Source organism: Marinovum algicola, assembly GCF_900109145.1.
In the GTDB taxonomy this organism is placed as follows: domain Bacteria; phylum Pseudomonadota; class Alphaproteobacteria; order Rhodobacterales; family Rhodobacteraceae; genus Marinovum; species Marinovum algicola.
Genome location: NZ_FNYY01000028.1, coordinates 1 through 51,540, shown reverse-complemented (window position 1 = coordinate 51,540; position 51,540 = coordinate 1). Strand labels below are relative to the sequence as shown.

Genomic DNA, 51,540 nt, shown 5'->3' with positions numbered 1-51,540 from the left:
GACAGCCTCGCAGGTGCCGACACTGCTACCGTGGAACTGGAAGCCCTCGAAAGTCCGCCAAGCCGCCTGACCGCGGCCTACGCCGGATGCTTACGTTCGGATCGACGATCGAGGTCACGATCCCACCTCCCAGAAACGCAATACCGAGCCGCAATGCGGCCAAAGATCCGACGGCACGTGACTGCCATATCGCCGTGATCGCAGCCCGCGGGCGAATGGCCTGGCAGAAGGCCACTGGCTACAATCAACGCAGCCGAGGTGAAACTCTCATGGGTCGCTGGAAGGCTGTCATTGGGCCTAAGCTAAAGGCGCGTAACTGCGAAAATCAGAAAACAGAAGCCAAGATTGGCGTCCGGGTTCTCAACCGGATGACCGGACTTGGCCGCCCAAGTTTTGAACGCACCGCCTGAAATCCGTTTCGGGTTGGGCGCGTTCTGAGTTGCAGTTGATCTGTGCAACACAGCCCCGTTTTGCAGTCAACCGAGCTTTTCGGTCAATTCCGGCACCGCCGCGAACAGATCTGCAACCAGCCCGTAATCGGCTACCTGGAAAATCGGCGCGTCTTCGTCCTTGTTGATCGCAACGATGATTTTGCTGTCCTTCATCCCGGCAAGATGTTGAATAGCCCCCGAAATCCCTACAGCGATGTAAAGATCGGGCGCAACAACCTTACCGGTTTGACCAACCTGCCAATCGTTCGGCGCAAAGCCCGAATCCACCGCCGCGCGCGATGCGCCGACCGCCGCGCCGAGCTTGTCCGCAAGTGCCTCGATCAACGCAAAGTCGTCTTCCGATCCGACGCCACGACCACCCGACACAACCACACCGGCCGAGGTCAGCTCGGGACGGTCGCTCGCCGCGACCTTGTCTTCGACCCATTCCGACAAGCCGGGGTTTTCCGCCGCGCCGATGTTTTCCACCGGTGCCGCCGCCTGTTCGCCCGCCGCGTCAAATGTTGACGTCCGGAACGAGACAACCTTGGTCGCGTCGCTGGATTTCACGGTCTGAACCGCGTTGCCCGCATAGATCGGGCGTTCAAACGTGTCACTGTCGACAACGCCGGACGCATCCGAAATGACCATCACATCCAACAATGCCGCCACGCGGGGCAACACGTTTTTCGCATCCGTCGTCGCCGGTGCAACGATGTGGATGTAATCGTCCGCGAGCGACACAATCAGCGCCGCTGTGGATTCAGCCAACCGATGGCCAAGCGTGGCATCTTCGGCGCACAGAACCTTGGACACACCTGCGATCTTGGCCGCTTCTGCCGCCGCATCCGCCGCCGATCCGCCGGCACACAGCACCGTCACATCGCCCAGCTTGGCCGCCGCCGACACCGCTTTCGCGGTCGCGTCAAGCGAGAGAACACCGTCATTTACTTCCGCTAGAAGAAGAACAGCCATTATATCGCCCCCGCTTCCTTGAGTTTCGTCACCAGCTCGTCAACCGATCCGACAATCTCGCCTGCCGCACGTGCCGCCGGCTCAACAGTCGAAACCACTTCAAGACGCGGCGTGACATCAACGCCGTAATCCGCGGCGGTCTTTTCATCCAGCGGCTTTTTCTTGGCCTTCATGATGTTGGGCAACGACGCATAGCGCGGCTCGTTCAACCGCAAGTCCACCGTCACAACCGTTGGCATCTTGACCGAAATCGTCTGCAACCCACCGTCAACTTCGCGCGTCACCTTGGCAGTATCGCCCTCGATATCCACTTCGGACGCAAACGTGCCCTGCGACCAGCCCAGCAACGCCGCAAGCATCTGACCGGTGGCGTTCATGTCGTTGTCAATCGCCTGTTTGCCACAAAGCACCAGCCCCGGCTGTTCCTCGTCAACAATCCCTTTAATGATCTTGGCAACCGCCAGCGGCTCGACATCTGTGTGCACATCCTCGGCCGCAATCACCAGAATCGCGCGATCCGCGCCCATCGCAAGCGCCGTGCGCAAGGTTTCCTGCGCCTGTTTCACGCCAATCGAAACCGCCACAACCTCGTCAGCCTTACCCGCCTCTTTAAGCCGGATCGCCTCTTCAACAGCAATCTCGTCGAACGGGTTCATCGACATTTTCACATTGGCAAGATCAACCCCGCTGCCATCCGCTTTCACACGGACTTTCACGTTATAGTCGATCACGCGTTTGACCGGTACTAGGACCTTCATCTGCGCTATACTCCTGTTTTGAACAATTCGGGCCGCATTAAAACGCCGTGCGCGACACGGCGCGGACCGCCTAGGTTTCGGTTGTGCGTGCCAGCAGGGCCTCGGCTCGGGCACGAACGGGCGCGTCGACCATTTCGCCGTCAATCCGCACTGCTCCGTCCGATGCGGTCAGCACCTGCCGCGCCCAAGCGAGCTCTTCCGGGGAGGGCGCGAAAGCGGCGAGCACCTCGGGAACCTGCGAGGGGTGAATACAAAGCTTTCCAGTCATGCCCAAGTCCCGCGCGTGTTGGGCATCGTCGCGCAGTATGCCCGGTCGGTCGAGCGCCGTAGTCACCCCGTCCAGCGGTGCCACCTTACCGGCTAGCCGCGCCGCCAACACTAGCTCGGTGCGAGCCGATAGCAAACTGTCGCGCTGGTGCCGGCAGCCAAGATCGACGCAGTAGTCCACTGAGCCGAAGGCCAGCCTGACCACCCCCTCGAGCGACGCGATCTCGCGCGCGTGGGCCATGCCGACAGCAGTCTCGATGAGGGCGATCAGGGGCAGGCCGGGAAGATCGCGCGCCACCGTGTTGATTGCGGCTGGGTTCTCGGCTTTGGGCAGCATGACCGCTGCCGGATGCAGCGCCTTGGCCGCCTGAAGATCCTCGGAAAACCACGGCGTCCCGGGCGCATTAATCCGCAAGATCACCGGGAGCGTGTTGAACTCAGTGTCCAGGGATTGGCGGGCGCTTTGCTTTTGGGCGGGGGCAACCGCGTCCTCAAGATCGATAATGATGGCATCGGCGCCGGCGGGCGCGGCCTTGGCAAACCGCTCGGGGCGCGTGGCCGGCACGAAGAGCGGGGCACGAACATCGGTTACCATTGAGCGCCGGCCTCCATCGCCACGGGGTGCCCAACCGCCGCTGTCCAGAGCCGCAACCCGTCGCCCTCCTCCGTGGCATTCAGGGTGAAGTCCGTGTCGTCGCAGATCGCAGATACGCTGCGGAACCAGAAGGTTTTTGGAGCCGCACCCCAAAGCTTTGCCGCGAAGTGACACAGCAGGGTGGCCTGCAACGGCCCGTGCACGACGAGCCCAGCATATCCTTCGACATCGGTGCAGAAACGTCGGTCGTAATGAATGCGATGACCGTTGAAGGTGAGCGCGGAAAAACGGAAAAGCAGAGTCGGATGCGGGCTGATCGTCTGGCTTTTGTCCCCCGGCGGCGCGGCGACGGGCGCAGGGCTGGCAACCGTCGGCCCGGAGGCCGCAGCCCGGTAGACAAGGTCCTGGCGCTCGGTGCAAATCGCGCGGCCGGCGGTCGAAATATCGTGGGTCACGGTGACGAAACAGAGATCGCCGCTGCGGCCTTGCTTCAGAGTGACATCGGTGATCTTCGAGCAGCGGTCGACGGTGTTACCGACGCGCAGATTGTCGTGGAAGGTGATTTCGCCGCCTGCCCACATGCGTCGGGGCAGGGGAACCGGAGGCAGGAAGGACCCCAGCGCGGGATGGCCGTCCCGGCCAAGCTCAGACATCGGCACCACGGGTTGGGCGAGGCACCAGTGGATCAGCGGCGGCGCGGTCCCTGCCGGGCATTGCGGGGGGCTGTCTTCGAGGGTCGCCTCGTACTGTTGTAGGCGGGTGGCGCTGAGAGCTTCGCTTGCGTGCTCCTCGCGGCCAATCCAGCGCCGCAAGTCGTCTATGTCGATTTGCATGTTCATCCTTTAGCCGGAGCCAGCGCCGGCACGGCGCCATAGCTGAGGTCTTCGCCCAAAAAACGCGCGCCCGGGGCGGGCATCACCACTGGCCCGTTCGGGCTGTCGACCCGGATGCGCCGCAGGTGCGGGTGCGTGGCCAGCCCGGCCATGTCGTTCACCGTGGCGACGGCGATCCGCGCCGAGAGCAGGCGCGCCATTGCAGTGTCGGAGCTCTGGCGGGCAAAGGCGGCCGCCACATGAGCATCGGTTTCGTCTCGATGTGCCACCCGGGCGACATTGGTGGCATAGTGGACATCTGTGCCAAGCTCAGGGTCGCCGATGAAATCACTGCACAGATCACGCCATTCGCGGTCTGATTGAATCGCGATCAGCAGCGGTGCGCCGGATGCCGGCTGAAACACGCCGTAAGGCGCGATCGAGGGATGCGCGAGACCGATGCGCTGCGGGCTTTTGCCGCCCTCGTGGTTGAGAAGCGGTACGGTGAGCCATTCGGCCATGACGTCGAACATAGAGACCGAGATCTCGGCGCCTTCGCCGGTCACCCCGCGCCGGATCAGCGCTTCGAGGATGGCCGCATGGACGCTGGCGCCGGTGGCAATATCGACCACGGAAATTCCCACCCGCGCCGGTTCCGACGGGCCGCCGGTGATCGAGCATAGCCCGCTTTCGGCCTGTATCAGCAGGTCGTAGGCCTTACGCTCGGCCATCGGGCCGGTCTCTCCGAACCCAGAGATCGAGCAGGTGATGAGCCGCGGGTCGGCGGCGCGCAGGTCGGCAGGCGCAAAGCCGAGCTTTTTCAGGGCACCGGGTTTAAGGTTCTGGAGCAACACGTCGGCCTCGGCCAACAAAAGCCGCAATTGCGTCTTGCCCGCGTCCGAGGCGAGATCGAGAGTCACGCTTTCCTTACCCCGATTGAGCCATACAAAATAGCTCGACTGGCCATTAGCAACATCGTCGTAGCCACGGGCGAAATCGCCCTCGGGCCGTTCGATCTTGATGACCCTCGCGCCGGCATCGGCGAGACGGGCAGAGGCAAAAGGTGCGGCGACCGCCTGTTCGATGGCTACGACCGTGAGACCTTTCAACGGCCGCATCAGAACGACCTCGGCAGGCCGAGGATGTGTTCGGCCACGTAGGACAGAATGAGATTGGTCGAGATCGGTGCGACCTGGTACAGTCGGGTCTCGCGGAACTTACGCTCGACATCATACTCGTTGGCAAAACCGAAGCCGCCGTGGAATTGCAGGCAGGCGTTGGCCGCCTCCCAGCTGGCCTTGGCGGCAAGGTATTTCGCCATGTTCGCCTCGGCGCCGCAGGGCTGTCCCGCGTCGTACAGGCCACAGGCCTTCCAGCGCATCAGGTTCGCCGCCTCAACCTCTATGAACGCCTCTGCGATCGGGAATTGCACGCCTTGGTTCTGGCCGATGGGCCGGCCGAAAACCTGGCGATCCGAGACATAAGCCGTGACCTTGTCGGTGAACCAGTAGCCGTCGCCGATGCACTCGGCGGCAATCAGGGTGCGCTCGGCGTTCAACCCGGTGAGGATGTATTTGAAGCCTTTGCCCTCTTCGCCGATCAGGTTGTCCTCAGGGATCTCAAGGTTATCGAAAAACAGCTCGTTGGTCTCGTGGTTGACCATGTTGTCGATGGGCTTGACTGCCATGCCATCTTTCATCGCCTCCTTGATGTCGACGAGGAAAATCGAAAGCCCTTCGGATTTCTTTGACACCTCGGCCAAAGGCGTGGTGCGGGCCAGCAGGATCATGAAATCGGAGTGTTGCACGCGGCTGATCCAGACCTTTTGGCCATTGATCACGTAGCGGTCGCCCTGCTTCACCGCGGTGGTCTTGATCTTTGTTGTGTCGGTGCCGGTGGTCGGCTCGGTCACGCCCATAGATTGTAATCGCAGCTCGCCGGCGGCAATCTTCGGCAAGTAGGCCTCCCGTTGCGCCTCCGATCCATGGCGGACCAGAGTGGTCATGTTGTACATCTGACCGTGACAGGCGCCAGAGTTCCCGCCCGCGCGATTGATTTCCTCCATGATGACAGACGCTTCGGCGAGGCCCAGCCCCGAACCGCCGTAATCCTGCGGGATCAGCGCCGCCATCCAGCCTTCGCGGGTCAGCGCATCTACGAAATCCTCGGGATAGGCTTTTTCCTCATCGACGTTACGGTGATATTCAGCGGGGAACTGCGCGCAAAGCGCCCGCACACCGTCGCGAATGTCTTGATAATTATCGGAAAGATGCTTCATGCCCGGCTCCCGAATGCGTTTTCCTTTCCAGAACTAAACCAGTTGCCGGACCATTTTAAAAATATATAATTGTGATGTAACTCATATAAAAAAAATAGGGGTTGGGACACGCAAATGGACGTTCGGCAACTCCGGTACTTCCTTGAAATTGTAGATCAAGGCTCTCTCAGCGCGGCGTCGCGCAGCCTGAACGTGGCGCAACCGGCGCTTTCGCTGCACATGCGCAACATGGAAGAGCGGCTACAGACCGACTTGCTGCTGCGTAGCGCCCGTGGCAGTGCGCCAACCGAGGCCGGCGCATTGCTCGCATCGCGGGCGCGTGCCATTCTCGCAGACCTTGCGCGCACGGAAGACGAGATACGAAACCTCGACAAGTCGCCAGGCGGGGCGGTCCGGCTGGGGCTTTCGGTGACGATCAGCGAGATTCTGACGCTTCCGCTGATCGAAGCGCTGCAGGAAAAATATCCGCGTATCACGCTCAACATTGCCGACGCGATGAGCGGTTTTGTGAGTGGCTGGTTGGAGGAGGGGCGGATTGATCTTGCGCTGCTCTACGCATCGGCCAGCGGCCATGACATCGAGCAGGAGGCGCTAGTCGAGGAAGAGCTGGTTCTAGTCCAGGGGGCGGAGAATTCTGGGCAGGGCTTCGAAAGCCTCCGCGATCTGCAGAACCTGCCAATGATCCTGCCCTCGAAGGGGCATGGCTTGCGCGACCTGCTCGACAGCCTTGCAACACATGCGGAAACCCCGTTGCGTGTGACGATGGAGATCGATTCTTACCGCAATATCAAGTTACTGGTCGCGGCGGGGCACGGTGCTTCGATTTTGCCACTGCATGCGGTCAGAGAAGAGATCGCGGAGGGCCGGCTGTTGTTTCAGAGAATGCAAACGCCGGTGTTGCGGCGCAAGGCAGTTATCCGGCGCACGGGAACGATAACGCGCGCGCAGCAGGCGGTGGAAGAGACGATCCACGACGTAGTGGCGGAGTTGGTGCAAGAAGGGCATTGGGTCGGCGCGACGCTCGTGTGAGCTTGCACCGGGATGGTTCCGGACGCGAGAAGGGGTGAGCACGGTCCGGAGAAGGTCTTCCGATCTCAGCCCTTGATGTTGGGCAAGATAATTGAGATGAACGGAAAGGCACCGATTATGCCAAGCACGACGAGATCGAGCCCCAACGGCGGCGAGAAAATGGCAATATCAGCAGCATTGTGCGCTAGCGCAGGCTTTCGACCAAGTGGCGTAAGCGCAGCCGCCCCGAGACAAGGTCGACAGCGTCGACTAAGAAAAGGCTGACTGCGGCGGATGCTGTAGTCATGAAGACCTCGCCGTAGATGCCGTCGGAGCCCATGATCGAGGCCATGGCCAGGCTGAGAAGACGAAATGATGAGCGCAGCGCCGTTCGACCGGCTCACTCGCCATTGTAGCGGCCAATCGACCGCGGTTAAGTTGGCCTGATCGCAATTCAATTCATTGCAAACACACATATTGGGCTTCGACCGCCCAACGGTTGTCATCGGGCGGTGTTGTTGGCTTACCGCACCCCTTTAGCGCCCACACAAACAAGAAAGGGCGCTTCATGACAAGGTCATTGTACCCTTCGCTAAGCCTCTCAAACACGCCGCGTAGTGGAAAAGAACTCTCGTGGCTTGGTGATTTCGTTTCGTGACCTGTGAACGCACTATTCATTGAGTTGTTTCCCGTTGATTGTCGCGAATATGTCGCGTTTCCAGATGGAGCCACGCTTGGCCTAAAACGCTGGGTTTGACTTCACCAGCCGTAGCCGTTGACGTTGCATTAGCAATACCGCGCCAACCGCGAGCGCGCCGACCGCCGCGAGCCAGATCCCGAACAGCACGGTCGAAAAGAGCAAAACCGCCGCGATGCACATCACAATGCGTTCCACCGGACGGCATCGGGTGAAGCTGAAGTTCTGCATGGCCACCGTGAAGGCATAGACACCGCCAAGCACTGCCGTCACCTTCCAGATAATGGTGGTGATATCGCCGAAGCCCAACAGCGCCGGTTCATAGGCGTAAAGAAATGGGATGACGAAACCCGGTGTGGCGATGGTGATGCAGGCCACGGCGGATTTCCAGTAACCGGCCCCCGCGATCTGGGAGGTGACGAGCACCGTTGCGCCCACCGGGGGTGTCAGGCCGGACAGCATGGTGAAGTACAAGATGAACATGTGCGCGGCCAGCAGCTCCACTCCCAGTTCCGTGAGCAGAGGCGCGCCAAGCACCGCCACGATCACGTATGAGCCGACGGTGGGAACGCCGAGGCCGAAGAGCAGCGATACGCCCGCCACGATCACCAGGGTCAGTAGAAGGTTTCCGCCAGCCACGTCCGACATGTTGTGCACCAACCGTCCGGCCATGCCGGTCATGGTGAAGGCATGTACGACGATACCCAGGGTGCCGCAGACGACGGCGATCCTCGCGGCATTGTGTGCGCCCTCGATGCAGCCGTTGAGGAGTTGGCGGCCCAAGCCGTCGCGCAGCGGCAGGTCGGCGCCCTCGGCTTGGGCGGTTTCCAGCGCACCGGGGATCAACTCCAGCGGCGGTCGGAAGGACAGGAAGCGGTAGACGCCTTCGCGCAGCACCACCAGGGCTATCAGCATTACTGTCCCCAGCAGTGCGGCACTGGTGATCGGATAGCGAGAGATCATCAGTGTGATGATGAGTGCGAAGGGCACGAAGAAGGTCACGCCCTCGATCCACATGGTTGAGCGCGGGTCGGCGGCGATCCTGGTCTTCATCGGCATCAGGTCGTGCTTGCGGCTGTAGACGAAGATTGCGATGGCGACCGCGCCAAAGAAGACGATCGACGGAACCATGGCATGCGCAGCGATCTGGATATAGGGGATGCCCGTGATTGAAGCCATCAGGAAGGCCGCTACCCCCATGATCGGCGGCATCAGCGTGCCCCCGGTCGAGGCCACCGCCTCGGTCGCTGCCGCGAATGGGCCGCTGAATCCGTGCCGCTTCATCAGCGGAATGGTGAAGATTCCGGTGGTGGTGGCATTGGCCACCGGCGAGCCGTTGATCGACCCAAACAGGGCACTTGCGCCGACCGAGGCAAAGGCCGATCCGGCCCGTGTATTGCGCGTCAGTCTCAGGGCGAGCTTGACGAAAAAGTTGCTGGCATACGAGGCGTTGAGGAAGCCACCGAAGATCATGAAGATGGCGACAATGGTGGCCGACATACCCAGGATGCTTGAATAGACGCCGGTGAGGTATGTCGTCATGCTGGCGACGAGCCGGGTGAGGGAAAATCCGCCGTGGTGCAGCAGCCCGGGCATGTAAGGGCCGAAGTAGGCATAGAGCAGCATGAGGATGGCAAAGCCCGGGATGGCCCAGCCAAAGGCGCGCCGGGTCGCCTCCAGGACCACCACGATGGTCAGGGCCCCCACGGCTAGGTCGAGGTCGGACGCGATGCCGATCCGATCGAGCAAGGTGTAGTAGTTCACCGCCATGTAACCGGTGACGAACAGGCTGACGACCAGGCAGACCGTCAGAAACGCGAGATCGTACCAGCGCCCGGCCCGGCGCAGCGCGTACCAGAACACCAGGAAGAGGCCGAAGGCCAAGTGGATGTTGGCACCCTCGTCCGGCGAGATCGACGGACGGTAGATGTACCAGACCTGGAACATCACCATGGCCACGGAAACGACCGTGCCAACGAGGTCCAGAATTTTCTTGCTAAGTGTCGGCATGGTGACGGTCTCGCGTGAAGGGGGGAGGGAGCCCCGCAAGCCCGGCGATTGGCCGTGCTCACGGGGAGGCTGGTTCAGGTGTCTACTCGGCAGAGCCTACGGTGTAGCGGTCGTCCCAGACGCCCATTTCCTTGTAGAAGCGCGCGGCCCCGGGATGCACCGGAATCGAGGGCGCGAGCCCGGCCAGCAGGTTGGCCGGCGACTGTCCGTACCACTTAGCTATCGCGACCCGGCTAGCGATCTCCTCGCGGTTCTCCCAAATCGCCTTGACGATCTGGTACCCTTCTTCCTCGGAAATCGCCCCGGTCGGGGTGTACTCAGCCGAAAAGGTGCCGGGGACCTGTATGTCGCGGTCGAGGTTCTTCAGGCTGCCGGCCACGATCATGCCGGGTACCGCCAGTTCGGGCCGCTCTTCCTCCAGCCGTTGGAAGCCCCCGCCCTCTGTGCTCCACTCGATGGGCACAATGTCCATGGCGAGATCGAGCCGCTGGGTGAAGCCGCCCGGAGTGCTGCCGGTGACGAAGATCAGGCAGGCGTCGACGGTGCCCGTTTGCAGTGCGTCGCAGCCCTCGACATAACCGATGCGCACTAGGTCGGTGCCTTCCGAGGCGGCGTAGGCGTCGAGCCAGGCCTGGATCCACTTCGGCGCGGTCGAGCCCGGGGGGCCGACGGCGATCCGTTTGCCCTTGACGTCATCGACGGTGCGCATCCCGGAATCGGCGGCCACGGCAAAGGTCATGTTAGCCGGGTAAAGAGTGAATAGCCCCTGCATGTCGGTCTTGCCCTGGGCCGCGAACTGGTTGTTGCCGTGGTAGCCGTCATAGGCAATGCCCGAAGTCAGCTGACCGATCTCGATCTCGCCCTGCTGGATTAGCCGCATGTTTTCCGACGGCCCGCCGGTCACCTGTTCGACCAGCTTAAGGTCGGTTTTCTTGGCCACAACCGAGGCCATAGCGGCAATCGTTGTCTGGGACCCGGCGCCAAGCGACGACGACCCCCAGCGTATAGTTTCGTTGGCAAAGGCCTGAGTGACGGTGAGCATCCCGGCGGCCAGCGCCAGGGCGACAGCCGGACCGGTCCGGCGATAAGTTCGTAGTGCAGTCATGGTGACTTTTCCTCCCCTGAGTAATTCTTGATTTTGCCGCTTCCTGCCTGCGCCTCCTCGGGGTGCCGAGGTTCCTCCGGGCGCACCGGGCGAGGATTTCCGCGTTGGGCGTGCCGATCAGGCCGTTGCCCCGACGGGCGCGGGCGGCGGCGAGGCCCGGTAGGTGCCCGCCTTGGCATAAACGACAGTCTGCGCTTCGATGTTGAAGTAGTTGCGGTGCGCGCGGTAATTCCCGCCGACCACATTGATCAGCCAAGTGTCTTCCTCCAAAGCTTCGAAGCTGTGAATCTCGGCGGGTGGGATGACGAGCGCCAGATCGCCGGGCTGGATCACGCGGTCCTCGACAAGCTCGAGCTCTGCATAGCCTTCGACCGATCCGTCGTCCGCGCGCTGGTAGATCGCGTGTTGAAGACTACCCGTGCAAACCAGCACGGCTTCCCACAGGCCATGGTCATGCGGTGGGATCACTCTCCCGGTAGGAACCCTGTCGAGCGTGATGGACAGCTCGCCGTCGTAGTACAGGTGCTTGGAATTGGCCTCGATGTGATTGGCGAGACGCTTTGTCCCAAGGTCCAACAGATCCGCGCGTCGGCGCAACGGGTCGGTCGCTTCGAGAATGCCCTGGCGAAGTTTCGTCGGGTTCTCGCCGGCGTCATCGATGGCCCTAATGACGGCCTTTGCGGTATCCCGGATCGAGACCTTGGCGGTGGTGTCTGGCATTTTACATCCTCCAAAACTAAAATATGCCTTTTGGCACGACCAGTCTGGAGGAAGAGCATCTGCTTGATCAAACGAGTAATTCGCAGTCACCATTGAGAAAAACTCAAATATGGAAAAGCCCGGCCTCGCTCGCGCTGTCTGGCGCTAGGGAATGATGCCCGCTTCTCTGAGCAGCCAGTCGCGGTAAAGTGCGATGTTCTCGTCTTCGTAGCGCTCTTCGCGGCACAGAATATGATAGAATCTTGTCGCCTTGCGGGAGAATTCGAAAGGCTTCATCAACCGGCCATTGGCCAGATCTTGCTCGACAAAGGCGCCGATACTGGTTGACAGGCCAATCCCTTCGAGCGCGGCGAGGATGGCCAGATCCGCGGTGGCGAACACCGGCCCGTGACTGACATCGACCGACTTGATCGCCGCCTTCAATTCGGGGTCGCGGCTGGCATTGTAGTAAGCATCGAGCCAGTATTGCCATTCGTGCGGCGTCGGATCGGTATGGATCAATGTATGGGTCTTGAGCACGTCGAGCGGCACCTTCCATTCGGACGGTTCGCCCTGACCGGCAAACATATCGGCAAACAGCTTTGGCGAGCAGATCGGAAACATCTCTAATTCCAACAGCTTTTCACCGACGATGCCGGGACCGAGGGTGTAGGCGTCGACGTCTGGCCCTAGGACGATCGCAAGGTCGGTGTCGTGATGGTAAAAGTCCAGTTCCTTCAACGTGGTTACGATCTGCACCTCGATATCCGGGCGCTGACGGGAAAAGTTGTTCCACCGCGGCAGCAGCCAACGCGCCGCAAAGGTTGGATGGCAGGTGACGATCAGGCGATTGCCGACGGCACGCCTCTGCATCCTGCGCGTCGCATCGCCAAGCGCCGCGTAGGGCCCGGCTATGTCTCGCAGGTATGTCTTGCCATGTTCGGTGAGTTCCAGCCCATTGGGCGTTCGGACAAACAGAGCCGTGCCAAAGTAATCCTCGAGCTTCTGGACCAGGCGGCTGACTGCACCGGGCGTGACGTAGAGCGCTTCCGCTGCCTTCGAGATGCTCCTGGCATTGGCAGCTTCCACAAAGCTGCGCAGCGCGTTTAAGGGGGGAAGCGCGTTCCTCATTGTGGGGGGACCTTGGTAGTTGAGCTGTGGCGAGGCTATTTGAGTTTTTCTCAGCTTTCAATGTGAATAAGTCGGTTGCGCGATGAACGGCGTTCCACCCAAATTGGAAAGTGAACGAATGCTCATTCCGGGCGCCGCCGGGGCCTCTTGCAATATTATCACCTTTTTCAACGACTTGGAAGACCAGCGGCGCGCGTGTGAGACAAAAAAACTGGCCGCCGAGAGGACGGGCAGCCGCAATTTGACGTTTGGGAGGAATTCATGTCAAGAACCCTGATCATCGCAGCGGGCATCTCGCTGCTGGCTGGAATGAGTCATGCTGAAGAGCTCAACCTGCCGGGCCAGATCTCTTGGTCGACCTATGGCGTCGGCTCCAGCGGTCACAGCCAGGCGGTCGCTATCGGCGCTGCACTGAAGAATGCCTATGGCACAAACCTGCGCATGCTTGCCGGCAAGAACGACATCGCCCGCGCCGTTCCGCTTCGTCAGGGAAAGGTTGATTTCGCGGCCGCCGGGATCGGAGGCGTCTATATGGCGCAGGAAGGTGTCTTTGCTTTCAGTGACGAAAACTGGGGGCCGCAGAAAGTGCGCGTCCTGTTGCAGAATGCGGGTTCCAAATTCGGTTTTGCGCTCGCCACAACGCGGGACACCTGCGAAAAGGTTGGCAAGCCCGATTGCGATGGCTTCACTTATGGCGATCTTCGTGGACTCGAAGTGTCTTGGGTCAAGGGCTCACCGGCCCTCAACGTCGCCACATCGGCGCTCTTGGCATACGGCGGGTTGACCTGGAATGATGTCACCGCGGTCGAGTTCGGCGGCATCGCTGACAGCTATCGCGCGCTGGTGGATGGCACCGTGGACGCGGCCTATTCCGCCACCACGGCGGGGGCTGCTTATGAAGTCGAAGCAGGGCCTCGCGGCCTGTTCTGGCCCACGGTTGACGCCAACAATGCTGAAGGCATGGCTCGGTTACAGGAAATCGCCCCCTATTTCGCACCGATGACGGCCACTCAAGGCGCTGGGCTTTCAGAAGAAAACGGGCTGTCCACTGTCGGCTACCCCTATCCCGTCCTGATCGCGATGGACGTGCAGGACGAGGATCTCGTCTACCAGCAGACCCGCGCCATGGTTGAAACCTTTGATGCTTATAAAGATGCCGCTCCGGCAGCGGATGGCTGGAGCATCGAGGCGCAGGACATGGAATGGTTGGTCCCGTTCCACGCAGGCGCGATCCGCTACTTCAAGGAAATCGGTGTCTGGTCCGATGCGGCACAGGCGCACAATGAAAAAATGATCGCCCGGCAGAACACGTTGTCCGCAGCCTGGAAGGAATTGAAGGCTGAGTCCCCAGAAGACTGGCAGAGCGCCTGGGCCACGAAGCGCCGCGAGGCGCTGGTCAGCGGTGGCTTCCAGCCGGTCTTTTGAAGATGGTCGTGGGAACCTTCACGAATGAACCGGCGGAGATGTTTTCGGCCACAACGGAGGAGCGGATGCCGAGCAGCCCGCTCCGCCTTCTGCTCGTCGCTGCCGGTACACTCCTTGGGGTCGGGCTGTCCTTGAATCAAGTTTTTCAGCTGCGGGCCTTCGGGATCACCATTCTGGAAGGTCAGTACCTCTATCTTTTGGCCGCGGCCTTCTTCTCTTTGTCCTTTCTGGTTTTCGAGAGTGGCGCGTTGGGCTCCCGGGCGCGCGCGGTGGACTGGGGATTGATGGTGCTATCGCTGGCACTTTGCCTGTTTTTCGCAGCCAGCTCGGAACGGTCTCTGAACGAAGGCTGGGAATATGCGGCGCCGCGATCGGTGCAATTTGCATCTGTGATCTTCTGGGCGTTGATTATCGAGGCAACGAGACGCGCGGGCGGCATAACCCTTGCGGCAATCGTTTGCTCGGTCTCACTTTACCCCACGGCGGCCAGCCATTTTCCCGGTCCGCTCAATGGGTTTCAACAGCCGCTATTCGACACGATGGCCTATCACCTGATATCGTCGGAAAGCGTTTTTGGTATCCCAATGAAAAGCTTCGGAAAGCTGGTGGTTGGCTTTGTGCTGTTCGGCGCGGTTCTTTCAAGAACCGGCGGCGGCCAGTTTTTCAACGATCTTGCCTTTTCTCTGGTCGGGCACTTTCGGGGCGGAGCCGCCAAGGTAGCAATCTTTGCCAGTGGCTTCATGGGGTCGCTGGCGGGTTCGGTGATCTCTAACGTGTTGTCGACCGGAGCGGCTTCGATCCCGGCAATGAAGCGCAGCGGCTTCTCGGCAAAGACCGCCGCAGCAACGGAGGCCTGCGCGTCGACCGGTGGCGTGCTTATGCCGCCGATCATGGGTGCCACCGCTTTTGTCATGGCCTCGTTCCTGGGAATGCCCTACGCCGAGGTGGCGCTGGCCGCAGCCATCCCTTCGCTTTTGTTCTACTTCGGCCTTTTCATGCAGATCGACGCCTATGCTGCGGGCAAGGGGCTCCGCGGTTTGCCGCGCGAGGAATTGCCGCGACTAGGCGCAACTCTGCGCGGTGGCTGGACCTACATCCTGGTCTTCGGGTTGCTGATCTGGATGATGATCGGTTTGCGGGCCGAAACGCGCGCGCCCTATTTCGCAACTGCGTTGATGCTTTTTTTGAACCAGCTCTTACCGCAAAGCAGACTCGACTTTGCCGGACTGTGCAAGCTGGCGTGGAACGTTGGCGCCGCATTAGCCGAGCTGACCGCCATACTTATGGGCATCGGCCTGATCGTCGGCGCTTTTGCGGCGACCGGACTGGCGGGTACGTTGGTCAACGATCTCGTCTTCATTGCCGGGAATTCCAAGGTTGCCTTGTTGCTCATGGGGGCGGTTACCGCCTTTGTCTTCGGCATGGGGATGACCGTGACTGCGTGCTATGTTTTCCTTGCTGTGGTCCTTGCACCCGCCTTAGAGGCAACGGGGCTCGAACGCATCGTCGTGCATCTCTTCATTCTCTACTGGGGCATGGTCAGCTTCATTACGCCGCCGGTTGCCCTCGGCGCATTTTCGGCTGCGACGCTGGCGCGCGCGCGGCCCTTTGAAGTTGGTGTCGAATCCATGCGTCTGGGTGCGGTGATCTACATCATTCCGTTCTTCTTTGTGCTGGACCCGGCACTGGTCGGTCAGGGCAGCATCTCGGAAGTATTCGTGGCGCTTGCCAGTGCCTTAGTGGGCATCTGGCTGATGGCCTCCGGCTTTCGCGGCTACGTCGTTGGGTTCGGCCCACTGGGCAAGGGGCTGTGGGCCGCCGCGGGCCGGGGTCTGCTGATTGTGGGCGGGTTCCTTGTGGCTGTTCCCGGGCTGGCGACGCTCGGGCTGACTCACCTGGATACAGCCCTGATCGGAGCTGCACTGGCGGCTCCGGCCGTCTTTATGGCCCACGCGCGGTGCTCGTCTATGGGTCGCTTGCGGGGTGACGACCTTCCTCAATGAGTGCGGCAGCAGACCCTTGGAAATCGACTCGTTTGAGTTTTTATCAAGGAACCATGCGTTATAATCGTTTGCTTGTCAGCAGGGCTTTCGGGCACAGTTTTAATCACGCAACCCGTTGCAACCAAAGGCCACTTTCCATGCCTACGTCAAACGCGGCATGGGGATCCGGTCAACCGGTCGACGGAGACTGAGTGCGTACAGGCAGGAGGAGACTTGAATGTTAAAAATCGTTGCAGATCCCGATACCACTCCCGATCACATGAGTCCCGAGGAATGGCAGGCGCGCTGCGATCTTGCGGCCTGCTACCGCCTGACCGACATGTATGGCTGGTCGGACCTGTTCGGCACGCATATCTCGCTACGGGTACCGGGGACTGACCATTTCCTGTTGAACCCTTACGGCATGTTGTTCGAGGAAATCACCGCCTCGTCGCTCATCAAGGTCGACGAAGAAGGTAACGTGCTGGACCGTTCGGACTACCCGATCAACCCGGCGGGTTTCACCATCCATTCAGCTGTACACATGTCCGCGCAGCACATGAACGCAGTCATGCACACGCACACGCGCGCCGGCAATGCCGTGGCTTGCATGCGTGACGGCCTTCTGCCGAACAACCAGAAGGCCCTGACGATGCTACCATTCGTGGCTTACCACGATTACGAATCCATCGCGGTGAATCTGGAGGAACGCGAACGCATCGTACGCGATCTGGGCGACAGTCGTGTGCTGGTGCTGCGAAGCCACGGGCTGATGTCGGTGGGCCGTACTGTCGGCGAGGCCTTTTTGTGGATGGCACGCATGGAATCGGCTTGTTCCTACCAGATGGCCATTCTCAGCACCGGACAAGAGATCCAGCCCATCAACGAAGACATCCAACAGCTTGTGATGGAGCAATCGCGCGCCATTTTTGAGCGGGATAGTTTTGGCAGCAGCCGCGAGACCGAATGGCAGGCAATGCTGCGCAAGCTTGAACGCGCGCAGGGCAGGGACTGGATGCAGTGATCCGAGGATCGGGGAACCATCACCCTGCAGTGCCCAGAGACCTGCAGCGTAAGGAAGAGGAGGATTAGCCATCGATCTCGATCTAAAAGACCGAACGGTCCTTGTGACCGGAGGGAACCGCGGCATCGGCTTGGCCATCGCGCTGGGCTTTGCGAGCGAAGGTGCAAGAGTGGCGATCTGCGGTCGGGACCGCGAGGCGCTCGCCTCCGCCGGCCGCGCCATCGAAGAGTGCGGAGGCACGTCTTGGACGGTGGAGGCCGACCTCTTCACCGCTGACGGCTGTGAGCACGCCATCGCGAGCGTGGAGGAACGCTTTGGTGCCCTCGATGTGCTCGTCAACAACGCGTCGACAAACGTGGGCGGGCGACTGGAAGAACTCACAGACGAAAAGCTTGTCGAGAGGTTTATGGGCAAGACATTGGCGTCCATGCGGCTTGCACGCGCGGCCTTGCCGCATTTGCGCCGGTCCGGGCGCGGGCGTGTGATCTGCATCGGGGGTACCTCGGCCCGCGTCGCGCACCGGGAAGCCCTTCCTCAGGGACTAGGCAATTCCGCGTTGGCGAACTTTGCCAAGAACTTCAGCGCCGATGTCGCACCCGACGGCATCACCGTGAATGTGGTCCATCCGCCTTTCACCAAATCCGACAGATACCCGGCGCGGCTTGAAGCGCGCGCGAAGGAGCGGGGAATCTCTATGGAAGAGGCCGAGGCGTCTTTTATCGCGGACTTCCCTATCGGGCGTCTCGTGGAACCTGCCGACATTGCTCCGATGGTGCTTTTCCTGGCCTCCGCTCATGCATCTGCGGTGACCGGGCAGACAATTGCCGTCGACGGCGGGTCCAGTCCCGTGGTCGTTTATTAAGGCCATTCGGACGGAAGCAAAACAGCGAAGAAAAATGTAATACAATTAAGCCTAAGGCATTCTGTTTTTATGCCCAAGGGTATACCCGCATTGCGTTTATTTATTCGGACCATCCGAGGTTTAAGATGCTCTTTAATCCGTTTTGTGGAACGAGTTCATTTATGTGATGCCAAATCAATCCACGGAGGAACAAAATTGAAAATTTGGCAAATTGCCGCCACTGCGGCATTCATGGTATTAGGAAACGGCCATTCGGCACTGGCGGAGCTGAAGAACATTACCATCGGCACAAACCCTTCGGGGTCGACCTTCTATCTGATCGGTAGCGGCTTCGCGAAGGTTTTTCAGGAAGAACTCGGTATCCGATCGACCGCGCAGCCTTTCACCGGGGCGTCGGTCTATCTCCCCTCGATAAGCGTCGGGGATATCACACTGGGATTGGCGTCCACCGTTGAATCGGGTGTTGCCTACGAAGGCAAAGGAGACTTTCCACAGCCTATGACCGGGCTTCGCAGCATCGCGCGCGTCTGGAATATTCCTTATGCGTTTATCACCAAAGCGGAGTCCGGCATCATCACAGCGGACGACCTGCGCGGCAAACGCGTCATGGGCGACATGCCCGCCTCGCAAGCGGCGACCATGATAAATCAAGCCATGGTCAAATCCGGCGGCTTGGAGCTTGACGACGTGAACTTCATGACAAGCGGCGGATTGATGGACGGCATCAACGCTGTTGTCGAAGGCCGCGCCGACGCGGCGCCCGCCTCCACCGCAATGCCGGTACTGACCGAATTGCAGGCCTCGGTTCCGGGTGGGCTTCGGATTATCGGCAATGGTAGCGAGGCTAGCGACGAATTTTTTGCCAAAGAGATCTCTGGCGTCACAATAGGCACAGCGTTGCCTAGTGAAAAGCACCCTTTCATCATCGGCGAGACGGAGATCGTCTCGTACGATACGATGCTGATCACCAACGAAGCGATTTCGGAAGATGACGTTTACGCGATCACCAAGTCGCTCTACGACAACTGGGGTAGCTTGCAGAATGATATCGGGACGCTGCGTGGAATTGCACAGAACGAACTGGCTCTCGTAAATCCGTCGGTCCCCTATCATCCGGGTGCCATCAAATTCTACAAGGAAGTGGGCCTTTGGACCGACGCCCACGAAGAGAACCAGCCAGAGAATTGACCTGATAATGTATTGCATCTCCTTCCGATGCAAATCGGAAGGAGATGTTTCTCTGACGATGCTGTGTAGCCGGTGGAGCACGCTGTGAAGAAACTTGAATCGATTATCCTGACGGCCGCTCTGGTTTCCATGCCTGTTCTGAGTGTTGTCTGGGTTTTGAACCTGCCACAAACCTTCGGGATGCCGATCGTTACGCAGCAGGTCGTGGCTGTCATCCTTGGTCTTTCCGTTGCTGCCGGTCTGCTGGCGCATCCCTATTCTCCCCGGCACCTCTGGATCGATGTCATTCTGGCGCTGGCTGGAGCTGCGGCATGGTTCTGGTATGCTTACAATTTCAAACCGTGGATGGTCACGATGGCGTTCCGTACGCCAGATATTTGGGGTCCAGGTCTTATCGGCTTGCTGTTGCTGGCTGAGGCTCTGCGCAAGTCAATGGGCCTCATCATAGCGGCACTGGTCTGGGTCATCACTGCCTACGGTTTTTTCGGCGACGCTGTACCCGGAATGTTACAGGCGTCGGTCTTCGCGCCGACGCGGACGATCATCTATCTCTACGCCGACAGCAACGGCGTGCCGGGCTTGGTGGTGACGGTGATCGTCACACTGGTGGTGCCATTCATGATTTTCGGCAAGGCGATGGAGATTGCCAACGGCATGACCTTCTTCAATAATCTCGCGTTGGCCGCGGTCGGACACCGGCGTGGCGGACCTGCGAAGGTTTCTGTGGTGGCATCCGGTTTTTTCGGTATGATGTCCGGCTCCACGGTTGCAAACATCATGTCGACTGGCATCTTCACTATTCCCATGATGGTAAAGACCGGCATGAAACGCGTGCAGGCCGCAGCAATCGAGGCGACCGCCTCGAACGGCGGCCAAGTCGCGCCGCCGATCATGGGCGCCACGGCGTTCATCATGGCCGAAGTTCTGCAAGTGCCATATTCCGAGATCGTCATAGCGGCCTCGATTCCGGCATTTCTCTATTTCCTAACGTTGTTTTTCAAGGTCGATGCAATGGCCTACAAGAACAACCAGAAGGGGCTTGACCGTTCCGAGTTTCCGACGATCAGAGAAACCCTCCGGGACGGCTGGGAGATCCTGATTTCGCTGGGCGTCCTGATGTATTTATTGTTCATGACCAATGCGAACCCAGGGCATTGCGCGTTGATCGCGTCGGGGGTGATGATTGCGGTCAATGCAGTCAAGATACGATTCAGGTTCGATCTGAATGAGCTCTGGAATGCGCTTGTGAACCTTGGACGTGAACTTGGCCCCTTGATGCTGATCGGCGGTGCCGCCGGTGTCATCATCGGCCTGCTCAACTCCACGGGTTTCGCATTCCAGCTTTCGCTGGCACTGACCCATATAGCGTCTGCCTATGGTCTGATGGCGCTGCTGGTGTTGAGCGCTTTAGTCGCCATTGTGCTAGGGATGGGGATGCCCACCGCCGCGGTCTACATCGTGCTTGTCACAGTAGTGGCTCCGACAATGACAAAACTTGGGGTCGAGCCGATCGCCGCCCATATGTTTCTTCTCTATTTCGGTTTGATGAGTATGGTAACACCACCGATTGCTATCGGCAGCATTGTTGCGGCGCGCCTCGCCCAAGCAAATATGTGGACTACCGGTTTCCTAAGCATGCGGCTCGGCATCGTTGCCTATATCCTGCCCTTCGTATGGGTCTATAATCCAGCGCTTTTGATGCAGGGGACACCCATGGAGATTGCGGTGACGCTCTTCAACACCGTGGTCGCCTCTTATCTGCTCAAGTTGTCGATGCTGCGCTCGCCTTATAGCGGTGTGCCGAACTGGCTCTACGAAGCGGCGATGATGGTTGCTGGTTTAGCCGTCATGGCCGCAACCGCAGTTTTTGGAGGTATGGGTATCTGGACTGTCATAGTAACCGCGGGTGGGCTGGCGCTTGCCGCGTTAATTCTGTGGTGCAACCACTTAAAAGCGGGCGTCGTGGCAACCCGGTCTCACAGCGTGACGCAGATCAGTGGACTGTCCCAGTATGGCGGCACTCCGTCCGATATCATCGATGGGCCGAAACCCTAGGGCGCCAACGATGGAATTGGTCATTGCGAGCGGAATTGGTGCCGAGTTTGATGCCCAGCTGAGGGTTCGAGTGCCCGGAACTTCGATCCGGGCTGTAATTGCACAAACCCCGTGGGACATATCGCCAGAGGCCACGGTCGTCCTGGTGACCCCATCGCCCGCGTGGAGGGATGCGCCTGAGGCCATCCCCACAAGTTGGGGTCGGGTGAATATGCTCATGTCGATGTCTGCGGGCATGGATATGTACCCGCGCTGGGTGCTTGACGTCCCCGTTATATCCTGTGGCCGTGGTTTCACTTCGGACGTGATCGCGGAATACGTGCTGGGCGCGATGCTGAACCACGAAAAGGGCTTTTTACGCCATCGGGTGCGCTCTTCCTCGGCAATGGAAACAAGCTGGGTCGGCAGCCTGAAAGGTGCGACCCTCGGCATTGCCGGATTCGGGTCCATCGGTGGTGAAGTGGCGCGCCGCGCTTTGGCCTTCGGGATGAATATACGCGCCTATCGCCGGTCTGACACGGCCTTGCCCGACGGCATCAAGGCGGCCGCGTCGCTGCGCGACCTCGCGGGTTTCAGCGACCACCTGGTCATAGCCATGCCGCTGACCGAGGAGACTCGGAAGAGTATTGGTCGAAAGGTGTTTCAGGCCGCGAAACCGGGATTGCACCTCGTCAACGTCTCGCGTGGCGCGATCCTTGACCTTGACGCGCTGCGGCGCAGCCTGGAGACCGGGACGGTTGCGGCGGCGACGTTAGATGTCACCGATCCTGAGCCGTTGCCGGAGGGCCATTGGGCCTATGGGGATGAGCGCTTTATCATCACGCCGCATATGTCCTGGCAGGGAGGTGCCGAGACCGAGGCGCGCAAGCTTGATACTCTGGCCGAGAACCTGCGCCGCATCATGGACGGTCGCGAGATTCTCAATCGTTTTGATGCGTGCCGGGGTTACTGACTCAGCCCCGCTTCTCCGATCCTTCGAAGGAGTTTTTCGGAGCAAGGGGCAAGGTATTTCATGAAATCTATAGAAAAATATGGATTCACCGGCTTCCTTGGAAAGGATAGGGAATAAAGTTTCCGATACTTTTCTTATTACCCGATTGATTTTTTGTCACGAGACGATGCGCTTTAATCGATTGCCTAACAGGCCGGGCGGCCACGACAGTGGATTGCGGAACCTACTGCCAACGAGGGAACTTTCCATGATCAAGCTGAGCATCAATGGCGCGATACATGAAATCGATGATCCGAACATGCCGCTTCTCTGGGCGATACGGGAACAGGCGGGCCTGACCGGCACCAAGTTCGGATGCGGCGCGGGACTGTGCGGATGCTGCACGGTCCATATTGACGGCGAGGCGGTGCGGTCCTGCATCACGCCTGCGGGCGACGCCGTGGACAAGTCCGTCACCACTATCGAAGGCCTCGCGTCGGGCGGAGTCCCGCACCCTCTGCAGGAGGCATTCGTCGCCGAGAACGTGCCCCAGTGCGGCTATTGCCAGTCGGGCCAGATCATGGCCGCCGCGGCCTTCCTGCAAGAGAACCCGTCGCCCACGGACGAAGAGATTCGCGAAGGCATGGGCAACCTGTGCCGCTGCGGCACCTACCTGCGCATCCAGGCGGCCATCGCACGGGCGGCCCGTACAGGTACGGAGGAAAAGCTATGACCCGGCAGGCTTCCGAACTACAGAACGTGTCAGGCCTCAGCCGGCGCGCCTTCCTCGGCACCGGGATTTCCGCAGGCGCCATGGTATTGACCGTCGGGCTGCAAGGCGGCGCGCTGAAGGCGGGAGAGAAGCAGGCAAGCCAGCAGTTGAATGCCTTCGTGGCGATTGAACCTGACGGGACAGTGTCAGTCTTTATCCCCTTCGTCGAGATGGGCCAGGGCGTTCATACCTCGCTGGCAATGTTGATCGCCGAAGAACTCGATGTGCCGATGGCGCAGGTGAAGGTGAAAGAGGCGCCGCTGGGTCCTGAATATCGGCTGCATTGGGACGGCGCCGTGCGCTATACGGGCAGCAGCCTCACCATCAAGGACGGATTTATGCCCATGCGCAAGGCGGGCGCAGCTGCCCGCGCGATGCTGCTTCAGGCGGCGTCAGAAGAATGGGGCATTGCCGTCGAAGAGCTTCTGACCGAAGCAGGCGAGATTTCGCACCTTTCGAGCGGCCGCAAGGCGGCCTACAGCACATTCGTGACGAGAGCGGCAGAGAACGCCCCGCCGCTTAATGTTCCGCTGAAGAAGTCGGCGGATTTCAAACTGATTGGCACGCCGACCGACCGGCTCGACATGGTCGAAAAAACCAACGGTACCGCGCAGTTCGCCATTGATGCGTCTCCGCCAGACATGCTTGTTGCTGCAATCCTGCAATCGCCGGTCTTTGGCGGCCGCATTCGCGCGCTTGACAAGGACGCCGCTCTCGCAATGCCGGGGGTAGTGGCGGTCGAGGCGATCCCCAACGGCACCTCCAGCTTCGTCGACTACGTGCTGGCCCCACCGGACCATCAGCCAAACGATCCGACAGGCACGGTGGCGGTCGTGGCGGATAGTTTCTGGCACGCCAAGTCCGCGCTTAAGGAAGTCACAGTGGAATTCGAAGGCGGCGCCGAGGCGGCCTCTGACCAAGCGTTCTCGGCACGGCTCCGATCCCGGGTGGGTGAACAAGGCGTAGCGGCGGAGGAGGCCGGCGACGTCGACGCCGCCTTGGCAGACGCAGCCATCCGAATTGAAGCCGATTACGAAGTGCCCCTCGCTGCCCACATGGCGATGGAGCCGATGAGCTGCACCGCTTTGTACGAGGGCGACCGCTGCACACTTTGGACGGGTCATCAGAGCGCGGACTGGGTGGCCACTGTCGCGTCAAAGATCCTCGCAATCCCGACAGAAAACGTAAAGGTGGTCACGCCCTATCTCGGCGGCTCTTTCGGCCGCAAGAACAACGCCGACTATGTCGTGCAGGCAGTCAGCCTTGCCAAGCGCTTCCCAGGCCGTCCGATCAAGGTCATCTGGACGCGCGAGGAAGACACTAAGCACGATTTTTATCGGCCCCAGGTACTCGGGCGGTTACAGGCCGGCTTCGATGCCAACAACAATCCGACCGTCTTTCGACAAATCAACATCGGAGATGGGCCACAGCGCCACGCAGGATTTGCCGCAGGCCAGCCCTTTGACCACTCGGTCATGGACAGCTCTGCCAACCAGCCGTACGATATTCCGAACAAGCGCACGGAATACCTTCTGGAAGAGAACGCCGTGCCGCTTGGCTTTTGGCGATCGGTGGGCGGCGCACACAACGGCTTTTTTATCGAGTCCTTCGTCGACGAAATGGCCCATGCGGTCGGCGAAGACCCGGTGGCTTTCCGGAGGCGTCTGCTGAGCAAATCACCACGCTTCGCGGCAGTCCTGGACAAGGTCATCGAGATGGCGAACTGGCGCGGCGCACCTTGGATGGCCGATGACGGACGCCAACACGCAATGGGCGTGGCGCTGCACGAGGATCATTATACCATCGTAGGCGAGATCGCCGAGGTATCGCTTGACGAGTACGGCATGCCTAAAGTGCACAAGGTTTGGTGCGCGGTGGATTGTGGAACCGTGGTCAACCCGTCGTCCGCGGCCATGCAGGTGGAAAGCGGCATTGCCTTCGGTCTTTCCGCAGCACTGATGGAGAAGGTAGAGGTGCAAGAGGGCGCCGTCGTCAACAGCAACTTCCACGACTACCCGGTACTGACGGCGCAAGAAATGCCACAAATCGACGTGGCGTTCATAGAACGCGACGCCGCGCCCACCGGGCTCGGCGAACCGGCAACGCCTCCGATTGCGGCCGCGGTCTGCAACGCCCTTTTCACCTTGACGGGCAAGCGCATCCGGACCTTGCCGATCCAAGCTGCGCTCTCCTGATTGAGGCGCGGGCTTGGCGACTACGGGTGCCGCGCTGATCCGGTATCGGTTGCCTCACTCTAACGTCATTGCACGGGCGGGCCTTCATCTGGAAGGCCCGCCCAATCTCCGTCGGCCTGGCGGTAAAACTCAACCAGCCTCGCGGAGACCTCAGTGCACTTCCAGACATAAAAGTTATTCAGTTTCAAAGCTTTATCGTCACGCCAGGGCGTTGAGATTTTGTCAATCTCCGATGCGATTAAATCGTTTGCCGGAGCACTCGGACGCCCACTAATACTGGAAACACGACAAGAAAAGCTTGGAAAGGTAGAAATTGTGGTACCGAGCGAAATGAAAGCCATTGAGAATTCGAAGAACGACGAAGCCGTTGCCTATGGCAGCGATCATGTTGGCGGTGATTGCAGGGGAGAAAATTTCTTTACCATTGATCCAAGCTTTCAGGCGCTTCTAAAACTGTATTTGAGCGAAGACGAGCAGAAGCACTTCTGGCCGCATTTCGAACGCTTGGGCGACTTGGCAGGCGGAACGCTGGATGAATGCGCCGACCTGTGTGACAAGCATCCCCCCGTTTTGCACGATCGCGACCGCTTTGGCCGGGACAGGCAGTGGATTGAATACCACCCGGCCTACCGCGAAATGGAACGGATCGGCTTTTACCAATACGGGCTTCATGCCGCGCCGCATAGACCGATCCTGGGATGGCCTACGCCGGTGTCGCCACTAGTGAAATTCGGTTTGCACTACATTTTCTCGCAGGCGGAGTTCGGTTTGATGTGCCCCATCGGGGTCACCGAATTGGCGGCGATGCTCGTCTTCCGCTATGGCTCGCCGCAATTGATCGAACAATATGGCAACAAGATGGTGTCGCTCGACCCCAAGGAACTGCTCCAAGGTGCCCAGTTCATGACGGAAAAGGCCGGCGGTTCCGATGTCGGCGCCAACGAACTTATGGCGCGCTTTGACGGTTCCGACTGGCGCCTCCACGGGGAGAAATGGTTCTGCTCGAACCCTGATTGCGGCGCTGCGGTTCTGCTGGCGCGCGTCGAGGGCGATCCGGATGGAACCAAGGGATTGACCGCGTTCCTCGTGCCCAAAGATCTGCCAGACGGGTCGCGCAACGACTACCGGATCGCGCGGCTTAAAAACAAAATGGGTAGCAAGTCGCTGGCCAGCGGCGAGATCATCTATGAAGGTGCCGTCGCTTACATGCTAGGCAAGCAAGGCCAAGGCATCAAGATCCTGTTGGATCAGGTCAACCTGTCGCGCCTGTCGCACGGCGTCCGTGCCGCGGCCACGATGCGCCGGGCACTCAATGAATCTCTGGCCTTCGCGGGATCCCGCCGCCTGTTCGGGAAACCGGCGTTAGATCAGCCGTTGATGCGCAGGCAACTGGTGCAGTTGCTGGTCTGGACCGAGCAAGCCCTGTCGACCAGCTTCTATGGCGGCGACGTCCTGCAACGAGAAGAGCAAGGCTGCGAAAAGGCCAAACTGATCACCCGGATCATCACCCCGACCATCAAGATGCGCAGCAACCGTGATAACGTGAAAGCGGCTACCAAGGCGCTGGAGATACGCGGCGGCAACGGGGTGATCGAGGATTGGACGAATTCCCGCCTGCTGCGAGATTCCTTTGTCCCGGTGAACTGGGAAGGCACCAGCGTCATCAACGCCATTGACGCGCTGCGCCGCGCGGTAGGCAAGTGCGGCGCACACCTGGCGCTCAGGGATGAGCTGCACCGCCTCACCGCCGAGGCGACCCTGGTAAGTCAGGACTACCGCGACCGGCTGGACACGCTGTCGGACCAGGCCATCGACTTTGCCGCGAAGGTCGCCGGGTCTGATGTCGGCGAAGCGCTGTACCGCCAAGCCACGAGCATGCTCTATCACGCACTCAGTGCCACGCTGTTGGCTTGGGAGGCCGACAGATCGGCGCGCGACGGCAGCGATGCGCGGCGCTTGCTGATCTCGCGCATGGTTGTCGATCACCGGTTGGACCCGGCACCCGTCATGGCGCAAGACGCGGCAGCGACGTGGGAGGACGAGGCCATCGATATCCTGCTGTCGAGGCAGCCGATGAGCATGGAAGAGGCCAACGCACTGATCAGCCGCTAGGCCGCCGGATCCCTGAACTACGCCGGATAGGCCCGCCCCACGGTACGACGGCGGCGGGCACCGCATAACCCTTATTAGACACGACCACGATGGAGTTTCCGCGATGAGTATATTAGACGGAACCGATGCGCTTTTCATTGGCGGCAATTGGGTGCCCGCTCAATCCTCGTCTCGGCTGGAGGTGATTTCCCCCGTCTCCGAGCGTGTCATTGCCACCGTGCCCAGAGGCTCTGCTGCCGATGTCGACGCTGCGGTTGCTGCAGCCCGGCGCGCTTTTGATGCGGGCCCCTGGCCCCGGATGACAGTGGCTGAGCGGGTCGAGGGCGTGGGCCGCCTTCGCGCCGTGTTCGAGAGCCGCAAGGAGGAGATGGCCCAAGCGATCACCGCGGAAATGGGCAGCCCGATTACCCAGTCTTGCACCATCCAGACCACGGTGCCGCTGATGATGCTTGATGAGCAGCGCCAGATAGCGACAGAGAGCTATCCATGGAGCGAACTGCGCCGGTCGGCCTCGGGCAACGCCCTTGTGACCCGCACGCCCAAAGGTGTCGCCGCGCTGATCACACCATGGAACGCCCCCATGATAACGATAATCCACAAACTCGGCCCCGCGCTGCTTGCGGGGTGTACCGTCGTGCTGAAACCGGCGTCGCTGGCACCGCTCAGCGCATACCTGCTGGCTGAGATGGTCGAGGAAGCCGGCCTGCCCGAGGGCGTGGTGAACGTCATCACAGTGGATCGCGGCGAGGCCGAGTACCTGGCGTTGCATCCCGGCGTAGATAAAGTCACCTTCACCGGTTCCACGTCCGCCGGTCGCCACCTTGCGGCCAAGTGCGGCGAACTCCTGCGGCCTATCACGCTTGAGCTCGGCGGAAAATCAGCCGGGATCGTGCTTGACGACGCCGACATCCCCGAAACGGTCGAGGCATTAAAGCTTCTGTCCTTCCGCAACTCTGGCCAGATCTGCACGCTGAAGACGCGGGTGCTGGTGTCTAAGGCACGTGAACGAGAGTTCGTCGAAGCGCTGGCTGAAATGGTCGGCTCACTGCCCGTAGGCGACCCCATGGACCCGAACACTCATGTAGGACCGATGGCCAGCCAAAAGCAGCGTGACAGTGTCGAATCCTACATCGAGGCGGGCATCAACGATGGCGCTCGCGCTGTCATTGGCGGCGTTGGGCGCCCTAAGGGACTTGACAAGGGCTGGTTTGTGCAGCCGACCCTGTTTGCCGAAGTCGAACCCAATTCTCGCATCGCACAGGAAGAGATCTTCGGCCCTGTGCTCTCAGTCCTCTCCTACGAAGACGAGGATGAGGCGGTGGAGATCGCCAACAACTCGGTCTACGGCCTGAGCGGCGCTGTGTTCTCAGAGGACATAGGCCATGCCGTTTCCATTGCCAACCGGGTCAAGACAGGCGTGTTGGAAGTAAATGGCGCACCCTTCGGATTCCACGCGCCGTTCGGCGGGGTCAAGCAGTCCGGCATCGGGCGGGAAAGCGGATGGGAAGGGTTCGAGCCTTACGTTGAAGCCAAGTCTATCGGCCTGCCTAAGCACTACGCCGACAGTCTTGAGCGGGCATGACAGCTGCCTTCGCGCCTCTCGTCAACGTCATCCTGGTGCTGCCGATCGGCCTGAGTGGCGGCTTGCTTGCGCAATGGGGTGGGCTGCCATTGCCGTTCCTTCTGGGCAGTGTGCTGGCATCGGCGGCCTTTGCCGTCGCTACTTGGGAAAGAACTGGCAGGCCAGTGCGGATTCCGCAAATGTTGCGCAAGGTTTTCATCGGCGTTATCGGCGTCCTGATCGGTGCGAAATTTTCCGCCGACGTTCTGGCGATCGCAGCCACGCTCTGGCTGTCCTTTGGCGCTATGGCGCTATTTGTGGCGCTGGCGTTTCTCAGCAGTTACCTGATTTTCCGGCGGATCGGCGGCTACGACCGTGTGACATCGGTGTTCTGCGCCATGCCCGGCGGTCTTATCGAGGCTGTAGCGTTCGGTGAAAGGGCAGGGGTCGATGTCCGGCTCTTGACCGTGCAGCATCTTGCGCGTGCGCTTTTAGTTGTGTTGATCGTGCCCTTTGGCTTCGCCGTGTTTTCGGGTGAAACCGTGGGTGGCGTTTCGGCGGTGGAGGTCCCGTCCGGCTGGCGCGATCTTGGTATTGTTGGCGCCGCAGTGTTGGCGGGTCTGACCTTGGGCGGGCTGCTGCGCCTGCCCGCATCGCAGCTGATGGGGCCGCTACTGCTGAGCGGGGTTCTTCATGCCACCGGGGTAATCGACGTTCACGCGCCGACGTGGCTGCTCGCTCTGGCCCAGGTGGCCGTTGGCTGCGGGCTGGGTTCGTCTTTCTCGGGTGCCTCGCTTGACTTGCTCGGCAAAGCCTTTGCGATGAGCCTGCTATCGGTGAGCCTAACGCTTGGTCTCAGCGTTGGCTTTGCCTTCGGCCTTCAGGCCGCCATTCCGTTGGATTTCGCAGCTCTGGTTATCAGCTTTGCGCCCGGTGGGATCACCGAGATGAACCTGATCGCCCTAAGTCTTGGGATCAGCCCGGTCATCGTCGCAACTCATCACCTGTTCAGGATCGTTCTGACCGTCGCCTTGGCGAACGCGATGTGGCGATGGGGACTAAACCGGGCCTAGACAACGCGTCCGCCTAGCTTTCGCGGCGCCGAAAGAGACCGTTGCCGATGGCGATCACATCGCGTTCCAACACGCGGGTGCGAAAGCTGCCGTCGTCCCAGATTTCAGTGCGCAGTGTCTCGCCGGGATAGACGGTAGCGGTAAATCGTCCGTCCATCGCGCCAAATTGCATCGCGTCGTAATTACAAACCACCGCCAACAACGCATGCGCCGCACATCCAAATGTGCACAGCCCGTGCAGGATCGGACGCTCGAACCCCGCCTTAGCCGCCACGCGGGGGTCGAGGTGCAGCGGGTTCGGGTCGGCGTTCCACCTGTAATATAGCGCTTGCTCTGGCCGCGTGGCCGTCTCGAATACGTGGTCCGGCGGGGTTTCGGGTAGGCTGTTCGCCTTCTTCACCGGGCCGCTCGGCCCACCGAACCCGCCATCGCCGCGTAAGAAGATGGTCGATCGGCAAGTCGCGAGTTTCACGCCGCTCGCGACATTAACGATCTCCTTTTCGAGGTAGAGCAGAGCGCCTTTACCTGTGCCCTTATCCACCAACCCGGTCACCCGGGTCTTGCCAGAAATCCGGGCGTTTGGTGGAATTGGCTGGTGGATGGTAAAGCCCTGCTCGCCATGCACGAGCCTGAGCGCATCGACGCCGGTCGCGGGGTCGCCCAGCCAGAATCCCGGATGCCCCAGCACGTTGACGATGGCCGGCAGCGCCCGCACATCGTCGGCCAACGCACCAACGTAGGAAAGCTGCCGCAAATCCGTTGGATCCTGCCCAATCCCCACGGTCAGTCCGAAGCGCGCGACCTCTTCGGTGCCATAGCTTTGCTGCACCTTGGGAATGTCGAATTTCATCAGAGTGTCATAGTTAATTGTCAACGGCTTGCTCCTGTTCGACATCCAGTTCGATCACCGCATCGAGCGCAAAGGCGCCCTGACCTTCGGGCATGGCCAGCACCGGATTGAGATCGACCGATACAAGCCGGTCCCCGGCCCCGGCGGCAAAGACGGATAGGTTTGATAGCATCTTCGCCAGAGCGTCTATATCTGCTGGCTCTGCGCCGCGTGCACCCTGCAGCACCGACGCATGGCGGATCGAAAGTATCATTTCGCGAGCCTCCTCGGATCCGAAAGGACAGGCACGCAGGGCCACATCGTTCAGGAGCTCGACAAAGATGCCACCAATCCCGAAGACCGCCATCGGCCCGAATGTCGGATCGCGGTTGATGCCCATCAGACATTCGATCCCGCCCGACAATTGCTTTGCGACCAACACACCGCTTATCCGGGCGCCGGGCACATGTGCCGCCGCCTCGAGAATTGCGGCATGGGCATCCCGCACGCCATCGGCGTCGCAGATATTCAGCTTTACCGCACCGATGTCGGATTTGTGGAGAATGTCAGGCGACAGGATCTTCATCACCACCGGGTAGCCGAAGCGGGCGGCCGCGGCGACCGCCTCCTCGGCGGTCTGAACTGCCTGCTCGGGTGCGGCGGCAATGCCCGCCTCTGCCAGAATCGCTTTGGCTCCTGCTTCGTCGGGTGGGGTAGTGGGCAGGTTGACCGGCCGGACCAGCGGCGGCTTGGCCGGACCTACCTGCGTCCGCGCTGCACCGTGTCGCAGCACTGCGTCGAGCGCGCGTACTGCGCGGCAAGGGTCGTTGAAAACGAGGATTCCCGCGTCATCATATCGGCGCAGCACCTGCGGATCGCCAAGCGCGCAGATGGCCAGAATGCGGTCGGGGTACTGCGCGCGCAATGGTGCCAGCGCATTCAGGATCACTTCTGAAATCTCGCGACTGCCCGCTACATAGGTCAGAAAGCACAGCACTGCACCATAGCCGCCGTCTTCCAGCCCGGCACGGGTAAACTGCTCCAGCAGCGCTGGTTCGTTCAGCGCCTGCGCCGTGCAATCGAGCGGGTTGACCGCCGAGGCATAAGGCAGCAGGTCGAGCAGCCTGGCCTGCGCCGCTTCGGGCATGGGGGGCATCGGCAGGCCAATCCGTTCGGCTTCGTCGCTGGCCACGATCCCCGCGCCGCCGCTGACAGTGACCACGCCCAGCGAATGCCGCGCCGGCAGCACCATCCTCGATGCCGCATAAGCGATGTCCATCATCGATTCCGGGTCACGCAGGATGATCGCGCCATGGTCTGACAAGACCGCGTCGGCCACCACCGCGTCGCCGGTAAGCGATGCGGTATGCGACGCCGCGGCGCGTGCGCCAATTTCCGAGCGGCCCGATTTCAGCAACAGCACCGGCTTGCCGGCGTCTCTTGCGATGTCCAGTGCGGCCAGCAGCCGCGACGCGTCGTTGATCGCTTCCATATAACTGCAGATCACGTCAATAGTGTCGCTTTCCGCCATCCAGCATATCGCGTCGGCGACGGTGATGTCGGCCTCGTTTCCGGTGGTGATGAGCACCGAGCAGCCCAAGCCGAGGTCACGTGCCAGCGCGCCCAGATGCGCGCCAAAGGCGCCGGATTGGCTGGCGATCCCGATGTTGCCGGGCAGCGGAAATCCGGAGTCGAGCGATGAGGAAAAGGTGCCAAAAAAGTTGATGTTGGTGTTGTAAACGCCCAGAGTATTTGGCCCCAGAAGCCGCATGCCGTACCTGTGCGCCCGCGCGACGAGATCACGCTGCGCAGCCTCGCCCTCGGCGCCGGTCTCGGCAAAGCCCGCCGAGAAAAGAGTCGCCGCCTTGCAGCCCTTGCGCCCCAGCGCTTCGATTGACTCGGGCACCAGCTTTGCCGGTACGGCGATCAGCGCAACATCAGGGGCCAACGGCAGGGAATCTACGTCGGGAAAACAGGGCAGGCCCTGCACCATCTCTTTTTTCGGGTTCACTGGCAGGATGCGGCCTGCGAAGCCCGCCTTTAGCATCGCGGCAATCGGGCGACCGCCAATGCGCGTCGGGTTGTCGGACGCTCCGATGATGGCAACGGAGCGTGGCGCGATAAGGCCATCGACCGGCGATTTGCCGGTCATAGCGCCGCCTCCGACCCCAGCACCACTGTGCATTGGCTGGACAATGTCCCGCCGTTGCCGTGGCAAAGCGCGAGGTTGCACTCCTCCTGCTGGCGCGCACCGGCCTCGCCTCGGATTTGCGCCACCGCCTCGGCGATTAGAAACAAGCCGTACATTCCGGGGTGCACACAAGATAGTCCGCCGCCGTTGGTATTCACCGCCAACTCGCCGCCCGGCGCGATGCGCCCGTCGCGAACGAACCGCCCACCTTCGCCCTTGGGGCAGAACCCGAGGTCTTCGAGGAACAGGATCGTTGTGATGGTGAAGGCGTCGTAAAGCATCAACAAATCCAGCTCGTCATGCCCGACGCCCGCCATCTCCATCGCCCGCGGTCCGCTTTCGGCTGCTGCGGTGGTGGTAAGGTCTGGCATGGCGACGATCGACCGGTGATAGTTGGCGCCACCGCCGCCGAGGAAATAGACCGGTTTGCCAGGCAAGTCCCGGGCACGGTCGGCGCGCACCAACACACAGGCTGCCGCACCGTCGGTGACGAGGCAGCAATCGGCCTTGCTCAGCGGGTCTGAGATCATCCGCGCCGAAAGGACGTCGTCCTTGGACAGCGGGCCACGCGCGAAGGCTTCGGGGTTCAGGTTGGCCCAGCCGCGCGCGGCCAGTGCCACTTCGGCCAAGTCCTCGCGGGCGGTGCCGAACTCGGCCATGTGCCGGCTCGCGGCCAGCGCATAGGCGGTGATCGGGTGGCGCGGTTTATAGGGGGTCTCGTGCCATTGCGGCTCGCTCATCGACACCAGCCCTCCGCCCGCAGTGCGCTGGTTTGACCCGTAGCAGACGAGCGCCGCGTCGCAGAGACCCGCCTCGAGCGCAAGCGTTGCCTGCAAGAGATGCATCTCAAAGCTGGACCCGCCGACATTGGTGCCGTCGAAGAAACGTGGTCGGAGGCCGAGGTATTCGACCACGCTCATGGTCGGATAGGCATGGTTGGACGTGGCCGCAAAGACGCCGTCAATGTCCTGCAGTTTCAGACCGGCATCATGCACGGCTTTGACTGCGGACTGACCGATCAGCTCGATCGCGGAAAAGCCCGGCGCCTCGCCGACCCCGGCGGTTGCCATGCCGACAATGGCGGATTTGCCTCTGATGTTGTCCCGGGTCATGCGGACGCCTCCTTTGCCAGATCAAAGACCACGCGCGGTCCATTCGCGGTCATTTCGATACGTGCTTTCACTGGCGCGCCGATCTCCGCGGTTTCTACGTCGGGCAGAGTGGACATCATGCGCACGCCTTCATCGAGATCGACAAGAGCCACGTTGCGCGCCCCTTTGCGGGCGCGGTTAACGGTAATGGCATAGATCGTCCCCGTACCGCGGGCTTCCACCCACTCCAGATCAGTTGCGCCGCTAGGAGAGGTGACCTTCGGCCAGAAAAGGTACTCGCCGGTGCTTGCGGCGCGCTGTATCATGAAACGGCCTTCGGCAAGAAACGCCTCGTAGGCGGCTTGCGGTCCAAGGCGGGATTTTTCGGTATCTGTCATTTCTGCCAATCGTCTCCTAGTTTTGATCTTCCCGGTTCGGCTTCTGGTCAATCGGCCCGTTGCGTCAACGTGCGGCGGGCAATGACCAGTTGCTGGATCTGGCTGGTGCCTTCGTAGATGCGCAGCAGTCGGATATCGCGGTAGAGACGCTCGATATCATACTCCGTCATGTACCCGGCGCCGCCGTGGATTTGCAGCGCCCGGTCCGCTATGCGGCCCGCGGCCTCCGTGCAAAAATACTTGGTGCAGGACGCCTCGATGATGGCCTTTCCTTCACGATCGAACGTGTCCGCCGAAGCTCGGACAAGCGCCCTCGCGGCATGTAGCTCGGCCTGACAATCCGCCAGAAGCCCCTGCACCAGTTGGTGCTCGCCAATCGGCTTGCCGAATTGCTTGCGCGTCAATGCATAGTCTGTCGCGATGTCGAGCATGCGCTGGCTCTGGCCGACGGCCATGGCACCAACATGAATGCGGCCCCGGTCCAACACGCGCATCGCTGTACGAAATCCGCAGTTCAGATTGACAGGTCCACCGATGATTGCGCTCTCGGGGACCCGCACGTCTTCGAAGATCACGTCGGAGGTCTTGGTGCCGCGCTGTCCGAGCTTGCTGTCCGGCTTGGCAACGGTGATGCCCGGCGTATTGGCTGGCACGATGAAGGCCGACACGCCGCCGGCACCCGGCTCGTTCGGATCTGTTCGCGCAAAGACGGTGAACAGCTCTGCGCGGACCGCGTTGGTGATGAAACGCTTGGTCCCATTGATGAGGAAATCGCTGCCGTCCTTACGGGCGGAGGTGCGGATGCCGCCGGCGTCTGATCCATTGTCGGGTTCGGTCAGCGCGAAGGCCGCAATCACGTCACCGCTCGCAACGCCCGGCAGCCATTGTTCCTTTTGCGCAGGCGTCCCGTCCATGACGATTCCTTGCGAGCCGATACCCACGTTGGTGCCGATCAGCGACCGGAAAGTCAGCGAAGCATAGCACAACGCCTCGATCAGCCGCGCCTCCTGCGGCACGTTAAGACCGATTCCGCCGAATTCCTCGGGCGTCGACAGGCCGAACAGCCCCATCTCCTTCATCTCGGCCACAATCTCGTCGGGGATGTTGTCCTCTTCCTCGACCCGGCGCTCAGCCGGAATCAGGCGTTCGCGGGCAAACCGGTCGACCGTCGAGACAAGCTGTTCGAAAACCTCACCATCCACTCCTGACGCCATCTCATTTCTCCCTCAGGCTGCCTATCGTCTCCTATTGCACTACCAAAATTTTTCTGTAGGGTAAATACCATTCTGTATAGGATATGATATGAGCAGCCAAGACGGACAGAAATTGGTGCCTGCGGTCCAGAACGCAATGACCATCATGCGGTTGCTTTCTGCTGCCGGAGCGCCGATGGGCGCGACGCAAATCGCCCGCGAGACCGGGTTAAATGTCTCGTCGGCATTCAACATTTTGCGTACACTGAACCACGGGGGCCTACTGAGCTTCGATCCTGAGGCCAAGACCTACACAATCGGCATGGGGCTTATGGAGTTCGCCGCGCCGCTTCTGGGTGCCAATCCGAGCGACCTGATCCGACCCACCCTGACGGCCATCGCGCAAGAGCACCGGGTGGCCGTCGCGCTTTGGCAAATCACCGCCAATGAACGCATTGTGCTGATCGACCGCTTCAGCGCCCCTAATATCGTGCAGGCCGTCATGGCGCGCAGCAGCCGCCTGCCGGTTTTCGCGGGCGCCATCGGGCGGGTCTATGCCGCGGCACTTGAACTGACCGAGGCCCAAACCCGTGCCGGGTATGAAAACGTTCGCTGGCAGAATGCGCCGGGTTTCGACACCTACTGGCAGGACGTTCAGGCCGCCCGGGAGAGTGGCACGGCAAAGGACCCTGGCAACCTGTTCCGCGGGCTCGACATCGTCGCGGCCATGGCGCTCGATGCAACCCACGTGCCACGGCTCGGAATGAGTAGTATCACGATCACGGGCCAGCAGACCGACGAAAGCCTTGACCAGGTCGGTGCCGCACTGGCCGATGCCGCCCGGCAAATCGAGCGCGGTGTCTTCGGCCGCACCTCAAAAGATTGAACATGTTCCGCAAATATTAAGGAAAAGGCAGAGAACCCATGTCTGACAATAAACCCCTAGACGACAAGGTCATACTGGTAACCGGTGCCGGTGGTGGCATCGGCCGTGCCATCGCCATAGAGGCCGCCAAAGCCGGGGCCGCCGTCGTCATCAACGACATCGGCGCCTCGCTCGACGGCCGACGAGAGTCCAGCGCAGCAGCGCAGGACGTCGTAGCCGAGATCGAGAAAATCGGCGGCCGCGCGGTCGCCAATGGCGATGATGTCTCGGACCCGGACGGCGCCAGTACGATGGTACGCCAGGCAACGGACACCTACGGGCGGCTCGACGCCGTAGTAAATAACGCGGGCATCCTGCGCGACGGTTTCTTCCACAAGATGTCGTATCAGGATTTCGACGCGGTCGTGAAAGTACACCTCTACGGCACGTTCAACGTGAGCCGCGCCGCCGCCGATGTGATGCGCGAGCAAGGAACGGGAAGCCTGATCCACATGACGTCGACCTCGGGGCTGATCGGCAACCTCGCTCAGGCCAACTATTCCGCGGCCAAGCTCGGCATCACGGCGCTGTCAAAATCCATGGCGCTTGACCTACAGCGATGGAACATCCGCTCGAACTGCATTGCCCCCTTCGCCTGGAGCCGCATGACCTCGTCGATCAAGGTCGACAGCCCAGAACAGGAGGCGCGTGTCAATCGCATGAAAGAGATGCGGCCCGAGAAGATCGCACCCTTGGCGATGTTTCTGGCCTCGAACGAGGGCGCCGACACGACAGGCCAAGTATTTGCAGTGCGCAATAACGAGATATTCCTGATGTCCCAGCCACGCCCGCTGCGTTCCGCGCATCGCGGCGAAGGCTGGGACTTCGATAGCGTGGCACAACACGCAATTCCCGCGCTAAAGCCGGATTACATGCCGCTTACAGTGTCGGGGGACGTGTTCAGCTGGGACCCAGTCTAAGCCGCTGTGCGGCCTCGATCCGCTTGCTAAGGCAAGCGGCGATTTGTCAATGTCGGCGGAGAATGAAACAGAAATGGAAAGTTCAGGATATAGCGCAACCAAGATGATCGCTTCCGACCTGTACGAGGCGCGCGAGACAGGCGGTCACTTCGACCAAAGCAGGCTCGCGACGCTGACCGCCCTGGACCGGGCTTATGACATCCAGTCAGCGCAGATCGCGCTACATGGAGCTGACATCGCTGGCTGGAAGATCGGGGTGACAAGTGCGGAAAAACTGGTGTCCTACGGCCTAAACGAGCCGCTCATCGGACCTGTCTATGGCTCGAAGTGCCATGGTGACGGGGCTTGCGTGCCTCTCCACATGTCCCATCGCCCGAAGCTGGAAGCCGAGATCGCGTTGCGGGTCGGCGCCGACATCGACGCCAAAATGGCCGCGGGGGGACGAGAAGCGGTCCGCGATGCCGTCGAGGCGGCGTTGCCAGCTATCGAGATCGTGGGATCCCGATACAGCAAACCGCAAACGAGCCCGTTTCTGATCGTCGCGGACGGAGGAGGCAACGCGGATGTTGTTTTCGGCCGCTGCGCCATTCCGTTTGCGCAGCTTCGCGGGCTGGGTGTCGAACTGTCCGTTGACGGCAGGAAGGTGGCGGAGGGCAGCGTTGACGCGCTCTTGTGGGACGACATCCTCGACGCGGTTGCCTGGCTAACCCAGCACCCGAGGCTGCGAAGTCGCGGTCTGCGCGCCGGGGACCTTGTTTTCACTGGCGCCTGCACCGCCCTGCTTCCGGTCGAACCGGGTCAGACGGTGACTGCCGGGTTCTGCGGGCTCGGATCCGTGACGGTATCGTTCTGCGACGCTGCCGACCTTTGACCCTGATGTATGCACCGGATGTTGTTCGCAATTGATTTCGGGCACGATTTCGGTAGTCGCTCATATGTATCGGGCTTGTTGATCGACACGCGGGTCGTGTCATTATCGGGGTTACACACGCGCCGCGATCCAATTAGCTGCGAGGTCAATGATGGCCGTCAGATTCTGGGGGCGTAATTGTTCCGTTCCATGTTTTAGATCTGTCGCGAACTCCTTTGGGCGCGTCGGCTCAGATGCCGACGGCCACCTCGTCTCGTGGTGCGTCAAACGCGGTTTTGTGCCTTAGGGTGCTCCAGGCTATGCGTGCCAACCGCTTGATCTATTCGCGCAACACCAATTGACCATCTTGGTCAAACCCGACAAGGTGGAACGTATCTTTGCCGATGTCGATCCCGATGGACATCGGCTGATCGAAGGTCTTCCTCTCCGCGCCACTTCTCCAACTTGCAGACATAGGCAAAGCCTAACCTGCTGGGTAAAGCAGCCGGTACATCGCTTTAGAGAACAATGCGAAAAGCTGAATCCCCTAACGCTGCCTGAAATCAGAGATTTCAAAGCGTTAGGGGAGACCTGATGTTTCAAGCAATTCGCATTGTGCTTTAGGTGAGTATTAAAAGGGGCGCGGGTCAGGCGGAACACACTGTCGGAGATTTCCGGTCGCACCGTCAGACATGGCCTTGCACCAGCGCGTCGATCAGAACCGGGCCGTCGGACTTGGTGGCTTCCTGCATGGCGGCAACAAATGCGTCAGGAGTCTCGGCGCGAATTGCGCGCATACCTAAGCCCTCGGCCAGCTTGCTTGGGTTGACGGGGGGATCGGCGAAATCCATGCCAATGAAATTATCATTGTCGTGAAACGACTTCAGCCGCTGCTTAATGATGCGATAGCCGCCGTTGTTGGCGATGACATAGGTGATCGGCAGCTTGTGCTTAGCGGCGCTCCACAGAGCCTGGATGTTGTACATGGCCGAGCCGTCGCCAATGATCGCCGTGACCCGCGCCTCGGGCCTGGCCAGCGCGACCCCAACTGCCGCCGGCACGCCCCAGCCGATCCCGCCGCTGATGTTACCGATGTAGCTGTAGCGATGGCGGAACGGCAGAAGATCGAGCAGCGCGCTCGCTGATGTAATGCCTTCATCGACAACGATGCTGTTGTCGGGCAGGTTATCGACCATCGCCGCCATGAGCCAGTCCGGCGCCATTGGAGAGACCTTGGCATTGTTCATCGCGGTCGCGTATCTACGCGCGCGGCGCGCGCTCCAGTTATCCTCGGCCAGCGCGGCAATGGCTGCAGCGGCTCTCTCCGAATGCTGCTCACCGCCGATCCGCCGCAAGGCCGCCACCAGATCGACCAGTGTTTCCCGTACGTCGGCGCGAATGGCGATCTCGGCGGGATAGTTCTTGCCCAGCTCCCAGTCGCGCTGTCCGATCTGGATCACGGCTGTGGTTTCGGGCAGGGGATCGACCTCGCTGTGGACCGACATGCGCAGCACATCACTGCCGACGCAGATCATGACATCATGCGCGCTCATCACCTCGCGCACCCGGGCCTGATTGCGGGGCAACGTTCCAATGTAGGCCGGGTGCTCCGAGGGGAAATGGGCGCCGGAATCAACGGTCTGCTTGTAGGCCGGAGCGCCAAGCGCTGTCGCAAAATCGCCGACGGCCTCGAAGGCATCGCTCGCCACCACCTCGTGTCCGGCAACGATCACCGGAGCACGTGCTGACAGCAGCCGGTTCGCCAGCGCATCTACCGCCGCCGCCGTTGGCCTGCTGGTGGTGTCGACCCGCGTTGCCGCTCCCAGGTCAAGCGGCGCCTCGGTGTTCAGGATGTCCCCCGGGAGAGAGATGAACACCGGACCGGTGGGTTCTGTCAGGGCCACCTTGGCGGCACGGCGCATGACACGTGGCAAATCCTCGATGCGGTTGACCTCTACGGCCCACTTTACCATTGGCTCGGCGATGGGGACGAGCGGCGCATAGAGCAAAGGTTCGGTTAGGCCGTGGCCTTGTTCCTGCTGACCGGCGGTAATCAGCAACGGCGAACCGGCCTGCATCGCGGTGAACAGCGACCCCATGGCGTTGCCAAGCCCCGGCGCCACGTGCACGTTGCAGACCGCGAGCCGACCCGATGCGCGGGCGTAGCCATCGGCCATCGCTACCACGATGGCCTCCTGCATTCCCATAACGTAACCGATATCGCTCTGCTCGCTCAGCGCGTCCATTATCGGCAGCTCTGTGGTACCGGGGTTGCCGAACAGGGTTGTTACCCCCTCATCGCGCAGCAGTGAGATGAACGCGCTGCGGCCGCTAATTTGGTTCGTGGTTAGGCGTTCAGACATCGAGGCACCTCCGTCTTGGGGCTGCGGTCGGGGCGCGGGGTTTTCCGGCCACCCACTGCTGCTGTTCGTGGTTCCGTTTTTGGGCAAGCCCCCTGTTTCCTGGCCGACCTCGTCGATACGAACCTTTCGCATTGAGCTTTACCCTTTTTGTTCACATGCACGGCGTCTGGTCAGTTTGGTAACAAGGCAGCCCTTCATGCAAACGATTAAAAAGCATAGAAGTTTGAGAAAATGTCAATGAAGTGACAGCCTGAAATCCCTTGACGGAGCGCGACAGACGCCGTCTGACGCCCCCATTGCACATCGGAAAGTGACAGGGCGCGCGCTTTTTTTGCCGACTGAGACTCCGCATTTTGCCTTAAATCTTTGTTTAAACAGCGCCATCTGCTCTTGAGTTTTTGTCAAGTGCCAGTGTGGTTTAATCAGTTGCAATTAAGGACGGCCCTCCACCATACTGCACGAAAGAATGGTCTGACGGCAGCAGGGCGCAGGCCCATGCCGCGCCGTCCGACACCAGATTATTCAGGAGAATGCCTTGATTCGCCCCCTTCTAGAGCCCTTGTTGCACCCGCGTAGCGTTGCCGTGATCGGGGCCTCCGAGGCACCGGACCGCATCGGCGGTCGGTCGATACACTCAATGCTCAACGGTGGTTTCGGCGGCGCTATCTATCCCGTCAATCCCAAGCGCGACACAGTCCAAGGGCTGCGCGCCTACCCCTCCATCAACGAGGTGCCCGAGCCGGTCGACTGTGCCTTGATCGCGGTTCCGGCGACGGCGGCTGTGGACGTCATACAGGACTGCGCCGACCGCGGTGTGCGCAGTGCGGTGATGTTCACATCCGGGTTTGCTGAATCAGACGCGGCAGGCGCCGCTGCGCAGGAGCGGATACGCGAGATCGGAAAGTCCAGCGGCATGCGCATCGCCGGGCCCAACTGTTTGGGCGTTTTCACGCTAGACAAAGGCTGGTACGGCACCTTTGTGCACGCCCTGGCCAACCAGCGCGTCCCGCCCGGACCAATCGGCATCGTGTCGCAAAGCGGGTCCTACGGCAGTCACCTGTTCAACGTTTCGCAACGGCGCGGCGTTGGCACCAATCATTGGGTGACAACCGGCAACGAGGTCGACGTCGACGTTGCCGAGGTCATCGAGTATTATGCCGGCGTGCCGGACCTTCGGGTCATCATGGCGTACGCCGAGGGCATCAGCGACGCAGGTCGGCTGTGTCGTGCGTTGGCCGCCGCGCGCGAGGCCGAGAAGCCGGTTATTTTCATGAAGGTCGGCACCACCGACGTGGGCGCACGCGCAGCGGCCTCTCACACTGCCGCGTTGGCCGGGGCCGACGCAATTTATGATGGTGTTTTCGAACAGTATGGCGTCTACCGCGCCGAGACCACGGAAGAAATGGTCGACGTCGCCTATGCCTGCCAGTTCGGTCGGTACCCGAAGGGACGGCGCCTCAGCGTGCAGACTATTTCCGGTGGGGTGGGCGTGCAGATGGCCGACGCGGCCACGCGCCGTGGCCTTGATGTCGCGCCCATGCCAGCCCCAACGGCGGCGCGCATGAAGGAACTCATCCCCTTTGCTGCAGTCGACAACCCGGTCGATTTCACCGCCCAAGCCCTGAACAATCCGGAGCTGATGCAGGCCAACATCGCGCTCACAATCGAGGAAGGGGGCTATGACGCGCACGTGGTCTACTTAAGCGGCGTGCCGGATTACGACTTCTCTCGCCAAGCATGTCTACAGATTTTTTCCGCTATGCGCGAACGTCATCCGGACGTACCAGTGCTAGTGATAATGGTGGTTTCCGACGAGCTCCGCGCGCGCTACGAGGAGTTGGGCTTGCCGTGTTTCGAGGACCCTTCGCTGGCTGTACGAGCCGCGGCCGCGCTCTCGCACTTCGCGGAAGTCTTTGTCCGCGGCGCGCCGGAGGCCCCCCCCGCGCCGCTCGCCGACGCAATGGAAGTGCCCTCCGATCAGGTGGCCGAGCACGCCGCCAAGCAGATCATCGCTTCCGCCGGGCTCGCGGTGTCGCATGAACGTCTGGTCAACAGCGCCGAGGCCGCGGTGGCCGCCTGGCGCGAAATAGACGGGCCGGTTGCATTGAAAATCGTGTCGCCGGACATTCAGCACAAGACCGAGATCGGCGGCGTTCTGTTGAACCTTGACGATGAGGCCACCGTGTACGCCTCATACGCAACGCTGATCGAGCGGGCAGCAGCCGCACGGCCCGGCGCGCGGATCGATGGGGTGTTGGTGGCCGAGATGGTCAGCGGCGGGGTCGAGATGGTGGTCGGTGTGGTACACGACCCTGTTTTCGGTCCAACGGTGATGTGCGGCCTGGGCGGCGTGCTCGTAGAGGTCCTACACGACGTACAGTTCCGGATGGCGCCTTTCGGCACCGACGTGGCGCGAGCGATGGTGGAGGGCCTGGCCGGTCGCGCCATTCTCGACGGCGTCCGTGGCGCACCCCCGGTCGACGTGGAAGCGCTCGCCGAGGCTCTTGCCCGGCTTTCGGTATTCGCGCATGCCAATGCTGCGCGTCTGGAGTCGCTCGACCTGAACCCGTTCATTGTCCTTCCGGACGGCGCAGTGGCCGTCGACGCGCTAATCGTGCCGCGCGAAGACTGCGCCATTTGACGGTCCGCTCCAGCGCGCGCTGTCAACGTCTTCAGTTTGCATAGAAGCGCATTTGTACCAAGGTACTTTGCCAATGGTAGATTTTTGGATTCCTGGAATAAGCAATAATTTAACATAAACTTCATTATGCGTCGTTATAGTTGGTGTTGTGATAGTATACTATCGTATGTATGCTGAACTCCTCTCACGGAGGTTCCGCACCATGCGCCATCTAATCAAGAAGCTCCTCCCCTCGGTCGCAGTCGCTTTGACCGTGACAGGTTTCTCGCAGCCAGTGCCCGCCCGCGCACAGACCTACCCGATCGATTGCGCGATCCTCTTGTGCCTGTCTGGAGGCTGGCCCGCTTCCGTCCCTTGCGCTCGGGCTCGCGCCGAATTCATCCGGCGGATTACGCCCTGGCCGGTGGAACCGCCGCTGCAAATCTGGCGCTGTCCCATGGGCGCCTCCTATGGGAGCGATCGGCTATCAAACAACGCTGGCCGCATCTTCGAAGCCTTGCACCGTCCCGACAGCCGTAGACCACTTCAATCCCTGCCAGTTGACGAGTTCGTTCCCACCGACCGGGCCCTCCGTTTCATTGAGGACCGCGCGGATATCGATATCAGCGGCCCTGAGTTCAATTTTGTACGATCCATCCGTGTTTTTGATGTCCGGTACGCACGACAGCACGAGTCCGGGCGCGATGGTGACTGCAACCGAAGCGCGACCGTGGTCCTCGGCACCTACGGGACCCAAGGCGATTTTTCTTGGCAGCGATCTTCCATAACTGCCCTGCCCGAGGCCCATACAGGCCTTGAACGATGGGGCGAGCATTGCCCCGACATTTATCACCGATCCGTCTTCGTCGATTGGCGTGACTATGAAGGCAACTACGGGTTCGAGCAGGTGAACTACTAACAGTGATCAAAAAAACGGCATTCATGACCTGCGATTCGTACCGTTGACGCAGAATCTTAACTTTGCTCATTCAGTCGGCTGAACGGAGTTCCCCATCAAAATCCGAGCATTGTGCGGAGTTTTGCGCACCAAGTTTGATTTGCAGCAACGCTCCGCCCGAAACTCTGATCAACCACAAGCCCTGTTGTCTTCATCCGTACAGTCGGAAACGCTCAACCCAAAGTTGATAAATGAGTGCGTCATGACGGATCAAACATCAGACATGTTGGAAGCTGTTCCTATATTCAGACTGGTATGCCCGAATAGCGATGAACTGGTCGGGATCGAGTACCATTGGAACAACGGCGAAGCTGGTATTTTATGGAGTGGTGACCCGATCGAAAATTTTGTTCGACGACCGATCAATGGCGAAGAGGGCCAGGAACGTTAGCGGTTGTCCGCATCACGTTCCTGTAAAAACCGCTCATAATCCTGACTGACCTGCCTCGCCTCATCAAACGCTCGGGCACGCTCTTGCTCCAAACACCGGAAATACGCCTGCACATCTTCTATGTAGGTCTCAAAATCTTCGCCTATCAGGTCGGCAAATTCGGCAAGTGCAACTGGGTCGTCGGGCACAAATGGCCGGAGAGGAGGAAGGCACGCCCCTGCATCAACCGCCCCTGGGAAAACGAGCAGCAATACTATAGCCTGTGGGATGGGCTGCAGTCGCTTCATCTTCATGCACAAATCTCCTACTGTTGCGGGGCATTAAGGTAATTCGCTCGTTTTGGCGAAGGTCCGCCGACTGAACGGCAGACCCATAAATATCGCTTGATGCACAAAAGTATACTTTCGTATGATCGTCACGTCCATGGTGGGCAAGGCGCGCATACGGCTCGGATCAAGAGAAGTGTGACCGCAGGTATGAACTGGGAAATCGAAGCACCTAATGTGGTCACTGAAGCCAGATTCCGCGACCTCGTGGAGAGCGGCTATCGCGCCGAGGTCTTGTGCCAGGAAGCTGCGCATAAGAAAGGCCCCAGCTACTATGGGGTTTGGATCATGCGTGCCGTCTCTGACGAAGGCGTCGAAAAGCTCCTTGTTACTGCCCGCACACGGACGACCTATAACGATATCAAAATCCGCGAATTCAAAACTATCACGGGCGTGGTCTCCTTCCTCATCGGCATCGGTTTCTCCCATGCCGATGTCCCGCTCGAAGAGGGCCAGCGGACGACGCATAAGTTGGCTCCTACCGACAAGAGCGGCCGCAAGTAACCTTCTCCTTTTCTGGTTTCTGGCGGGACCGGCCTCTGCCCAAATGGTGCTGGTCATGGAGAGCGATGGCTCTCTGACCCCGTCCCAATCCCAGGACAGTTTTGCCCGGAACTACAATGACGGCATTGGTCAGGGTTCCGCGTCCGATGATCTGGCAATCTTTGACGAACGGGACGCAGAGCCAGAAGACATTCAATTGGCAGCGCTCTCGCGGCCCGCTCCTCTGCCCCGCGCGGATGTTCTCACTGCCATCGAAACCACCGCTCTGCGCTATGCCAGCCATCCCGGTTTGCGCCGCGCAGAGCTCTCCGTGACGGATTGGCTGGCTCTCTATCGGGCCAATATCGAGGTTGAGAGCGCCTACCGGCTGGATGCGATTTCAAGTGCAGGTGCCACTGGCCTTGGTCAATTGATGCCAGCGACGGCGCGTGATCTGGGCGTCGACCCGCGTGATCCGCTGCAGAACCTCGACGGCTCCGCCCGCTACCTCGCGATGATGCTGGAGACGTTCGGCGATCCGCACCTGGCGCTGGCTGCCTACAACGCCGGACCCGATGCGGTCCGCCAGTATGGCGGCGTTCCCCCCTACCGAGAAACCCAGAACCACGTGGCCCGCGTCATGGCTGTCATGGCCCGATTGGAAGGATCAAATTCATGAGACAGATTTCAAACCTCTTTGTCGCCTCGCTGGCGCTATTCCTGTTCATTGCCGAGCCCGTCCTTGCACAGAGCATCGATCTCTCCCCGATCCAGAGCCTGTTGCAGGGCATCGTCGATGCGCTGACCGGCCCACTTGGCGTCGTCATCGCCACACTCGCCGTTCTCGGCGTTTTCTTGAGCTGGTTCTTCAACATCATCGATCTGCGCCAGGCGCTCTGGGTCCTCGTGGGCATCGCTGGTGTTGCCGCCGCCCCCACCATCGTTGCCGCGGTCTTTGCCGGTGGCTGAGCGCGCGCCTCTCTTTCTCGGCCTCGTGCGCCCGCCGAAGCTTCTGGGCCTGCCCATCATGTACGCGATGGTCTGGCTCTTCGGTTCGGTGCTCTTGTTCGTCTGGGTCCAGCACATCGCGGTGCTGGGCGTGGCCGCCCTTCTTTATCCGGTGCTGTGGAAGGCCGCAGATTGGGACCCGCGTTTCATCGATGTGATGATGACGGCCCTGCAGGAGACACCGCCCACGCGCAACAGGTCCATCCATGGCGGGGACAGCTATGCCCCGTGATGACGCCCGCGATGCTGCGCTCGATGCCCGCACAATGACGCCAGACTGGTATGCGCGCGAGACCCGCCTCGCGCATATGCTGCCCTATGTGAGCCTCGTCGACGACCAGACCGTGCGGACCCGGGTGAACGAACTCTTCCGCTGCATCCGGCTCGAGGGGATCAACAGCTACACGACGGACGATGCCTATCTTGACAAGGTGACGGCGCTTTTTGCCCGCATCGTCGCGCAGCTCGGCCCGGAATTCAGCTATTACGTCCACAAGGTCTCCAAGGCCATCAAACCTGATCTCGACCCGATCCGTGAGGACAGCTTCGCAGGCGAGGTTGACCGGCGCTGGCGCGCGAAACTCGAGACCAGCGGGCTGCGCGACAAGACGCTGACGCTCACCGTCATTCACCGCCCACCCCCGAAAAGCCTCCTGCCGTTCCTCAGCCGCAGCGCGCCGGACCGGCTGAGAGAGGAGACCCGCAAACGCCTGCGGCGACTGGGCGAGGCCGTGAACGTCTTTCTGTCTGGCCTCGCCGAGCTGAAGCCGCGCTTGCTGTCGGCCGCATCGGGGGAATTGGTGGGGTTTCTGGGCGCGCTGAACACAGGCACCGAGCTGCCGCTCTACCCGGCAAACACCTACGGCTTTCTGTCCTTCAACGTCGCAAATACCCGGGTGACGTTCCACGGCGATCATTTTGAGCTTTCCGAGGGCGTCGTGGGCCATCGCTACGGCAAGAGTTTCACCATCGGGGAATATGCTGAGGCCACCTCCTGCACCATGTTCGACATGCTGAACCTGCCGGTCGACATGATCGTCACCCATTCCTTCACACCGATCAATTCGAACCTCATGGCGGGCCGTATCAAGCGGCAAAAGCGCCAGATGCAGGCCAGCCAGGACGCGGCCCTCTCGCTCCTGGAAGCCCTCGATATCGCGGCCGATGATCTCGAGGCCAAGCGCCAAAGCTTCGGCGAGCATCACATGATCGTGACGCTCTTTTGCGACACGCTCGAAGAACTGCAAACCCTCAGCGCCGAGATCGTGAACGCCGCCGCGACCGAAGGCGTAAAGATGATCGGCGAGCGGGTCGCCGCCAAGGCGCATTACCTCAGCCAGCATCCCGGCAACCAGCCCAAGCGCGTCCGCGCCAGCGCCGTCACCAATCGCAACTTTGCGGATTTCGCGGCCTTCCACCGGACGCAGCTCGGCAAACCGTCTGCGAAAACCCCCTGGGGCCGGGTCGTCACCTATTTGCCCACGCCGGAGCAGAGCGCCTACCGGTTTTCCTATCACGAGCAAGGCTCGCCTGACAACGAACCGACCAGCGGTCATACATTGATTATGGGCAGGCCGGGCTCGGGCAAATCGGTTCTGTCTGCCTTTCTCATGACGCAGGCCCGTCGAGCAGGGGCGCGGATCTTCGTTTTCGACTACCGCCTCGGCATGGAGATGGCCGTCCGCGCCAATGGCGGGCGCTACGCCTCCCTGAACGCCGGTCAACCCACGGGCCTCAATCCGCTCTGGACCGAGGTCGATGCGCGCGGCACCGCATGGCTTTCGGATTGGCTCGCCACCTTGCTGCACCGTGCCGACAAACCGCTGACGCCTGCCCAGACCAACCGCATCCAGGAAGTCGTGCGCCAGAATGCGCAGGCGACCAACCCCGCCTTGCGGAACTGGCGGGATTTCGCATCGCTGTTCGTCTCGACCGATGATGGCGGTGATCTGCACCAGCGCCTCCTCGAATGGACCGAGGACGGCCGCTATGGCTGGATCTTCGGACAGAGCCTCGAGGACACCTTCTCGCTCAAAGGCGATGTGGTGGGTTTCGATCTGACCGGCATTCTCGACAGCGAAGCCGACAAGGAGCGGATGGCCGTCCTCTCCTATCTCTTCCGCCGGGTCGAGCGCGAGATCGAGGACCGCCGCCCCACCATCATCGTGATCGACGAGGCCTGGAAGGCGCTCGACAACGCGTATTTCGCCGAACGGTTGTCGAACTGGCTCGTGACTGCGCGCAAGCAGAACACCGTCGCGGTGATGATGACGCAATACGCAAGCCAGCTCGAACGCACCCGGACCGGCAAGACCATCGTCGAGGCGGTGCCGACGCAGATCCTGCTCCCGAACATCCGAGCCCACGCCGCCGACTACGCGATGCTGAATCTTTACGAGAAGGAACTCGACGTGCTTCTCAATACCGGCAGCGACAGCCGCCTTGCTCTCATCCGCGACGACCAGGGATCCATCGTCGTCGATGCCGATTTGAGCGCCCTCGGGCCCATTCTCACCATCCTCGGCGGCATGGAAAAAGGCGAAGCGCTCGTCGGTGCCGACTACCGCGACCGCCCAGATTTTTGGAGGCTTTCATGATCCGTATTCTTGTCGCTTTGGCTGCGCTCGGCGCGCTGGCCTCCTGCACCCAGTACCGGGAGCCGCAGGCGAACTGCTTCACATTCCTTGCGTCCACGGCACCCGTCGCGCCTGATTGTGACTTCACGCTCCTTGGCACCCCGGAGGGCGACATTGAAGTCTAGCCTGCCTCATATCCTCGCGTTTTGCCTGCTGCCCGGTCTCGCCTTGTCTCAGGGCGTGCCGACCAATGACAGTGGGCTGACCGCGCGTGACATCGTCGAGACTGGCGATCGCGAGGCTGACTTGGCCGTTCAGGCGGACAAGCTTGCCGTGCGCGAACTCATCGCCGAGATCGAACGGGAGCAGCTGGAAACCCTCCGACGCATCCTCGATGCCCAGACCAGCTTCGGCGGTCAGGGATTGCCGGCCATGGTCTCGGGGCTGGAAAGCGGCAGCGGCGATCCCGACCGCGCCGTGGAAGCCGTCTATGGTACGGGCGAGATCGACCCCAATCCCGGCGGTGCACAGATGTTCGGGGATGCTGCGGAAAACATCGAGCAGCTCATCATCCGCGTTGCCCAGGAGACCAGCGGCTTTGCGGGTGTTGGACGCGCAGGGCTCTCCCCCGTCCAATGGCGCGCGCTGCTGCAAGCGCTGATCTGGCAGGAAAGCCGTTTCACCATCGGTGCACGCTCTCCCGTCGGCGCCTATGGTCTCACCCAGATCATGCCGGGCACCGCCAGCGATCTGGGCATTAACCCGGAATACTATGACAGCCCCTATCTGCAGGTGCATGGCGGCGCGCGCTATCTCGCGACCCAGCTCAACACCTTCGACGGCAATATCATCAATGCGCTCGCTGCCTATAACGCGGGACCCGGCCGGGTATTCGAATATGGTGGCGTGCCGCCCTTTGCCGAAACCCAGCACTACGTCCAGGTGATCCCCGAACGCTATAACCTCTATTTGACCCGTATCGGCGGGATCGAAGCGCTTGGCACGATCGACCCCGCGCTTCTGGCCAATGCGAACCTTTCGATGACCGGGCATGGCGCGGCCTTTTATGGCAGCAACTCACCAGCCGCGATCCGCCAATCCGCCCTGCGCATCCGCGATATCGTCGAACGGATTTCCGAAACCGAGGACGTGCAGGAGAGCGTTGCGCTCAACACTTATGCCCGCGCCGAACTCGTGCGTCTCGTGGCCGCCCGCATCCGGCTTCAGGCCGCCCGCACCCGCGTGCTCGCCGCCGAAGAGCTGGCCCAGGCCAGCGCCCGCATGGCCGAAGGCGCGTTCATGGATTTTACGATCAGGGAGATTGAATGATGGGACATCTGCTCTTGAGGACAGCTTTGGCCACGACACTTGGGGTTGGTCTGCATCTTGGCGCCCTATCCCCTGCCCTCGCGCAAGGTGTGCCGGTCGTCGACACCCAGAATATCGCGCAAAACATCCAGCAGCTCCGGCAGATGATCGAAGACGAGATCCTGCAAAACGAGCAGCTGACGCAGCTCCGCGAACAGCTTGCCACGCTCACGGACCAACTCGCGGAGCTGCAAAGAACCTACGAGGCCCTCACCCGCCTCGCCGAGCTTCCAGAAATCATCCGCACCGAGATGGAAGACGAACTCAATGGCCTGCTCGACCAGGAGTTCGGCGACATCCTCGCCACGATTGAGGCGATCAAGACTGGGGATTTCTCGGGCCTCTCGGGCTCCGGCGCAGGCGAAATCGAAACCCAGATGGACCGGGTGCTGGCCGATCTCGGATTTGACGACGACACTCTCTCCGAGATGGCCACGAGCGGAAATCCCGGAGCCATCCGTGTGGCCACGCAGGCAACAACCGGCGCGCTCGTCTCAGCCGCCGCCCAGAACAGCTATGAAGATGCCGGCCAATCGCTCGAGCGGGTCGACCGCCTTGTCGGGCTCATCGACGACATGGAAGAGCTCAAGCAAAGCGTCGATCTCAACACGCGCGTGACAGCTGAATTGGCCATCGCCCTCGTGGCGATGTGGCAGCTGGAAGCGATTCAAACCGTGGGCGATGGCACCGGCGGCGTGATCGATGCCGCCACCATCGCCGAGGAGCAGCGCTTCATGGATTTCACCTTGCCGGACCTCCGGGCAGACTGATCGTGGGGGCATGAATGGTGGCGAGTGAACCACTACCGGCTGACGCCGGTAGCATCATGTTTTCCATGTAGTTCGAGGTACTGAAGTATGATGTCGTCGGTCACGTTTCCCGAAGTGGTCGAGAAATACCCACGAGCCCAGAACCGGCGGCCCCAGTAGCGCTTTCGCAATTCGGGGAACTCCATCTGGACCCGGCGCGAAGAGCGACCCTTGATACGTTGCATGACCGTGGCGAGGGCCAGTTTCGGCGGCACACTGATGAACATGTGGACATGGTCACGCGCCACGACGCCCTTGACGATGTGCACGTCGAGTTCTGCGCAGGTTTGGCGGA

The 51,540-nt window shown here is 60.8% G+C and carries 45 protein-coding genes and 1 pseudogene; 28 read left to right on the top strand and 18 right to left on the bottom strand.

Annotated elements, in window-relative coordinates; all coding sequences use genetic code 11:
* Positions 1–95 precede the first annotated feature (95 nt).
* Positions 96–410: pseudogene (locus BMW90_RS27370) on the top strand (IS5 family transposase); the annotation flags it as partial.
* A 66-nt stretch (positions 411–476) separates the two neighbouring features.
* On the opposite strand, the gene BMW90_RS23450 reads toward BMW90_RS27370, so the two are convergent.
* From BMW90_RS23450 to BMW90_RS23425, 6 genes are all read right to left on the bottom strand, one after another.
* Positions 477–1,406, bottom strand: a complete 930-nt coding sequence (locus BMW90_RS23450; RefSeq protein WP_074839841.1) for an electron transfer flavoprotein subunit alpha/FixB family protein — start codon at positions 1,404–1,406, stop codon at positions 477–479.
* On the bottom strand, positions 1,406–2,164 hold the full coding sequence (locus tag BMW90_RS23445; RefSeq protein WP_074839838.1) for an electron transfer flavoprotein subunit beta/FixA family protein: 759 nt from the start codon (positions 2,162–2,164) through the stop codon (positions 1,406–1,408). Before BMW90_RS23445 ends, BMW90_RS23450 begins: the two co-directional genes overlap by 1 nt.
* A gap of 70 nt (positions 2,165–2,234) precedes the next feature.
* Positions 2,235–3,026, bottom strand: a complete 792-nt coding sequence (locus tag BMW90_RS23440; protein WP_074839835.1) for an HpcH/HpaI aldolase/citrate lyase family protein — start codon at positions 3,024–3,026, stop codon at positions 2,235–2,237.
* Complete coding sequence (locus BMW90_RS23435; RefSeq protein WP_074839834.1) at positions 3,020–3,859, bottom strand: HTD2 family dehydratase; 840 nt, start codon at positions 3,857–3,859, stop codon at positions 3,020–3,022. The genes BMW90_RS23440 and BMW90_RS23435 overlap by 7 nt, the downstream gene beginning before the upstream one ends.
* A gap of 2 nt (positions 3,860–3,861) precedes the next feature.
* Complete coding sequence (locus BMW90_RS23430; RefSeq protein WP_074839832.1) at positions 3,862–4,956, bottom strand: CaiB/BaiF CoA transferase family protein; 1,095 nt, start codon at positions 4,954–4,956, stop codon at positions 3,862–3,864.
* On the bottom strand, positions 4,956–6,116 hold the full coding sequence (locus BMW90_RS23425) for an acyl-CoA dehydrogenase family protein (RefSeq protein WP_074839829.1): 1,161 nt from the start codon (positions 6,114–6,116) through the stop codon (positions 4,956–4,958). The genes BMW90_RS23430 and BMW90_RS23425 overlap by 1 nt, the downstream gene beginning before the upstream one ends.
* Positions 6,117–6,230: 114 nt before the next feature.
* On the opposite strand from BMW90_RS23425, the gene BMW90_RS23420 reads away from it, so the two are divergent.
* Positions 6,231–7,145 (top strand): LysR family transcriptional regulator, encoded by a 915-nt coding sequence (locus BMW90_RS23420; protein ID WP_074839826.1) that lies wholly within the window; start codon positions 6,231–6,233, stop codon positions 7,143–7,145.
* Positions 7,146–7,863: 718 nt separating this feature from the next.
* Here the strand turns inward: BMW90_RS23420 and BMW90_RS23415 are convergent.
* From BMW90_RS23415 to BMW90_RS23400, 4 genes are all read right to left on the bottom strand, one after another.
* The gene (locus BMW90_RS23415) at positions 7,864–9,831 is read right to left on the bottom strand and encodes a TRAP transporter permease (RefSeq protein ID WP_074839822.1); all 1,968 of its coding nucleotides are present in this window, start codon (positions 9,829–9,831) and stop codon (positions 7,864–7,866) included.
* 82 nt (positions 9,832–9,913) lie between these two features.
* Positions 9,914–10,936: a TAXI family TRAP transporter solute-binding subunit gene (locus tag BMW90_RS23410; RefSeq protein ID WP_074839820.1), complete on the bottom strand. Its 1,023-nt coding sequence runs from the start codon at positions 10,934–10,936 to the stop codon at positions 9,914–9,916.
* A gap of 117 nt (positions 10,937–11,053) precedes the next feature.
* A complete protein-coding gene (locus tag BMW90_RS23405) occupies positions 11,054–11,656 on the bottom strand; it encodes a cupin domain-containing protein (RefSeq protein WP_074839818.1) in 603 nt (200 codons plus the stop codon).
* 144 nt (positions 11,657–11,800) lie between these two features.
* Positions 11,801–12,766: a LysR family transcriptional regulator gene (locus tag BMW90_RS23400; protein ID WP_074839816.1), complete on the bottom strand. Its 966-nt coding sequence runs from the start codon at positions 12,764–12,766 to the stop codon at positions 11,801–11,803.
* Positions 12,767–13,027: 261 nt separating this feature from the next.
* On the opposite strand from BMW90_RS23400, the gene BMW90_RS23395 reads away from it, so the two are divergent.
* The 12 genes from BMW90_RS23395 (at position 13,028) to BMW90_RS23340 (ending at position 29,946) form a co-directional block, all read left to right on the top strand.
* The gene (locus BMW90_RS23395) at positions 13,028–14,191 is read left to right on the top strand and encodes a TAXI family TRAP transporter solute-binding subunit (RefSeq protein WP_074839814.1); all 1,164 of its coding nucleotides are present in this window, start codon (positions 13,028–13,030) and stop codon (positions 14,189–14,191) included.
* Between the two features lie 8 nt (positions 14,192–14,199).
* The gene (locus tag BMW90_RS23390; RefSeq protein ID WP_244526602.1) at positions 14,200–16,194 is read left to right on the top strand and encodes a TRAP transporter permease; all 1,995 of its coding nucleotides are present in this window, start codon (positions 14,200–14,202) and stop codon (positions 16,192–16,194) included.
* A gap of 217 nt (positions 16,195–16,411) precedes the next feature.
* The gene (locus BMW90_RS23385) at positions 16,412–17,197 is read left to right on the top strand and encodes a class II aldolase/adducin family protein (protein WP_074839811.1); all 786 of its coding nucleotides are present in this window, start codon (positions 16,412–16,414) and stop codon (positions 17,195–17,197) included.
* Positions 17,198–17,300: 103 nt separating this feature from the next.
* The gene (locus BMW90_RS23380; RefSeq protein ID WP_275937330.1) at positions 17,301–18,059 is read left to right on the top strand and encodes an SDR family NAD(P)-dependent oxidoreductase; all 759 of its coding nucleotides are present in this window, start codon (positions 17,301–17,303) and stop codon (positions 18,057–18,059) included.
* A 195-nt stretch (positions 18,060–18,254) separates the two neighbouring features.
* Entirely contained in the window at positions 18,255–19,247 is a 993-nt protein-coding gene (locus BMW90_RS23375) for a TAXI family TRAP transporter solute-binding subunit (protein WP_170850616.1), read from the top strand.
* A gap of 84 nt (positions 19,248–19,331) precedes the next feature.
* Entirely contained in the window at positions 19,332–21,302 is a 1,971-nt protein-coding gene (locus tag BMW90_RS23370; protein ID WP_139211533.1) for a TRAP transporter permease, read from the top strand.
* A gap of 217 nt (positions 21,303–21,519) precedes the next feature.
* The gene (locus BMW90_RS23365) at positions 21,520–22,254 is read left to right on the top strand and encodes an NAD(P)-dependent oxidoreductase (protein WP_170850615.1); all 735 of its coding nucleotides are present in this window, start codon (positions 21,520–21,522) and stop codon (positions 22,252–22,254) included.
* A gap of 247 nt (positions 22,255–22,501) precedes the next feature.
* Positions 22,502–22,966 carry a (2Fe-2S)-binding protein gene (locus BMW90_RS23360; protein WP_074839802.1) on the top strand — a complete coding sequence of 155 codons (465 nt, stop codon included), beginning with the start codon at positions 22,502–22,504 and terminating at the stop codon, positions 22,964–22,966.
* Positions 22,963–25,200 (top strand): xanthine dehydrogenase family protein molybdopterin-binding subunit, encoded by a 2,238-nt coding sequence (locus tag BMW90_RS23355; RefSeq protein WP_074839799.1) that lies wholly within the window; start codon positions 22,963–22,965, stop codon positions 25,198–25,200. The genes BMW90_RS23360 and BMW90_RS23355 overlap by 4 nt, the downstream gene beginning before the upstream one ends.
* 330 nt (positions 25,201–25,530) lie before the next feature.
* On the top strand, positions 25,531–27,312 hold the full coding sequence (locus BMW90_RS23350) for an acyl-CoA dehydrogenase family protein (RefSeq protein WP_074839797.1): 1,782 nt from the start codon (positions 25,531–25,533) through the stop codon (positions 27,310–27,312).
* Positions 27,313–27,415: 103 nt separating this feature from the next.
* On the top strand, positions 27,416–28,894 hold the full coding sequence (locus BMW90_RS23345) for an aldehyde dehydrogenase (protein WP_074839794.1): 1,479 nt from the start codon (positions 27,416–27,418) through the stop codon (positions 28,892–28,894).
* Positions 28,891–29,946 (top strand): AbrB family transcriptional regulator, encoded by a 1,056-nt coding sequence (locus tag BMW90_RS23340; protein ID WP_074839791.1) that lies wholly within the window; start codon positions 28,891–28,893, stop codon positions 29,944–29,946. Before BMW90_RS23345 ends, BMW90_RS23340 begins: the two co-directional genes overlap by 4 nt.
* Positions 29,947–29,959: 13 nt before the next feature.
* On the opposite strand, the gene BMW90_RS23335 is transcribed toward BMW90_RS23340, so the two are convergent.
* The 5 genes from BMW90_RS23335 to BMW90_RS23315 are packed head-to-tail and all read right to left on the bottom strand — an operon-like array spanning position 29,960 to position 35,669.
* A complete protein-coding gene (locus BMW90_RS23335; protein WP_244526601.1) occupies positions 29,960–30,796 on the bottom strand; it encodes a MaoC/PaaZ C-terminal domain-containing protein in 837 nt (278 codons plus the stop codon).
* Between the two features lie 13 nt (positions 30,797–30,809).
* Positions 30,810–32,927 carry an acetate--CoA ligase family protein gene (locus BMW90_RS23330; RefSeq protein WP_074839788.1) on the bottom strand — a complete coding sequence of 706 codons (2,118 nt, stop codon included), beginning with the start codon at positions 32,925–32,927 and terminating at the stop codon, positions 30,810–30,812.
* The gene (locus BMW90_RS23325; RefSeq protein ID WP_074839786.1) at positions 32,924–34,078 is read right to left on the bottom strand and encodes a thiolase; all 1,155 of its coding nucleotides are present in this window, start codon (positions 34,076–34,078) and stop codon (positions 32,924–32,926) included. The genes BMW90_RS23330 and BMW90_RS23325 overlap by 4 nt, the downstream gene beginning before the upstream one ends.
* On the bottom strand, positions 34,075–34,455 hold the full coding sequence (locus BMW90_RS23320; protein WP_074839784.1) for a Zn-ribbon domain-containing OB-fold protein: 381 nt from the start codon (positions 34,453–34,455) through the stop codon (positions 34,075–34,077). The genes BMW90_RS23325 and BMW90_RS23320 overlap by 4 nt, the downstream gene beginning before the upstream one ends.
* A 47-nt stretch (positions 34,456–34,502) precedes the next feature.
* Complete coding sequence (locus BMW90_RS23315) at positions 34,503–35,669, bottom strand: acyl-CoA dehydrogenase family protein (RefSeq protein WP_074839782.1); 1,167 nt, start codon at positions 35,667–35,669, stop codon at positions 34,503–34,505.
* 88 nt (positions 35,670–35,757) lie between these two features.
* Here BMW90_RS23315 and BMW90_RS23310 point away from each other — a divergent pair, with 88 nt between their 5' ends.
* The 3 genes from BMW90_RS23310 (at position 35,758) to BMW90_RS23300 (ending at position 38,364) form a co-directional block, all read left to right on the top strand.
* Positions 35,758–36,534 (top strand): IclR family transcriptional regulator, encoded by a 777-nt coding sequence (locus BMW90_RS23310; RefSeq protein WP_074839781.1) that lies wholly within the window; start codon positions 35,758–35,760, stop codon positions 36,532–36,534.
* A 38-nt stretch (positions 36,535–36,572) separates the two neighbouring features.
* Complete coding sequence (locus BMW90_RS23305) at positions 36,573–37,493, top strand: SDR family NAD(P)-dependent oxidoreductase (RefSeq protein ID WP_074839780.1); 921 nt, start codon at positions 36,573–36,575, stop codon at positions 37,491–37,493.
* A gap of 103 nt (positions 37,494–37,596) precedes the next feature.
* A complete protein-coding gene (locus tag BMW90_RS23300; RefSeq protein WP_170850614.1) occupies positions 37,597–38,364 on the top strand; it encodes a 2-keto-4-pentenoate hydratase in 768 nt (255 codons plus the stop codon).
* Between the two features lie 665 nt (positions 38,365–39,029).
* Here the strand turns inward: BMW90_RS23300 and BMW90_RS23290 are convergent.
* Positions 39,030–40,706 (bottom strand): thiamine pyrophosphate-binding protein, encoded by a 1,677-nt coding sequence (locus BMW90_RS23290; protein WP_074839778.1) that lies wholly within the window; start codon positions 40,704–40,706, stop codon positions 39,030–39,032.
* A gap of 583 nt (positions 40,707–41,289) precedes the next feature.
* Here BMW90_RS23290 and BMW90_RS23285 point away from each other — a divergent pair.
* From BMW90_RS23285 to BMW90_RS26505, 3 genes are all read left to right on the top strand, one after another.
* Complete coding sequence (locus BMW90_RS23285) at positions 41,290–43,347, top strand: acetate--CoA ligase family protein (RefSeq protein ID WP_244526603.1); 2,058 nt, start codon at positions 41,290–41,292, stop codon at positions 43,345–43,347.
* Positions 43,348–43,549: 202 nt separating this feature from the next.
* Entirely contained in the window at positions 43,550–44,245 is a 696-nt protein-coding gene (locus BMW90_RS23280; RefSeq protein WP_244526599.1) for a hypothetical protein, read from the top strand.
* Between the two features lie 241 nt (positions 44,246–44,486).
* The gene (locus tag BMW90_RS26505) at positions 44,487–44,675 is read left to right on the top strand and encodes a hypothetical protein (RefSeq protein WP_139211532.1); all 189 of its coding nucleotides are present in this window, start codon (positions 44,487–44,489) and stop codon (positions 44,673–44,675) included.
* Here BMW90_RS26505 and BMW90_RS23275 read toward each other — a convergent pair.
* Complete coding sequence (locus tag BMW90_RS23275) at positions 44,672–44,968, bottom strand: hypothetical protein (protein WP_170850613.1); 297 nt, start codon at positions 44,966–44,968, stop codon at positions 44,672–44,674. The two genes, BMW90_RS26505 and BMW90_RS23275, sit on opposite strands and share 4 nt — an antisense overlap.
* A 183-nt stretch (positions 44,969–45,151) precedes the next feature.
* On the opposite strand from BMW90_RS23275, the gene BMW90_RS23270 reads away from it, so the two are divergent.
* The 8 genes from BMW90_RS23270 to BMW90_RS23240 are packed head-to-tail and all read left to right on the top strand — an operon-like array spanning position 45,152 to position 51,206.
* Positions 45,152–45,505 (top strand): hypothetical protein, encoded by a 354-nt coding sequence (locus tag BMW90_RS23270; RefSeq protein ID WP_074839776.1) that lies wholly within the window; start codon positions 45,152–45,154, stop codon positions 45,503–45,505.
* 43 nt (positions 45,506–45,548) lie between these two features.
* A complete protein-coding gene (locus tag BMW90_RS23265; protein WP_074839774.1) occupies positions 45,549–46,163 on the top strand; it encodes a lytic transglycosylase domain-containing protein in 615 nt (204 codons plus the stop codon).
* Positions 46,160–46,453, top strand: coding sequence for a TrbC/VirB2 family protein (locus tag BMW90_RS23260; protein ID WP_074839770.1), 294 nt, complete (start codon positions 46,160–46,162; stop codon positions 46,451–46,453). Before BMW90_RS23265 ends, BMW90_RS23260 begins: the two co-directional genes overlap by 4 nt.
* A complete protein-coding gene (locus tag BMW90_RS23255; RefSeq protein ID WP_012187324.1) occupies positions 46,446–46,724 on the top strand; it encodes a VirB3 family type IV secretion system protein in 279 nt (92 codons plus the stop codon). The genes BMW90_RS23260 and BMW90_RS23255 overlap by 8 nt, the downstream gene beginning before the upstream one ends.
* Complete coding sequence (locus tag BMW90_RS23250; RefSeq protein ID WP_074839768.1) at positions 46,714–49,089, top strand: VirB4 family type IV secretion/conjugal transfer ATPase; 2,376 nt, start codon at positions 46,714–46,716, stop codon at positions 49,087–49,089. The genes BMW90_RS23255 and BMW90_RS23250 overlap by 11 nt, the downstream gene beginning before the upstream one ends.
* Complete coding sequence (locus tag BMW90_RS26825; protein ID WP_170850612.1) at positions 49,086–49,253, top strand: hypothetical protein; 168 nt, start codon at positions 49,086–49,088, stop codon at positions 49,251–49,253. The genes BMW90_RS23250 and BMW90_RS26825 overlap by 4 nt, the downstream gene beginning before the upstream one ends.
* Positions 49,243–50,397: a lytic transglycosylase domain-containing protein gene (locus tag BMW90_RS23245; protein WP_170850611.1), complete on the top strand. Its 1,155-nt coding sequence runs from the start codon at positions 49,243–49,245 to the stop codon at positions 50,395–50,397. The genes BMW90_RS26825 and BMW90_RS23245 overlap by 11 nt, the downstream gene beginning before the upstream one ends.
* A complete protein-coding gene (locus BMW90_RS23240; protein ID WP_074839843.1) occupies positions 50,397–51,206 on the top strand; it encodes a type IV secretion system protein in 810 nt (269 codons plus the stop codon). Before BMW90_RS23245 ends, BMW90_RS23240 begins: the two co-directional genes overlap by 1 nt.
* 32 nt (positions 51,207–51,238) lie before the next feature.
* On the opposite strand, the gene tnpA is transcribed toward BMW90_RS23240, so the two are convergent.
* Positions 51,239–51,540 (bottom strand): IS200/IS605 family transposase (gene tnpA / locus BMW90_RS23235; protein WP_074839763.1); only part of this gene is annotated, 302 nt, incomplete at its 5' end.

Excerpts from the sequence above, each read along its gene's own strand:
- BMW90_RS23450 (WP_074839841.1), bottom strand. The coding sequence starts at position 1,406 with ATGGCTGTTCTTCTTCTAGCGGAAGTAAATGACGGTGTTCTCTCGCTT.
- BMW90_RS23445 (WP_074839838.1), bottom strand. The coding sequence starts at position 2,164 with ATGAAGGTCCTAGTACCGGTCAAACGCGTGATCGACTATAACGTGAAA.
- BMW90_RS23440 (WP_074839835.1), bottom strand. The coding sequence starts at position 3,026 with ATGGTAACCGATGTTCGTGCCCCGCTCTTCGTGCCGGCCACGCGCCCC.
- BMW90_RS23435 (WP_074839834.1), bottom strand. The coding sequence starts at position 3,859 with ATGCAAATCGACATAGACGACTTGCGGCGCTGGATTGGCCGCGAGGAG.
- BMW90_RS23430 (WP_074839832.1), bottom strand. The coding sequence starts at position 4,956 with ATGCGGCCGTTGAAAGGTCTCACGGTCGTAGCCATCGAACAGGCGGTC.
- BMW90_RS23425 (WP_074839829.1), bottom strand. The coding sequence starts at position 6,116 with ATGAAGCATCTTTCCGATAATTATCAAGACATTCGCGACGGTGTGCGG.
- BMW90_RS23420 (WP_074839826.1), top strand. The coding sequence starts at position 6,231 with ATGGACGTTCGGCAACTCCGGTACTTCCTTGAAATTGTAGATCAAGGC.
- BMW90_RS23415 (WP_074839822.1), bottom strand. The coding sequence starts at position 9,831 with ATGCCGACACTTAGCAAGAAAATTCTGGACCTCGTTGGCACGGTCGTT.
- BMW90_RS23410 (WP_074839820.1), bottom strand. The coding sequence starts at position 10,936 with ATGACTGCACTACGAACTTATCGCCGGACCGGTCCGGCTGTCGCCCTG.
- BMW90_RS23405 (WP_074839818.1), bottom strand. The coding sequence starts at position 11,656 with ATGCCAGACACCACCGCCAAGGTCTCGATCCGGGATACCGCAAAGGCC.
- BMW90_RS23400 (WP_074839816.1), bottom strand. The coding sequence starts at position 12,766 with ATGAGGAACGCGCTTCCCCCCTTAAACGCGCTGCGCAGCTTTGTGGAA.
- BMW90_RS23395 (WP_074839814.1), top strand. The coding sequence starts at position 13,028 with ATGTCAAGAACCCTGATCATCGCAGCGGGCATCTCGCTGCTGGCTGGA.
- BMW90_RS23385 (WP_074839811.1), top strand. The coding sequence starts at position 16,412 with ATGTTAAAAATCGTTGCAGATCCCGATACCACTCCCGATCACATGAGT.
- BMW90_RS23365 (WP_170850615.1), top strand. The coding sequence starts at position 21,520 with ATGTCGATGTCTGCGGGCATGGATATGTACCCGCGCTGGGTGCTTGAC.
- BMW90_RS23360 (WP_074839802.1), top strand. The coding sequence starts at position 22,502 with ATGATCAAGCTGAGCATCAATGGCGCGATACATGAAATCGATGATCCG.
- BMW90_RS23355 (WP_074839799.1), top strand. The coding sequence starts at position 22,963 with ATGACCCGGCAGGCTTCCGAACTACAGAACGTGTCAGGCCTCAGCCGG.
- BMW90_RS23350 (WP_074839797.1), top strand. The coding sequence starts at position 25,531 with ATGAAAGCCATTGAGAATTCGAAGAACGACGAAGCCGTTGCCTATGGC.
- BMW90_RS23345 (WP_074839794.1), top strand. The coding sequence starts at position 27,416 with ATGAGTATATTAGACGGAACCGATGCGCTTTTCATTGGCGGCAATTGG.
- BMW90_RS23340 (WP_074839791.1), top strand. The coding sequence starts at position 28,891 with ATGACAGCTGCCTTCGCGCCTCTCGTCAACGTCATCCTGGTGCTGCCG.
- BMW90_RS23335 (WP_244526601.1), bottom strand. The coding sequence starts at position 30,796 with ATGAAATTCGACATTCCCAAGGTGCAGCAAAGCTATGGCACCGAAGAG.
- BMW90_RS23330 (WP_074839788.1), bottom strand. The coding sequence starts at position 32,927 with ATGACCGGCAAATCGCCGGTCGATGGCCTTATCGCGCCACGCTCCGTT.
- BMW90_RS23325 (WP_074839786.1), bottom strand. The coding sequence starts at position 34,078 with ATGACCCGGGACAACATCAGAGGCAAATCCGCCATTGTCGGCATGGCA.
- BMW90_RS23320 (WP_074839784.1), bottom strand. The coding sequence starts at position 34,455 with ATGACAGATACCGAAAAATCCCGCCTTGGACCGCAAGCCGCCTACGAG.
- BMW90_RS23315 (WP_074839782.1), bottom strand. The coding sequence starts at position 35,669 with ATGGCGTCAGGAGTGGATGGTGAGGTTTTCGAACAGCTTGTCTCGACG.
- BMW90_RS23310 (WP_074839781.1), top strand. The coding sequence starts at position 35,758 with ATGAGCAGCCAAGACGGACAGAAATTGGTGCCTGCGGTCCAGAACGCA.
- BMW90_RS23305 (WP_074839780.1), top strand. The coding sequence starts at position 36,573 with ATGTCTGACAATAAACCCCTAGACGACAAGGTCATACTGGTAACCGGT.
- BMW90_RS23300 (WP_170850614.1), top strand. The coding sequence starts at position 37,597 with ATGATCGCTTCCGACCTGTACGAGGCGCGCGAGACAGGCGGTCACTTC.
- BMW90_RS23290 (WP_074839778.1), bottom strand. The coding sequence starts at position 40,706 with ATGTCTGAACGCCTAACCACGAACCAAATTAGCGGCCGCAGCGCGTTC.
- BMW90_RS23280 (WP_244526599.1), top strand. The coding sequence starts at position 43,550 with ATGCGCCATCTAATCAAGAAGCTCCTCCCCTCGGTCGCAGTCGCTTTG.
- BMW90_RS26505 (WP_139211532.1), top strand. The coding sequence starts at position 44,487 with ATGACGGATCAAACATCAGACATGTTGGAAGCTGTTCCTATATTCAGA.
- BMW90_RS23275 (WP_170850613.1), bottom strand. The coding sequence starts at position 44,968 with ATGAAGATGAAGCGACTGCAGCCCATCCCACAGGCTATAGTATTGCTG.
- BMW90_RS23270 (WP_074839776.1), top strand. The coding sequence starts at position 45,152 with ATGAACTGGGAAATCGAAGCACCTAATGTGGTCACTGAAGCCAGATTC.
- BMW90_RS23265 (WP_074839774.1), top strand. The coding sequence starts at position 45,549 with ATGGTGCTGGTCATGGAGAGCGATGGCTCTCTGACCCCGTCCCAATCC.
- BMW90_RS23260 (WP_074839770.1), top strand. The coding sequence starts at position 46,160 with ATGAGACAGATTTCAAACCTCTTTGTCGCCTCGCTGGCGCTATTCCTG.
- BMW90_RS23250 (WP_074839768.1), top strand. The coding sequence starts at position 46,714 with ATGCCCCGTGATGACGCCCGCGATGCTGCGCTCGATGCCCGCACAATG.
- BMW90_RS26825 (WP_170850612.1), top strand. The coding sequence starts at position 49,086 with ATGATCCGTATTCTTGTCGCTTTGGCTGCGCTCGGCGCGCTGGCCTCC.
- BMW90_RS23240 (WP_074839843.1), top strand. The coding sequence starts at position 50,397 with ATGGGACATCTGCTCTTGAGGACAGCTTTGGCCACGACACTTGGGGTT.